Source organism: Nesterenkonia muleiensis (genome assembly GCF_003600155.1).
In the GTDB taxonomy this organism is placed as follows: Bacteria; Actinomycetota; Actinomycetes; order Actinomycetales; family Micrococcaceae; genus Nesterenkonia; species Nesterenkonia muleiensis.
The window spans coordinates 1-42,916 of the sequence record NZ_QWLD01000051.1 but is presented as its reverse complement, the minus strand read 5'-3'; the positions used below and the strand labels follow the sequence as shown (position 1 = coordinate 42,916).

The window sequence follows — 42,916 nt, the reverse complement described above, 5'->3', positions numbered from 1 at the left end:
TCGGTGTGCTCCAATGCAACTCCTGAAATTCAAGCCGTTGCAACCACCACTAGATTCCGCCCACGATGTCCTGAGACCGACTGTCCACGATCTTATGAGACATCACATTCAGACCCCTCCTACACCCTCATCTGCGATGAGCCAGTGAAGTCCCGCTCAATGAGGTCTGGCATCTCGGTAGCTGCAGCATCGGCCTCTGTGGTGACCCTGAACGGTCTGGGCTGAGAGGCAACCAGGCCCTCGGTGCCCATGATCTGACGCACCAGTTCCGGCGAGCATTCGCTGCCTTCGCAGGCCAGGTCGGCGTGGATGCGCCGGTACCCGTAGGTGCCCTCGGAGGCATCGAAGAACCCCCTGACCCGGGCCGTTAACACCTGTTTGCGGGCCGCGGTGGCTGAGGTTGGCCTCGACAGCCAGTGGTAGAACCCTGAGGTTGAGACAAGCAGCCAGGCACACATCTTGGTTACCGGGTTGGTCTCGGACGGGTCGGTCCTGCAGGAGTCGATGTACTGGTATCTGCTCACGGTCGCTGCTGCCGCGCGAAGTAAGCACTCTTAGATTCAAAAAAGCCGTTTCCGCGCGCAGATCCTGATTCTCTCGCTCCAGCTCTTTGAGCCTGGCCCGCTCATCGAGGGTTACCTCGCTCTGGTTGCCGCCATGAGCGGCCCGGTACTTGATTAACCAATTCCGCAGGGTTTCGGGACCGACACCATAAGCAGTCGCGACGTCTTTGATTGTGCCAGGAGGTCGAGATCACCTCCTGGCACAACTCGTCCTTGAACTCCTGGCTGAACCGTCTGCGTGATGCAGTCATGTTCGTGATCTCACTCTCGGGTAGAAGGGCCCCTGCCCGAGAACACCGCGGCAGACCACACCTCGAGGCTATCACCGGATGGTCCCGGCAGTGATTCGTCACCACCGTACGGCGCTGCAGGCAGGCTGACATCGAGATTAAAGGGGAGACGATCACCGCCAACCCTGAACTCCACCAATGCGGTCGAAGTCCAGCGACGCACGATCAAAGACGTCGTGGGCTGTGCACAAGGTCATGACAAAAAGTCAGCCAATAGCTCTACGTGGTGCACGATATGCTCATCAATCCAGAGAGTTTCCATCAGAGAAGAACGGTGTTCATTATAACCAGCAAATCCCGTGCTGAGGCCTCACGTTTCGATACCCCTGCGGATTAATTTGATACATGTGGCCGGCCACGTTTCGTCGTGTTGTGTTCCCTCAAGACGACTAGCGTAGTAAAATCCGAGGAGCATGCTGACAACACTTCGTGCGTCCGTCTCCGGGCGCAGAGCTCCTGATGCTTTGCCAGATTCTAATACTCTAATAAGACGCGACCTTCGCACATTAACAACTTTTTCGCGATAGAGTTTGACGAGTTGAGGGTGACGGGCCTCTAGAGCGAGAACATTACCGATGAGGGCCATTCCCCCCGGCCGGCTAATTGCCTTATGGAATGATTTTAGTTCACATTCAAGTTGCTCCCATACGCCATCCGCTAAGTGGTCTGGGCCCTTTGCTGCCAGAGTGGAAACAGCCGAAGTGACCAAATCCTCCTTATTTTCCCAACGGCGATAGAGGGAAGGCTTTGTAACTTTAGCTTCGGCTGCGATGTTGGCCATTGACATGGCATCGTAGCCAATCTCCACAATCAGGTTGAGAGTGGCTTTGATCACTCGATCATCGATACTGCCATCTCTTGGGCGACCAGGGTTCCTGAAAATTGGGGTGATGTTATAGCTCATGTGTTGACAGTCTCACATTTTCTTGGTTACGGTTACGATACCGTAAAGGAATCCAATACGGGCATCTCGATCCTGTCCAGATTAACCTATGGATTCTCAAGCGCCATAAAGCGACAAGAACAATCACAAGACTGGACGTGTCAGTACATGCGCAGAGACCAACAAGTTGGAGGAGAAGTCTTATGGTAAGCGAAATTTATTCTCATAGGTGCACCAATGTACACGTTCAGTATGAGTGACCAACTGTCATGCCATTTCAGGTTAAGCACTTGCAAGACTCTGCAAAGAAATTAGGGTGACCACAGATATGAACAGAAAACTACTCACCATCGGTGGCGCGGGGCTGGTGATGACGCTGATGACAGGTTGTGCTGGCGGGGCAGGCGGTAATTCCAGTTCAAGCGGTGATACTGGGGTGGAATACGGCGCAACGCCTGAGGAGTATCAAGATGCTCTTGTCGACATGGAACCGATCACACTGACATATCAGAGCACTGCATCGTCTCCGACTGAACCTATGGCACTGCGCAGCCAGAGTTTTGCGGATAATGTTCAAGAAGTCTCAGGCGGAAAGATCTCAATTGATGTGGTCTATGGGCATGCAATCGCTGGTACCGGAGAAATTGCGGATGCCCTCGCTGACGGACGCCTGGACCTCGCGTATGAACTGCTCATGTATGAGCCAAGCAAGTACCCTGCGACGGACGCTTTGTATGCGAGCACGGCGGTTTTCGAGCCCTCGCCGCTTGTCGGTGAAATGGCTGCTAATGCGGCATTCTTGGATGTCGCATGGAGTACGCCTGAACTACACGACGAATTGGAGCACAATGGACTTGTTCCGCTAATGCCTGTTGATGCCGCAGGAACTGTATTTTCAATTTGCGGTGATGGGGGAGTGGACCTTGATACGTGGGATGGCAGGCAGATCCGCGTTTCAGGAACGGTCCAGCAGGAACAGGTTCGTGAGCTTGGCGGGTCGCCGGTGTCAATGAATTTTCTAGAGGTATATGAAGGGCTACAAAGGAACGTCGTTGACTGCACGTTAATGAACCTTAATACCGGTATTCCTCTAGGTTTAATAGAGGTGGCTGCTAATGTGTCCTACCCTGAAACAAATAGTTTCACTCGAGGGGCTGGTGGATTTTTTGGGGGATTAAATTTCAAAGAACTTCCTCTCGCGGCACAGCAACTGATTTTTGACCAAGTTGAGGGCTATTTCGGAGACTCTTTGCGCTCATCCATTGGCTCTGGAGCTGACGCGTCTGAACGTGTTAATCAGTCAAATGGTTCTTTTCTGTCCTTTTCTGAAGAGGCTGATGACGCGCTTAGCAACGCTTATTCGAGTGTCGAAGAGTATCTGAGTGAAACAGGAAACGAAGATATGCTAAAGCGTATGTCCGAAGCCTATGAATATTGGACTGACGCCGCAGTAGAACTTGGATATCAGAATGAAGGAGATTATGGTGATTTCCATGAGTGGTTCGATAGTGAGGAATTTAGCCCTGATGATTTTGCTGCGGAGTTCTTTGAGCAGGTAGTACTGCCTCATCGGCCCGCTTGATAGTCCAGACGCGGTCATTCGAAGTTGGCGATTGCGGCTTTAGGGCTCTTATTCAATTTATGCGGTCGCTGGGGCCTCGGCCAGGTATTCACTAGGGAACTCGAGGGCCACGGCTTTTCAGTACGCGGAGTTAGCAGGCAGATTCACAGGTCCGGAAGAGTCGGGATCGGGCGGTGGGGCCCAGTGTCTAAACCACTCAGGCTTGCCGCTGACCGGTAGATTAAGCATTTGTAATCCGAGATGTTTGGGTTTATGATTCGGTTACTTACAAAAGACAAAATACTATACTGTGGCATGAGAGAGAGTTCATTCACTGCATCTGAACATTTGTCAGCTGACTAATGTGGGTCATAATGGTGAGAATAAGTCGCGGATTTGCATTTCAGCTGTCATTTCTGGAGAGGGCATAGTTCTCGGCGCCACATACCCACAGATCGGGTACTCGAATCGCCCGTGATTTAGGTACTACGCCGAAACCTTGAACTTAGAGGGCTAATGATTGAGGCACAGCAGTGAAATAGGCATAGTCTAGGTAGATCGAGAGAGGTTCACGTCGTTGCATCATCTGGCAGCTGCATTACAAGATGTGTTGGACTCGTCAGGAAATGCTGCTCTGGCTACAGTTGTTCGCACCAGCGGCTCTGCACCGTTAGATGCCGGGGCTGCAATGCTTGTGACTGATTCTGGTGATGTCATTGGTTCGGTTTCTGGGGGTTGCGTAGAAAGTGCAGTCTATGAATCGGCGCAGGAAGTAATCGCTGGTCGCGAAGCGCGGCTGGAAGTGTATGGGTTTAGTGACGAAGTGGCCTTAGGTGTGGGTCTCACCTGTGGAGGAAGTCTAGAGGTATTCATAGAACCTGTCTCAATTGGGAGTTTTCCACAATTAGAGGATGTGCTTTCCGACATTCGCCATGGGAAGTCGGTCGCTGTGGCTACAGTGATAAGTCATCCTGATCCTGGGCGTATTGGTGAGCACATGGCCATTCGACCCAGTGGATTAGACGGGAATCCTATAGAGACACGCGCTCAGAAGCACGACTCGCTGATTCGCGATGCCCAAGAACTACTTTCGGCAGGCCGCAACGAAGTCTTGGAGTACTCGAATCTGTCGGACTATGGAGACTTACGGCAACAGGTTTTTGTGCGGTCCTTTACTTCTCCACCTCGAATGCTTATTTTTGGTGCTATCGACTTTGCAACTGCACTTAGCCGGATTGGCAGATTCTTGGGATATCGAGTGACTGTTTGTGATGCTCGCCCGACCTTCACGACTTCTAAGAGATTTCCGGACGCACATCAGGTCGTGGTTCGCTGGCCGGATGATTATCTTATAGAAGAAGTCGATGCTGGAAGGATTGACGAGCGTAGCGCGGTATGCGTGCTCACTCATGATTCCAAGTTCGACGTACCGGTATTGGAACGCGCACTACGGTATTCAGAAGCGGGATATATAGGTGCTATGGGTTCCCATCGCACTCACCAAGACCGCTTGCGTCGCTTACGTGATGCTGGACTCGCAGACTATGAGATTTCTAGGCTTCGGAGTCCGATCGGGTTGGATTTGGGGGGCCGGTCTCCGGAGGAAACAGCAGTGAGCATTGTCGCAGAAATTATCGCTCTTCACCGGGGAAGATCGGGAAAACCTCTGAATACACTCCTGGGGCCCATTCATGGTGAGCCGACTCTTATGAACGCCCCCTAGTTTTGTGAGAGATGCAGATTTTGCGACAGTAATTCTAGCAGCAGGCGCTGGTAGTAGGCTCGGAGGTCATGGCAAAGCTCTTCTGAGAGTGAACGGTATTAGTCTGGTGGCAAAGGCTCTGGCTACCGCGTTGGAGGCCGGTACTCGTCCGGTTCTTGTGTTAGGACACCGTGCCCACGAAGTGCGGCAGCATTTGAACGCTGAGTCTTCAAAAGAGTTTCGAGAGGCTACTTGTGTTGTCTCGGAATGGATGGGCGGGCTGAGCGTTTCATTTCGTGTGGGTGTAAGGAGCGCGGCGGATTCCGGTGCAAGTGCGATCGCAGTCCTACTCGTAGACCAGCCCGGAATTAGCCCTGAAGCATTACGTACTGTAATCAATGCGCGGGTTGCTGGCAGGATCACTCGGGGAATGATCGGAAGCAGGGCCTCTCATCCGGTCTCTCTATCTACTTCGGACGCTGTTACTGCGTCCCTGCAAGCTATTGGGGATGAAGGGGCGAGACGCTTCTTGCAGGCAAATCACCATCGAGTCGATGATATCGACATCACGAGGTTTACCCGATTTACTGACCTTGACACTCCTGAGGACCTTGACCGATACAGGCGCATCCAGGCGCTGGAGAAGAACTCACACTGAGTTACGTCGTGTCATTTCTTGCGGTTCGTCACCGCCACCAGCACTGCCCAGCGGCATGGACCCGCCGAACAGTGGTTCGATGTCCGGGCGTTTGGCGGTCAGGCCGTCGCCGGAGGAGCGCCCGCGCAGCCGGCGGATGACCCAGGGGAACAGGTGGTGACGGGCCCAGATAGCGTCGTCGACTCGGGCCTCCCGCCAGGAGCGCTCTGACGGGGGCGTAGGCTCTACCGGACTCAGGTCATGGGGCACGTTCAGAGTGTCCAGCACCATCCGCGCAATGGTGTGGTGCCCCAGCGGGGAGAAGTGCAAGCGGTCCTCGTCCCACATCTCCTTGGCCGTCAGCTCACGTAGGCTCCACATATCCGCCACCACGGCGTCGTGCCGCTTGGCCACTGTCCGGACGTTCTCATTGAAGATCGCCACCTTGCCGCGGATAGAGCCCATCATGGGGGTATCACGCACATCGGGGCCGTTGAACAGCACCACGGTGGCACCGGTGATACTGAGGATCTGCACCACGGTGTCCAGGGTCCGTGCGGTCTCATCGGGGTCGGAGCCGGGGCGGATGACATCATTGCCGCCTGCGCACAGGGTGATGAGGTCCGGCTTGAGCTCCAGGGCCGGGGCGACCTGCTCGTCCCGGATCTGATTGATCAGCTTCCCGCGCACCGCCAGGTTGGCGTAGGCGAAGTTCGGTGCGCCCTGGGCCAGCTCCTGCGCGACCCGATCCGCCCAGCCGCGATGATAGCCCGGACGGTTCGGATCGGGGTCGCCGATGCCCTCGGTGAAGGAGTCGCCCAGAGCCACATAGCGCTGCCACGGGTGCTGGCTGGGGTTCTGGTCTCCGGTGGCCAGCTCCTGCGCGGCTGCGCGGTCGTCCGCTGTGCTTTGGCTGCGTTCTTCTGGTGCGCTCACTTCTTTCATTCTTCCTGAACTGACCAGTAACGTCCATCCACCTCAGGGATGAGTTTCCAACCGATCAGCGCAGGGGATCCGTAGGATGGCTGGTATGGCATCTGAGTACACGGTGGAATGGACCCGAGACGAACAGGCACGTGAAGGCACCCCGTTGGCGGTGCTGTTGCACGGCTACGGGGCCAATGAGCGCGACCTGCTGGGCCTGGTGCCCGGACTTCCCGAGGAGTTCACCTACGCCTCGCTGCGGGCACCGGTGGCCATGGGTTTCGGCGCCTACACCTGGTTCGACCTGGACGTCGAGCGGCTGGCCTACTCATCCTCAGCGGCACGCGATGCGGTGGAAGACCTCTGGAACTGGATCGACTCGGTCCGTGGGCAGCACTCCTCGGTGACGCTGATCGGCTTCTCCATGGGGATGGCCATGGCGACCAGCCTGCTGCGGACCCGCCCTGATGATTTCTCCGCCACAGTGGGTCTCTCCGGTTTCGCTGTGGACCCCGACCGCGGTGAGGGGCTGAGCGGGTATTTCGACGATGAGGCACTGGCGGCGCGGAAGGTCCCCTTCTTCTGGGGCCGGGATCAGGCGGATCCGATCATCTCCCAGGAGATGATCGATTACACCCACCAGTGGGCCAACAGCACGGTGAAGCTGACCAAAGTCCTCTACGCCGGTGCTGGCCACGGCGTGGTGCCGCAGGAAGTCGCCCACATCAAGGAGTTCCTCACCGCAGAGGTGCTGCATGCGTAAGTGACCTGCCGCCACCGAATGTGCCATCGGATGAAGAGCCCGGAGGGTGGGTGGCCTGCATGAGATCGGGCACAGGCTTGATCGGCTTAAACGTTGGGAGTCAAGCTACCCGCTGACCAAGGTGAGGGTGACTGAGGGCAGGCCGACCTCCTCGCCGTGGAACTCCACGGTCTGGCCTGGTCTGATCTGCGCCCCGCGCCGGTCCTCCACCTCTCCGTCAACACGGACGACGCCGCCTGCGATCACCTCGCGGGCTACTGCGCCGTTGTCCACCACCCCGGCCAACTTGAGCAGTTGACCCAGCCTGATGCTTGCGTCCCGTATGGGCACCTCGATCACGTCATTCACAGCACCATCATCCCAGGCTTCGGCTTTCTACGCGACGACTTGGAGTGTGACCGGCCCGCCCTCTCGGTCGAGGTTGGGTAGAGCTTGGCTGCCCTTTTCTGGTGTGATCTTGTGGCATTTCTTCGCCGCAGTGATCAAGTGGTGGCTGTTATCGGCATGCATCAGATGTTTGCCTCTCCGTCGTCGTTCTAGGTGGCGCGGACTTAACATTGGCACCGTCAGGCCGCCGCTCGTGTAGTCGGCATCGCTGCTCAGCAATGGCCTCGGAGAGATCCTCGTCAATGGGAACCAGCGTTTCGTGGTTCATCTCATGGTTGAGATACCCCAGGCAGGGTGCCAGGAACTCGCCGACGCTCTTCAGCCGCACCTCCCGCCGATCAAGGTCCTCAGCAGAGAGGAATACGAACCAGTCCTTCACATCGTGGGCATAGGCCTTGACCGTGTTCGGTGTCGCTTGATTCGGGGTTGACACCGCTCGATCGGGGCAATTGGTGCACCATCACCGCCCAGCACCGTCCATGACTCCACCTCATTCACCGGGGAAACCACACGGTGGACAAACAGGCAGCTTGTGTGGGCTGCTGCACTCATCACGTCTCTGGCGTTTCTCGTCGGGGTTCATGACTGACTGAGTGGTGTTCCTGCCTCTGTGGATTAGTATTGGACAGATCACGGCGGCGACCAGGAGGATGCAACTTCCAACGATAGTTGCTGCTCCGAGTCCATCGACAAACGACTGTTGCGCGAGGGCAGTCAGGTGTTCTGCCGCGTCGCCAGAAAGTTGCTCGGCGACGCCGAGTGCGGCTCCGAGGTTAGAGCTGAGGGCTTCGGTGGCTTCCTCGGGAATGTCGTCGGGTACTCCGTCGAGGATGCGGGAGCGGTATACAACAGTGCCGATGGTGCCAAGTACGGCGATGCCTAGCGCGCTACCAAATTCAGCGGCGGTCTCCTCGAGTGCGGCTGCGGCACCTGAACGCCTGGGTGGGGCGGTCCCGACGACGATGTCTGTGGTCAATGTCGCCATCGGGGCGATCCCGGCACCGATGAATGCGCTGGCGATGATGGCAAGGACGAGTCCGCCGTCGGCTGGCGTGCGGCTGAAGACCAATATGCCCGCGGCTGCTACGGCCGCGCCAGCCCCGAACACTCGCGGGTAGCCGAATCGGCGCACGAGTAAAGAGGACAGTACGGCCATCGAACCCACCCCCACTACTATCGGTAGGATCGCCACTCCGGCGATCAGCGGGGAGAGCCCGGCGACTAGTTGGAGATACTGGGCAAAGTAGAACATCACCCCGACCAACCCAAACATGGCCAATCCTGCCCCCAGAACCGCGCCGGTGAAACGTGGGTTGGCGAACAGGCTGACATCGACCAGCGGCTGGCTGATCCGCCCCTGCCGGAAGAGGAATATCGCCCCGGCGAGCAGCCCGACACCAAGTGCTGCCCATGTCTGTAGTGTCATCGCCAGTTCTTCGGCGGCAGTCTTAATTGCCCAAACGCTTGGCAGGATCGCAGCGAATGACAGTCCAACGCTGAACAGGTCAAGCCGGGCCGATGCCCTATTCTTGTACTCCGGCACCAGCAGCGGAGTGGCGATCAGGAATAGCACGATGATCGGCGCATGGATCAGAAAAACTGAACCCCACCAGAACGCCTCGAGCAGCAGCCCGCCGACGATCGGGCCCAGCGCGATACCGCCAGAGGTGCTTGCGGTCCAGATGCCGATAGCGTGCGTGCGCTCCGCCGAGTCGGGGAACATGTTGCGAACCAGCGACAGCGTCGAGGGAATCAGCGTGGCTCCGCCGAGCCCCATCAGGGCACGACCGGCGATGAGGACTTCCGGGTTCGGCGCAAACGCCGTAAGCATCGCAGCCGCCACATACACCACGCCCCCGATCATGAGAATCCGGCGGCGACCGATCCGGTTACCGATATTGCCCATGAGGATCAACAGCCCAGCCAGCAAGAATCCATATACATCGAGAATCCACAGCATTTGGCTCGAACTCGGAGCCAGTTCACGACTGATGGTCGGGATCGCGACATGCAGGATGGTGATGTCCATCGAGGTCAAGATCACCGGCAACGTCAGTACCGCCAAGCCCAGCCACCTCATCCGTGGGCCGGACTGGTCAAGGGTCGATATAGACACGGGGATCCTCCCAAACAGGTTGCGTATTTGATACGCAACGACCTTAGTGTGTAGCGTATGGAATACGCAACCTACAGGTTCGATGCAGGAGGTGAATCGCGTGAGTCCACGAGTGGGCCCTTCTGGGCCGCTCTCTGGGGAGAAGATCGCTGCCGCGGCGGTCGAGGTCGCCGATGAGGTCGGCTTGGAGGCGATGACGATGAAGCGCGTGGCCGATCAGCTCAGTGCTGGTGCCATGTCGCTCTACCGGCACGTGGCCGATAAGGATGAGTTGATCGCAGCGATGGTCGAGCAGGTCACCAGCGAGTACACCTACCCCGACCAGACTGGGCTTAGCTGGCGAGAAGCGATGCATGCATTCGCTCGAGTGGATTGGGATATGTTCCTCGCCCACCCGTGGATGTTACCTGCAACCACAAGCGTGACTCCGCCGTTTGGTCCTTCTTCACTGGGGGCAATGGAGTGGGCTCTGTGCGCGCTCGAGAAGCTAGAGTTAACGCCGCACGCGGCGGCTCGGGCGATTATTACCATCATCAACTACGTCCAAGGCAGTGCACGGGTTTTCCTCGGGGAGCGACCAGCCGAAGCAAGTGATGACCCAGGGCGTAACTGGCAACAACGCCTCGCCGACGTCGACCTCGAGGCGTTCCCTCGCCTGCGCCGCCTCATCAGTGACCCGCTGCCCCACGGCGAACGGGACTGGTTCGCTGACGGGCTCGACGTCATCCTCGACGGCATCGAAGCAGACAGCACGAAGGACGTCCAATGACCATGGAGAATCAGATGCCCACCTCCATGCGGGCCGCGCAGGCCGACGCATTCGGCGACCCGCCGGTTTTGAAGGTCCGCGATGTTCCTCTGCGGCCGCCTCGCTCTGACCGGGCTGTGGTGCGGATGCTCGCCACGACCGTCAATCCACTCGACCTTGAGGCCCGCCGGGGAGAACTGCGGGCGCTTCGGCGACCGCCCATCGGGACTGGCCTTGATGTCGCAGGCCATATCGTAGCCGCGGGCAAGCGGTGGAAAGGCCCACCGGTCGGCACACCGGTGTGGGGTGCTTTGGGAGGGCTCCCGGTCAAAAAGCTGATGGCCGCCGCAGAGTACGTGGAAGTCCGATCCGGCTGGGTCGTTGAGGCTCCCACACGCATTCCACTCACCGAAGCGGCGGCCCTGCCGGTGGCCGCTCTCACCGCCCACCTCGGCCTGCGCTCTCTGCGTTTGCGTCCTGGAGCGCGGGTCCTCATCCGCGGTGCCAGCGGCGGGGTCGGAACCGCGGCCATCCAGATCGCCCGGCACCTCGGAGCGCATGTCATCGCACTATGCAGCCCCCGCAACAATGACCTCTGTTTGAGCCTGGGAGCGCAGGAAACCGTCGACTATCACTCACTCGACTGGAACTCACTTGCCCCAGTCGATGCCGCATTCGATATTGTCGGCGGCGACGACCTCAAGCGGTTGACTCAGGTCGTGCAGAACGGCGGGCGCGTCTCCGCCGCCGTTCCGGATCGGCCAGGCCTGATCGTCGCCTCGGTGCTCCCGGGCAGGACATCGATTCGCCCCGTACTTGCTCTACCGTCACGACGTCACCTGAACGACCTCGCCAGCCTCATCGACCTCGGACACCTCGCACCGGTTGTTGCCCAACGCTTCCCGCTCGCCCAGATCGCCGAGGCCCACCATCACCTGGAGACAGACCCAACACCCGGCAAGCGGATCATCGACATCGTGACGTGACACAGTGCCATGACATTCTCGACTCTGCCGAGCATCACTGGAACCGACCCAGCCGCGTCCTAGACACCGTCCGCGTCACCGCCGGAGCCGACAGGCTCACACCGAATTCTTTGCGGATCAGTTCGCCGATCACCTTCCAGGTCCACCGCCCGCAACCGGAGCTGCTCCAAAGTCTGGTGGTCTAACTTCCGGCCATCATCATCGGGCATACCTCAAATCTCCCACCACAGACACCAAAAGCATTCGCCCTACAAACGCGTGTCTTAGTAACTGCAGCGGGCGGGTAAAAAGCTGTCCTGGGCATAGTGTGTTTTCCTCTCCAGGTTTCGGGTTTAGTTCAGCAGGACTGCGGCGGTATCGCCGGAGGCAGCGTTGGCGATCGCGTAGCCGACAACGACAGTGCCGGGGGCGCCGGTGGATGCGGCGGCTCCTGCGTGGCTTGCTCACCCTCACCCTCACCGGACTGGGTGCCCTCTGGGTCAGTGTTTGGGGTCTCGGGCTCGTCGTTGGTGCCACCTTCGGGTGGGTCAGCGAGAATCGCTTCCTCGATCTGCTCGTCGGTGGCGTTCTCGGCGAGACCGTATTTCTTGGCCAGCGCGGCGCGGGTCTTGATCTGTCCACATGCGTGGTTCTCCTTGGTCGTTCGCTGGGTTCGCCACCGGGTTAGAGGCGTCCGTGGTGCCACTGTCCGACAGGGCTGCGTTGCTGTGTGGGACGGTCTGCGCCGGTGCAGACCCGTCTGGTTCGGCTGGGATGAACGCGGCTTTCACGGGTACTGGGGTACCGGTGAATTCGATGACTCCGGAGCTGGTGACGGTGTAGTCGTGCCGGTAGATGCCGCCGGTGTCGTCCTCGTCTCGGTAGTAGACGTGCTCGTCTGTCCAGTCCATGAGCCAGTACCAGGCGTCGTCCGGTTCGAGTCCTCGCAGGGCTGCGCGGAGCGCTTCGGAGAGCGCGTTGCCGGTCAGCCCGCCGGGCAGTGATGTGGTGATGCGGACGCTGGTCCCACCGGAGGCGAACACCTTGTGACCATCGGCGGAGAACGAGGCGTGGATCTGTGCCAGGTTCTTCACCGCGGGGGCGGTGGCACCCAACAGCGCGAGGGCAGTGAGTACTGCGGGGTAGGATTCGGTGACCTCGCCCGTCTCGTCTTTGAGCTCCATGTTGAAGGTGGCTTCCATGGACCGGTTCGGGTACGCCGAAGGCGGCTTATCGGCCAGGTCCTCAGGCGCGTTGATCCAATCACCGAGCAATGTGGTCTCGTCGTCGGAGAGGCGCAGGTCGGTGATCTCCATACGCTGGTGTGCCGTCTCCCCATTCCGGGTTCTCGACGGCGACGTTGATGTGTCCGAGCTTCACCACTGCCGGCGGGAGGGTTCCGCCTTCGGAGGCGGTCACCATGTTCTTGAGGTCCTCGGTGGTGACTGAGAACTCGTTGCCACCGGACTTGTGGGTGCCAACCTTGACGATCTCCACGCCCTTTCGCGTCACATTTTTTTACTCATGTGCCACAGGGTGATGGGCGCCGTTGGCGCGATGTGGGACGGGCAAGTCCTGTGTCCACTAATCACACCTATTGAAAGAGAAATAATACATAGGTATGGTGACACAAATCACGGATACAGCAGATTAAAGGGGTTTCACATAAAAGCACTACGAATTGGAGGATTGGCTCTCGGCACAATCGTCGGAATCGTCATCCTTGCTATTGCTCTACGTGAACCGTCACAAGTTCCGCCCTACGCTTACGTCTTGTTTGTCTTCGTCATGGCGGCCGGCCTGCTGGCGCATTGGGCTGCGAGAAGGAGCCGCCTGGCAACTTAGATCATGGTCGAAATCTAAAACGTCGCCCTCCGAACGCGAGCGGAAAGCGAGAGGAACAATGCAACAACCGAAGACGCGAACATTACCCCGACCGGTCTCAGCACTTATCACATTTGCGGCGATGTTCTGATTTTCGACATTCCGGAAGGCATACAGATTGCTCTGCCTGCTGAAGGCACTGAGCTCGATCCCGACGAGATGTCACCGCAGCTCGCCAGCAATGTCGTCGAAGGTGACCTCGTCGCGGAGGAGCCAGTCCTGCCCGGAGGTGGTCTCGTCCACCTTTTGCATGATCCTGCGCCAGGGGTGTTGGGCCACGGCGGATGCTTCACCGGATGGGGTTGTCCCCGCAGCAGCCGCTGTGGAGGGTGTGGTGGGCAGCTCCTGACAAGGTCGATGCCTGGAAGACCCAGGAGTGTCCACAGATCGCCAAAGAAGCCAAGAAAACAGGGGCCACGGTCTATTTCGCTGATGAGGCATGCATCCGCTCCGATCATCACGCTGGCAGGACCTGGGCACCGAGAGGCCGGAGCCCGGTGGTCAAGAAATTCGCCGCCGACAGCGATGGGCAGCTGAAGCTGTTCTTCCTGCCCGGCTACTCACCGTGATTGAACCTGCGATGAGTGGGTGTGGCAGTGCTCACCAGCATCGCAGCCTCAGTGTTCGGGCACCGACTGCGCCGGCGGGTGACGTACTTGATTGGGTTCCTGATCGGCGGCGCACCCCGCTTCCTCGTGCTCGCCGTTGATGTACCACTGTCAGCAGTGATCGTGGTGTTCGTCATCTCTGGGATGGGGATCGGGGTGTTGAACCCCATCATCACAGCAGTAACCCTTGAGCGTCTGCCACAGTCGATGGTCGGACGCGGCAGCGCACTGATCTCTTCACTGGCATGGGCTGGAATCCCCTTCGGGGGTATGGTCTCCGGTGGTCTGATCTCCATGTTTGCACTGTCTCCAGCGCTGCTGACACTCGGCGCCGGCTACCTTCTGGCCACGTTGGTCCCTGCGCTGGCACCCACCTGGAAACAGATGGATCAACGACCCCCGGATTCCGCTGCGGGTAACGGATAGGATGCCGTCATGAGCGAACCCGCACCACAGCGTCAAGATCCCGCGCGCGATGAGACTATCCGGCTTGATGCCCGGTCCATTCGCGGGATAGCCCATCCGCTGCGAGTTCAGATTTTGGGACATCTGCGCATCCACGGGCCGACGACCGCGACGAGGCTTGCGCAGGCGCTGTCCCTCAACAGCGACGCTACCAGCTATCACCTGCGCCAACTGTCAACCTACGGGTTCGTGGTCGAGGAGCAGTCCCGTGGTGTGGGGCGGGAACGGTGGTGGAAGGCCGCCCACACCATGACTGATGCCTCAGAGCTGCGCACCATAACAGGTGATGGTGAAGCAGCAGAGACCTACCTACGTTCCATCGCCCAGATCTACGCCGGTCGAATGCACCAGAGCGTAGATGAGTTCTCAACCATGCCCCCGCAGTGGCGTCACGCGGCCACCCTCAGCGATTACTTCCTTAGCCTGACACCCGAAGAAGCAGAGGAGCTAGGAACAGAGATTACTGAACTTCTGGCGTCCTACGCCCAATACCGGCTAGGCGACGACTCAGAGGAACCGGGCCGTGTCCCGGTCTCAGTGCAATATCAGATCCTCCCAGTGCTGGAAACGCCCACTTTCCACGATGCTGCATCCACCCCGGCCTCTGGTGGCACCTGATCGAAGACGGTGCTCTGACCGGTCTGGGACAATGGAGCGCCTTGGTTTCTCTTAGTTTCTCCAGGAACCTGACGTCTCTATTGACCCCGGCCAGTCCCAACCGGCAGCAGCGCCAGCCGTTCAAGCTCATGACGCTCTACCCACGTGAGAACGCGGGGCGCCTCATGGCCGAGTGCACCATTGGTGAGTCCGCATAGCGGAGCCGATCCAAGCGTTCCGGGTGTGGCCGGTCTACTGTGGTGGCATGACCTCAGACAATGCCTCGGGCCCGTCTGCGCGCTCCCCGTTGGCCTGGGCCGGTCTGCTGGTGGTGATGCTGGCCGCCGGGATGGCGATCCCCGGCCAGGGCCGGGTCAACGCAGAACTCTCATCCCAGACCGAGGACCCCTACCTGGCCGCGCTGATCAGCTTCTCGGTGGGACTGCTGCTGATGTGCCTGATCGCCTTCGCTCTGCCGGCCGGGCGGCGGGCCATGGGCAGGGTCAGACCTTCCCTGCAGCGCGGAGCGGTGCAGTGGTGGTACCTGCTGGCCGGCTGCCTGGGCGGGTACTTCGTGCTCACCCAGACCCTGACCATCGGCATGATCGGCGTGGCGGTCTTCACCGTCGCGGTGGTGACCGGGCAGACCGTCGGCGGACTGCTCTGGGACCGCATCGGCCTGGGCCCGGCAGGCCGCAAGCGGATCAGCCCGATGCGTGTGCTCGGCGCCGCTCTGACCGTCTTCGCAGTGCTCTGGGCAGTGTCTCCTCAGCTGGGGGAGACCGGCCGCGGCCTGGCATGGCTGCTGCTGGTGGCCCTTCCGTTCACCGGCGGCTTCCTCAACGCCGCCCAGCAGGCGCTCAACGGCCGGCAGACTGCCGTCTACCGCAGCCCCGTTCCCGCCACCTTCTTCAACTTCCTCGCCGGATCGGCCCTGCTGCTGGTGGTGTGGCTTGGCAAGCTCGTCGTCGCAGGAGGGGTCCCGGGGCAGCTGCCCGCCGATTGGTGGTACTACATCGGCGGTCCGCTGGGCATCGTCTTCATCGCCCTGGGTGCCCTGCTGGTGACCAAGGTCGGTGTGCTGGTGGCTGCCATGGGGATGATCGCCGGTCAGCTGATCGGCTCTCTCCTGCTGGACCTGGTGGTCCCGGCCCCGGGCTCGGTGGTCACCACCGCCACCGTGCTGGGCACGGCGCTGACCCTGCTCGCCGTCGTCGTCGCCTCTCTGCCGGATCTGATGCGCGGCAGAGGCCGGTGAGACCAGGGCTTCAAGTGGCCAGTGCGGATCAGCGGTAAGCTGACCTGCGTCGTCCTTGCCACAGGACCACTGTGAACACCACCATCTGAATGAGGGACATACAGCACCATGGCCACAGAAACCACCGTAGACAAAGTCATCAACCTGGCTAAGCGCCGCGGCCTGGTCTTCCAGTCCGGCGAGATCTACGGTGGCTCGCGCTCGGCTTGGGACTACGGGCCGCTGGGCACCGAGCTGAAGGAGAACATCAAGGCGCAGTGGTGGCAGACTTTCGTGCGCGGGCGCGGGGACATGGTGGGTCTGGACTCCAGCATCATCCTGCCCTCGGCGGTCTGGAAGGCCTCTGGGCATGTGGACACCTTCACCGACCCCCTAGTGGAGTGCCTGCAGTGCCATAAGCGGCACCGCGAAGACCACCTCATCGAGGGCTTCGAGGACAAGAAGGGGCGCTCCCCGGAAGGCGGTCTGGCTGAGGTTCCTTGCCCGGACTGCGGCACCAAGGGCAAATTCACCGAGCCGTTCGCATACTCCGGGCTGGTCAAGACCTACCTCGGGGTGGTGGACGACGAATCCGGCCTGCACTACCTGCGTCCGGAGACCGCCCAGGGCATCTTCACCAACTTCGCCAATGTGGTCACCGCCGCCCGGCGCAAGCCACCTTTCGGCATCGGCCAGGTCGGCAAAGCCTTCCGCAATGAGATCACCCCCGGCAACTTCATCTTCCGCACCCGGGAGTTCGAACAGATGGAGATCGAGTATTTCGTCCACCCGGATGATGCCGCCGAATGGTTCAACAAGTGGGTCGATGCCTGCGAGTCCTGGTTCACCGGCCTGGGGCTCAACCCGCAGAATCTGCGCCGGTTCGACGTCCCTGACGGGGAGCGGGCGCACTACTCGGCGGCCACCATCGACCTGGAGTACCGGTTCGGGTTCCAGGGCACGGAGTGGGGTGAGCTGATGGGCATCGCCAACCGCACCGACTACGACCTCGGCACCCACATCAAGCACTCCGGCAAGGAGCTGTCCTACTTCGACCAGTCCAGCGGTGAGCGCTACGTGCCCTACGTCATCGAGCCCAGCTTCGGCCTGACCAGGTCCCTGATGGCCTTCCTGGTGGATGCCTACGCAGAGGACGAGGCCCCCAACACCAAGGGCGGGGTGGACACCCGCACGGTGCTCAAGCTGCACCCCAAGCTGGCGCCGGTCAAGGCCGCGGTGCTGCCGCTGTCGAAGAAGCCCGAGCTCGCCGAGCCTGCCAGCAAGCTGGCGGATCAGCTGCGCAAGCAGTGGAACATCGATTACGACGATGCCGGGGCCATCGGCCGCCGCTACCGCCGGCAGGATGAGATCGGCACCCCCTTCTGTCTCACCGTGGACTTCGACACCCTGGAGGACCAGGCGGTGACCATTCGCGACCGGGACCAGATGACCCAGGAGCGGGTGAGTCTGGACCAGGTCGCCGGCTACCTGGCCTCGCAGCTGCTGGGGTGAGCAGTCCCGCTGGTGGGAGAACCCCTCGCTCCCTGACGTTCGGCGGCCGTTTGGCGAGACGATTGGGCGGATTATGGGCCGAATAATGGTCGCAGGAGGCCCCCGAACGCGGTGTTGATCAGCTGGGTGGCGGGATCGTATTGCGTGCAGCAGTAAACGGGTTTACGCTAGCTGGCGATGTTGCCAACAGCGCCTAACGGCCAGCCCACTCTTCTCCTCGACTCTGGCCTGAGTGTCCGGCCGTGGACCGAGGGCGACGACCTCAGACTCCTAGAGGTCTGGGGCGACCCCGAAAACTCCATGCACCATCAGGACCGCAGCCTGCTGCGTCCTTCCTCCAACGCTCCTTGGTCGCGCTGCATAGTGGCAGAGGCCAGCGGGGTGCCGGTGGCTGCGGCCACTATGTTCCGCTCCAGCCTGCACCCGGACCGGCTCTCCTTCTACGTGGAGGTCGCACCGGAGCATCGGCGCCGGGGAGTGGCCGCCCAGCTGCTGCAGATCCTGGAGGCCGAGGTCCCCAACTGCGATGTGCAGTCGCTCAAGGCGCGCTGCGCCAAGGGATCAGCGGCCCAGTGCTTCCTCAAGGACAACGGTTTCCGCAAGGTCCAGCACTCCCGGGAGGTCATCATCCACCCGGACAGCCTCCCGGTGCCTGATGTGGAGAACCTCCCCATCGACCTGGAGGAGATCGCCACTGGTTCTGTGGAGCTGACCGAGCTGGTAGCAGACTTCTACAACACCGTCCATGACTGGGACCGGGCCGAAATGACGCTCGGACGCGCCCAGCAGATGCTGCTCTCCGCAGAATCAGGTGCCACAGGCGCCGTCGTTCTGCGCTCCACCGCCGCGGCGGACTCCGCTGACGAGGAGGCCTCCGGCCCGATCCTGGCCTTCGCCATCAGCTACACCCCCGAACGCACCGACGCCCCGGCCGATGTTCTGATGGGCTGGGACCCCAAGCTGGACCAGGAGCATGCTGAGCAGGCGGTGATGCAGTTGCTGGGGCTGGTGGCTGCCCGCTACCCGGTGTCGGTGGAGGTCGACGACTCCATGGCGCCCCTGAAGCGGATCACCGATGTGCTGGGCGAGCAGGACGCCGCCGAGATCGACTTCGAGGCCCTGATCTACGTCCGCGATACCCCCTGATCCCCAGCTAGTGGAAACACCGCTGGTTTTGAGCTTGTGCGCGGGTTGTTTCGCGCGCACGTGGCCAAAACCTGCGCAGGTTTGACCACATGCGGAGAATAGAACTGTGACCGAGACTCTGCAGCGCCCCACCACCGATCACGTCGCCGTCCCCGGCGGCGCACTGCTGCCCGCCCTGCAGCTGGGGCCGATCACCGTGGACACGCCGGTGGTGCTGGCCCCGATGGCCGGAATCACCAACACCGCTTTCCGCAGGCTCTGCCGTGAGTACGGCGGCGGGCTCTACGTCAATGAGATGGTCACCGCCCGTGCCCTGGTCGAGCGCCGGCCCGAATCCCTGCGCATCATCAGGCATGAGCCCGATGAGGTGCCGCGCTCGGTGCAGCTGTACTCGGTGGATCCGGTGACCACCAGGCATGCGGTGCGGATGCTGGTCGAAGAGGACCGGGCCGATCACATTGACCTCAACTTCGGCTGCCCGGTGCCCAAGGTCACCCGCAAGGGCGGCGGTTCGGCCCTGCCTTGGAAGACCGGCCTGTTTGAGTCGATCGTCGCCACCGCAGTCCGCGAGGCCTCCCGGGCCAACATCCCGGTCACGGTGAAGATGCGCAAGGGCATCGATGAGGACCACCTGACCTATTTGGAGGCGGGCCGGGTCGCCCGCGACGCCGGCGTGGCCGCAGTGGCCCTGCACGGACGCACCGCCCGCCAGCACTACTCCGGGCAGGCTGACTGGGATGCCATCAAACGGCTGCGTGATGCCCTGCCAGACCTCCCGGTGCTGGGCAATGGCGATATCTGGAGCGCGGAGGACGCGGTGGCCATGGTGGAGCAGACCGGGGTCGACGGCGTCGTCGTCGGCCGGGGGTGCCAGGGCCGGCCGTGGCTCTTCGGCGACCTCCAGGCTGCCTTTGAGAGGCGCGGCGAGCGTCACCGGCCAGGGGTGGAGATGGTGTGTGCCACCCTGCTGCGGCATGCCCAGATGCTGATCCCGTACTTCGACGGCGATGAGCGCAAAGCCATGCAGGACATCCGCAAGCATGTGGCCTGGTACTTCAAAGGATACCCGGTGGGCGCCGCCCTGCGCACTCAGCTGCTCACCGTGGAGTCCTTGGCCCAGCTGGAGGACTTGCTGGGCCGGCTGGATGCCTCCATCGGCTATCCCGGCGCCGACGCCGAGGGCCCCCGCGGCCGCGCCGGCTCACCCAAGAGGGTGCATCTGCCGGAGGACTGGCTGGTCTCCCAGGAGCTCAACGAGGACCAGCGCCAGATGATCCAGGACGCCGAGGTCGACATCTCCGGCGGCTGAGGGACGCCATCCCGTAGGCCGCCGCTCCGATAAGGTGGCAATAGAGCGGGCCGGGCACTGACGGCTCGCGAAGCCAAGGGCGGGAGGGGAACGAAGTGATGAGCGTGCGCAACGTCGAGCGTCTTGAAGGACAGTATGCGGCCTTGGCGCCCGGGTACACCGAGGCGGACGAGGACCGCTGGGTCCCCGAGCACGGGAAATCGGTCTACCGCTCCTCGTTCGAGCGTGACCGGGCCCGTCTGCTGCACTCCTCGGCCCTGCGCCGGCTGGGCGCGAAGACTCAGGTGGTTTCACCCAGCAGCGACGACTTCTCCCGCACCCGGCTGACCCACTCACTGGAGGTCGCCCAGGTGGGCCGCGAGCTGGGCCGGCTGCTCGGCTGCGACCCCGATGTGGTCGACGCCGCCTGTCTCTCCCACGATCTGGGCCACCCGCCCTTCGGCCACCACGGCGAGAAGGTCCTCAACGATCTGGCCTCCGGCATCGGCGGGTTCGAAGGCAATGCCCAGACGCTGCGCCTGCTGACCCGTTTGGAGACCAAGCGCTTCCACTCCGACGGGCGCTCCGCCGGGCTGAACCTGACCCGGGCCAGCCTGGACGCTGCGGTGAAGTACCCCTGGCGTGCCCATGAGGCGCCGCTGCAGGCCGACGGCGCCCGCAGCCAGAAGTTCGGCACCTATGAGGACGACCTGGAGGTCTTCGACTGGATGCGTGAGGGCGTGGCAGGCACCCGCAAATCGATGGAGGCCCAGGTGATGGACGCCGCTGACGACATCGCCTACTCGGTCCACGATGTGGAGGACGGCATCGTCAACGGCCGTTTCCAGCTGAAGTTCCTGACCGACAGCGTGCAGCGGGCCCGGGTCATCCAGACCGCCCAGGAGTGGTACCTGCCGCACACCGAGGCGGAGGCGGTCGACGCCGCCATCGCCCGCCTGGAAGCCACCGACAGCTGGGTGAAGGAGTCCGACGGCTCCCGCCGGGCCCTGGCCGCCCTGAAGAACATGACCTCGGAGCTGATCGGCCGGTTCGGCCACGATGTCTGGGCCGCCACCCGCAGCGCCCACGGTGAGAAGCCACTGGTCCGGCATGAGGCGGATCTGGTGGTGCCCGGGCAGACCCTGGAGGAGATCTGCGTGATGAAGGGCATTGCCGCCCACTACATCATGGCCTCCCGCGAGCAGCTGCCGGTCTATACGCGCCAGACCGAGGTGCTCCAGGCCTTGCACGGGCTGCTGATGGACACCGGAGACCGTTTTCTGGAGCCGCCCTTCCAGGCTGATTTCCGCGCCGCCGACGACGACGCGGCCCGGCACCGTGCCATCATCGACCAGATCGCCTCACTGACCGACGGCGCATGCCTGGAGTGGTACGCCACCCTGGTCAAAGGCCAGCCGGTGACCAGCGCACTGTTCGCGTGAGTGCGTCGTCGTGTTTCATGGTTGAAACGTAGACCGGGGTAATGTGGTCTCCGGTCGCCACAATGGGGTGGTGGCTTATGAACCGAGCCTGAGGAAGGCATTGACTGATGTTTTCGAAGATTCTTGTGGCCAATCGCGGTGAGATCGCGATCCGTGCCCTGCGTGCCGGAGTGGAGCTCGGTGCCCGCACCGTTGCCGTCTACCCGCATGAGGACCGCAACTCACTGCACCGGCAGAAGGCCGACGAGGCCTACCGCATCGGTGAGGAGGGTCACCCGGTGCGGGCCTACCTCGATGTTGAGGAGATCATCCGGGTCGCCCAGAAGGCCGGCGCCGAGGCCATCTACCCCGGCTACGGGTTCCTCTCTGAGAACCCGGACCTGGCCCGTGCCGCAGAAAGTGCCGGCATTACCTTTGTGGGCCCGCCGGCCAATGTGCTCGAATCCACCGGGGACAAGGTCAAGGCGCTGCGCGCGGCCAAGGCTGCCGGAATCCCGGTGCTGGAGAGCTCCGACCCCTCTGAGGACATTGAGGAGCTCACCGCTGAGGCTGAGCGGATCGGTTTTCCGGTGTTCGTCAAAGCGATCGCCGGCGGCGGTGGGCGAGGGATGCGCAGGGTCGAGCGTCGCGAGGACCTCAAGGACGCGCTGAAAGCCGCCATGAACGAGGCCGACACCGCCTTCGGCAACGCCGCGGTGTTCATCGAGCAGGCCGTGCTGCGGCCCCGGCACATCGAGGTGCAGATCCTCGCCGACGCCGCCGGCAATGTGGTCCACCTCTTCGAGCGGGACTGCTCCCTGCAGCGCCGCCACCAGAAGGTGGTGGAGATCGCCCCGGCCCCGCACCTCGACGACGAGCTCCGGCAGGCTCTGCATCGCGACGCCGTGGCCTTCGCCGAGGCGATGAACTACCGCAACGCCGGCACGGTGGAGTTCCTGGTGGAGACCGAAGGGGAGCGGGCCGGCAAGCACGTCTTCATCGAGATGAACCCCCGCATCCAGGTTGAGCACACAGTGACCGAGGAGATCACCGATGTGGACCTGGTGGCCTCCCAGATCCGTATTGCCGCAGGGGAGACCCTGGAGGACCTGGACATCCGGCAGCAGGATCTGCGCGTGCGAGGCTCGGCCATGCAGTGCCGGATCACCACTGAGGACCCGGCCAATGACTTCCGCCCCGATGTGGGCACCATCACCGCCTACCGCTCAGCCGGAGGCTCCGGCATCCGGCTCGACGGCGGCACTGCGTATGCTGGGGCCGAGATCAGCCCGCACTTCGACTCCATGCTGGTCAAGCTCACCTGCCGGGGCCGGGACTACCGCACAGCAGTGGACAGGGCGCGGCGCGCGCTGGCCGAGTTCCGCATCCGCGGTGTGGCCACCAACATCCCGTTTCTGCTCAATGTGCTCAACTCCGAAGAGTTCCTCACCGGAGACGTCGCCACCGACTTCATCGACAAGCACCCGGAGTTGGCCAAGGCCAACCGCTCGCAGGACCGCGGCTCCAAGGCGCTGCAGTACCTGGCTGACATCACCGTCAACCAGCCGCACGGGCCCAGGGTGCAGGGCATCGACCCCCGCGACAAGCTGCCGAAGTTCCCCGGCGACAAACGCGATGAGCCCGACCGCTCTCCCTTCGACGGCCCCTCCGGGCAGCCCAAGCCTGCAGGCTGGCGGGACGTGCTGCTGGCCAAGGGCCCGGAGGGCTTCGCCACGCATCTGCGCCAGACCACTGCTCTGGCGGTCACCGACACCACCTTCCGCGACGCCCACCAGTCGCTGCTGGCCACCCGGGTGCGCACCCGCGATCTGCTGGCGGCGGCCCCGGCAGTCGCCCATGTGACCCCGGGGCTGTTCTCCGCCGAAGTCTGGGGCGGGGCCACCTATGATGTCGCCCTGCGGTTCCTCTCCGAAGATCCCTGGGAGCGGCTGGCCTGGTTGCGCGCGGAGATGCCGAACATTCCGCTGCAGATGCTGCTGCGCGGGCGCAACACCGTCGGCTACACCCCCTACCCGCTGAAGGTCACCGAAGCCTTCGTGGCCGAGGCCGCCCAGACCGGAGTGGACATCTTCCGGATCTTCGACGCCCTCAACGACGTCGAGCAGGTCATCCCCGCCATCCAGGCGGTCCGCGCCACCGGCACCGCAGTGGCCGAAGCCGCCCTGTGCTACACCGGCAACCTGGCCGATCCGGCCGAAGACCTCTACACCCTGGACTACTACCTGGACCTTGCCCAGCGGATGGTCGACGCCGGCGCCCATATCCTGGCAATCAAGGATATGGCCGGGCTGCTGCGCCCCGCGGCGGCTACCGCTCTGGTCACCGCTTTGCGCGAGCGCTTCGACCTGCCGGTCCATCTGCACACCCATGACACCGCCGGCGGTCAGCTGGCCACCCTGCTCGCTGCCTCTGCAGCAGGGGTCGATGCGGTGGACGTGGCGACCGCCTCGATGGCCTCCACCACCTCCCAGCCGCCGGCTTCGGCATTGGTGGCCGCTCTGGAGAACACCGAGCGAGACACCGGCCTGGGATTGGAGGCAGTCGCCTCCCTGGAACCCTACTGGGAGACCGTGCGCAGCATCTACCAGCCCTTCGAGTCCGGGCTGCCCAGCCCCACCGGCCGGGTCTACCGGCACGAGATCCCCGGCGGCCAGCTGTCGAATCTGCGACAGCAGGCCATCGCCCTGGGCCTGGGGGAGCGCTTCGAGCAGATCGAGGATATGTACTACGCCGCAGACAAGATGCTGGGCCGGCTGGTCAAAGTCACCCCCAGCTCCAAGGTCGTCGGTGACCTTGCCCTGCAGCTGGTCGGGCTGGGCGCAGACCCCCAAGAGTTCGAACAGGATCCGCAGAGCTTCGACCTGCCGGACTCGGTCATCGGCTTTTTGGCCGGACAGCTGGGGGACCCGCCGGGCGGCTGGCCCGAGCCCTTCCGCACCAAAGCCCTGGAGGGGCGCACCGTCAAACCTGTGGAGGAGGAACTCACCGATGACGACGCCGCCGCGTTGGAGGCCGACTCCGCCACCCGCCGGGCAGCGCTGAACCGGCTGCTCTTCCCCGGTCCGACCCGTGAGTTCGAGGCGGCCTGCGAGAAGTACGGCGACATCCACGTGCTGCACACCCGGGACTACCTCTTCGGGCTGACCACAGGGCACGAACATGTGATCTCCCTGGGCAAGGGCGTCCGGCTGCTGGTCACCCTGCAGACCATCTCGGAGCCGGATGAGAAGGGCATGCGCACCGTGATGTGCACGCTCAACGGTCAGGCCCGCCAGGTGATGGTGCGCGATGAGTCGGTGGAGTCCACCGTGGTCGCCGCAGAGAAGGCAGACCCCTCCAACCCCGGGCATGTCGCCGCACCGTTCGCCGGGGCGGTCTCAGTCCAGGTGGCCCACGGCGAGAGTGTGGAGGCGGGTCAGACCATTGCCTCCATTGAGGCGATGAAGATGGAGTCCGGCATCACCGCGCCGTCGTCCGGAACGGTCAGCCGGATCGCCATCGGCGGGGTGCAGCAGGTCGCAGGCGGCGACCTCATCCTGGTTCTAGAGTGAGCGTCGTATCGTGGGGCTTTCTGTTGTTCGTGGGGGTATAGCCCTACGCCAAGTCGAAAGCCCCACGACAAATTGGGTGGCGCGTCAGCGGAACAGGAGTTTTCCACAGCCAGGAAGGTGGAGCCCCGTCGTACCGGTAGCCTGTAAGAGAGCGAGCCGGGTCCCGGCTCAACGCGACGCGGTGAGGCGGGAAGCGAGCGAACGCCATGGCAGGTCTGATCAGGCGCGAGGACATCGATGCCGTACGCGAGCGTGCCGACCTGCGGGAGATCGTCGAGCAGTATGTGACGCTGAAGAAGGCCGGCATCGGCTCCTACAAGGGGCTCTGCCCCTTCCACGACGAGCGCACCCCCTCCTTCCACGTCCGGCCCCAGGTGGGCACCTACCACTGCTTCGGCTGCGGGGAGTCCGGCGACGTCATCGCGTTTCTGCAGTCTCAGGAGCACACCACCTTCGCCGAAACCGTGGAACGGCTGGCGCACAAGTACGGCATCGAGCTGCGCTACGAGGACGGCGGATCTGGGCCGGACAAGGCTGAGACCGGCCGGCGGCAGCGGTTGCTGGATGCCCATAAGATCGCCGATGAGTTCTTTCAGCGCTGCCTGAGCATCCCCGAAGCCCAGACGGCGAGGGACTTCCTCACCGGCAGGGGATTCACCCGGGAACACGCGGAGCACTACGGTGTGGGCTATGCGCCCCAGGGGTGGAGCCACCTGCTGGGACATCTGAGAACCAAAGGCTTCCGGGAGGATGAGCTCAAGCTCACCGGCCTGTTCTCCGAGGGCCGCCGCGGGATCTACGACCGGTTCCGCGGCCGGCTCGTCTGGCCGATCCGGGACATGACCGGCAACACCGTAGGCTTCGGCGGACGGCGTCTTTACAAGGACGACCAGGGTCCGAAGTACCTCAACTCGCCCGAAACGGCGCTGTACAAGAAGTCCCAGGTGCTCTACGGGATCGAGCACGCCAAGCGGCACATCGCCAAGAAGCGCCAGCTGGTGGTGGTGGAGGGATACACCGATGTGATGGCCTGTCATATCGCCGGGGTGGACACCGCAGTGGCCACCTGCGGCACCGCCTTCGGCGAGGGGCACATCAAGATCGCCCGCCGGCTCCTCTCCGACGACGGCAGCCCGGCAGAGGTGGTCTTCACCTTCGACGGCGACGAGGCCGGCCAGCAGGCCGCGGTCAAAGCCTTCAACGAGGCCCACCAGTTCAACGCCCAGACCTTCATCGCCGTCGGGCCAGAGGGCATGGACCCCTGCGATGTGCGCCAGCGCCGCGGCGACGAGGCCGTCCAGGCGGTGATCGACTCCAAGACACCGCTGGTGGAGTTCGTGATCCGCCGCAGGCTGCGTGAGTGGGACCTCTCTGCCGTGGAGGGACGGATCGGGGCGCTGCGCACGGCCGCACCGGTGGTCGCCGAGATCCGGGACGACTCCCTGCGGCAGGCCTACACCCGCGAGCTGGCTGGCTGGCTGGGCTCCGATATGGAGGAGGTAGTCGCCGCAGTCGCCCAGGCCCGGAAGTCCGGCGCTCGCGGAGCATCTCGGCAGAAAGGCACGACGCCGTCCCAGCACCCACAGCCTGGAAGGGGCCTCCCGGCGCAGAACGGCCGGCCGGTTCCCGGGGAGGGCGAGGGGGCGGCCGCCGGTTCAGCGTTCCAACGTCCGGATACCCGCGACCCGGCGGTGATGATGGAGCGGCAGGCGCTGGAGGTGATCCTGCAGCATCCGACCCGGCTGACCGCCGAGCAGTGGGAGGAGATCTTCAGCGTGCGGTTCACCGCGCCGGCGCACCAGGCAGTCCATGATGGCATCCGCATTGCCGCAGCGGAGGCCTCCGATCCCAGAAATTGGGTCGAGGCGGTGCGCCAGGAGGTGCCCCAGCCGCTGCGCGGACTCGTCTCCGAACTGGCGGTGACCACGCTTCCGGCCAAGACCGAGGAGCATCTGGACCGGTACTGCCAGGAGATTCTGAACCGGCTGGTGGAGCTGAAGATCCAGCATCAGAAGGCCAATCTGCTGGGCCGGCTGCAGCGGATGGATCCGGCAGAGTCCCCGGAGGAGTACCGCAGCCTCAACGCGGAGCTGATGGACCTTGAGACTCGCCGCCGGGCACTGCGCAGTGATGAATAGGAGCGGTGCTCACTGAGCGCGGCTCTGATGGAGCCGAGACCTATGCGGTGATGTCCCCGGTGGTGACGGCGAAGGCCGCACACAGCTCGGCGGAGTCCACGAAGAGGTTCAGTCCGGCTTCTCCGGCGCCCAGGCAGACCCTGCCGCTGATGGACTCCTCGGCGTAGACCGGCCAGCGGGTCCCCTCCGCTGATGCGGCACCGAAGGGGTTGATGGTGCCGGGGCGGTAGCCGGTGGCCGCCAGGCTCTCCTCCGGCGCCGCCATGGACATCTTCTTCATCCCCGCCAGCTTGCGCAGCTTGGCCCAGTCCACCTGCTGGTCACCGGGGATGAGCACTATCGCGTAGCTGTGTTCTGCGGCGGTCTGGGTGAGCTTGCACTTGGCCACCAGGGTCTTGACGATCTCGTGCGGTTCGATTCCCAGGTGTGCGGCAGCCTCTTCCAGGGAGCGGGCAGGACCACGGTCGACCACCTCGATCTCCACCCCCAGTTCCCGGGCGTGGGCGATGACGCGTTCGCGGCCGGTCAGTTCACTCATAGGCCCCAGCCTATGCGGGGTGGGCGCCGTGGGCGTCCTCAGCGGCAGTAACAGTCGGATTGCGATCCGGCGGCCCCGGTTCACTCTGTCCGCCGGGCTCCGGTACCTTGGCCGCATGAGCATCCTACGGTTCACCACATCCTGCGCCGCACTCAGCGTTGCCGCACTGGTGGCCACAGCCTGCGGTGGCGAAGACCCCGCCGCCGGGGCGCCGGATCATGCCAGCGCGGCCTCGGCAGCTGATCTGGAGGTTCCCGCCCCCGAGGCTACGGTGACCACACCGACCCCGGCCATGGTGATGGACGATGACGGCACTGCCGAGCTGTGCCTGGGCGCGGTGGCCGAATCTTACCCGCCGCAGTGCGGCGGACCTGAGCTGATCGGCTGGGACTGGGAGGAACAGGACTCCGGCAGCTATGAAGAGGAGCAGGGCACCCGCTGGGGCGAGTACGCCGTCGTCGGTGACTACGACCCGCAGGAAGGGACCTTCGAACTCGAGTCTGCGGTCCCCGCCGGTGAATGGGACGGTGAACCCCCTGAGCAGCAGATGAGCTTCTCCACACCCTGCGAAGAGCCTGAGGGCGGCTGGGAGATCCTGGACCAGGAGCTGGTCTCCGAGCAGCGGATGTATGACACCTTTGAACGGGCAGAGGAGCTCGAAGGCTATGCCGGTTCCTGGGTGGACCAGTCGCTGAACCCTGTGCAGCCAGAGGACCTCAACGACGATGAAGACATGGGCGACCAGGAACATCAGGAGCTGGCGGCGTCGTTGAACGATCCGGAGTACGTGATCATCAATGTGCGGGTCAGTGCGGATCCAGAGACAGCCTACGGGACACTCCGCGAAGAGTGGGGAGGGATGCTTTGCGTCACCGAGGCGCAGTATCAGCAGGCCGAGTTGGAGCAGATCCAGCAGGAGATCATGGAGATCGACGGCGCACTCTCAGCCGGTGTGGAGGCCACCACCAACCAACTGACGGTCGAGGTCACCTATGACGACGGCAGCCTGGAGTCCCAGCTTCACGAGATCTACGGTGAGGGCACTCTCCGGCTGAGCTCCCGGCTGGTACCGGCTGAGGACCAGTGAGAGTCCACCGCGACCATGTCAGAGGGCTCAGCGTTTCCGATTCGCTGATACCGTGATGCCAACACACCAAAGGACGATGGGGTCTGGCCTGGGTGTCGATGGAGTGCCCACCGAGTACCACTTCTGACCAGTCAAAAGGAGACCGCCCCATGACCGAGCGCACTTTGGCAGATGACTCCTCGCGTCAGGCTGCCCAGCATGAGATCCCGGAGGAGATGCGCCGGGATGTGGGGTTTCTGGGCAGTCTGCTCGGCACTGTGCTCAGCGAGTACGGCTCCCAGGGACTGCTGGAGGATGTCGAAACCCTGCGCTCGCTGACCATCGCTGCTGTGGAGGACGGCTCCGACGAGACCCTGACCAAGGCCGAGGATTTCGTCGAAGCTCTCAGCGCTGAGCGGGCCAAGGAGGTGGCCCGGGCCTTCACCTGCTACTTCCTGCTGGCCAACCTCGCTGAGGAGCAGCACCGGGTGCGCACCCTGCGGGACAGGGACGGCGAGCTGCCCCTGGAGGCACAGAAGCCCTCTGACTCAGTCGCGGCAGCCTTCACCCATCTCAGTGAGGAGATCGGCCAGCGGGAGGCCGAGCGACGGCTGAAGGAGCTGCGATTCCACCCGGTGCTCACCGCCCACCCCACTGAGGCCCGGCGCAACGCGGTCACCGCCAGCGTGCGGCGCATCGGCGCCCTGCTCGATGACCGCGATGATCCACGCATGGGTCCTGCGGCCAAGGCCCGCAACACCCGGGAGATCACCGAGGAGATCGACAATATGTGGCGCACCGCCCAGCTGCGGGTCTCCAACCCCTCCCCGCTGGACGAGGTGCGCACCGCTCTGGGCGTCTTCCAGTCCTCGTTCTCCAGCGTGTTCACCGAGGCCTACCGGCGGATGGACGACTGGCTGCAGAACGACGACGCCGGCAGAGCAACCCCCAAAGCCCCGGCCTTCATCCGGCTGGGGTCCTGGATCGCCGGGGACCGCGACGGCAACCCCAACGTCACCGCCTCCATCACCCGTCAGGCGGTGACTCAGGCCGCCGACCGGGTACTGGCCGATCTGGAGGAGCGGACCCGCACGGTGGGACTCTCCCTGACCCTGGATGACCGGTACACTCCGCCCAGCGATGCCCTCCAGGCGCTCTGGAACCGTCAGAAGCAGCTCTCAGCGGAACTGGCCGAGCGGGCTGCCGAGCATTCCCCCGGCGAACCCCACCGTCAGGTGCTGCTAGCGATCGCAGGACGTGTCTCAGCCACCCGGGCCCGCGACGCCGACCTGGCCTACCGAGTGCCCGAGCAGCTGGTGGAGGACTTGCGGGAGGTCCAGGACTCGCTGGTTGCCGCCGGTGCTCAGCGGGCCGCCTACGGTGAGCTCCAGGAGCTCATCTGGCAGGTGGAGACCTTCGGCTTCCACCTGGCAGAGCTGGAGGTCCGCCAGCACTCCGCGGTGCACGCCCAGACGCTGAAGTGGCTGGAGGACCCGGACTCGGTGGAGAAAATGGCGGTTCCCGGAGAGGAGGTCCTGGAGACCTTCCGCGCCATCGCCTCACTGCAGCAGCGCTACGGGGTCAACGCCGCCCGGCGCTACATCGTGTCCTTCACCCAGAGCGCGCAGAACCTGGCCGATGTCTATCTGCTGGCGGAGAGGGCCTTCGGCGGCACGCTGGAGAACCCCTCCGGAGATGCCCCGGTGCTGGATGTGATCCCGCTGTTCGAGACCTATGACGATCTGCAGAACGCCCCGCGCATCCTGGCGGAGGCGCTGAGCAGCCCGCAGCTGCAGAAGCGGCTGAAGCAGACCGGCCGCCGGATGGAGGTGATGCTCGGATACTCCGACTCGTCCAAGGACGTCGGCCCGGTGGCAGCGACCCTGGCGCTCTACCAGGCCCAGGAGAAGATCGCGGCATGGGCGGTGGAGAACAACATCCATCTGACCCAGTTCCACGGCCGCGGCGGCGCACTGGGCCGCGGCGGCGGTCCGGCCAACCGGGCCATCCTCGCCCAGCCTCCGCACTCGGTGGACCTGCGGTTCAAGGTCACCGAGCAGGGTGAGGTGATCGACGCCCGGTACGGCAATCCGGAGATCGCGCTGCGGCACATTGAACAGGTCGCCGCCGCCACGCTGATGGCAAGCGCCCCCTCCACCGAGAAGCGCAATGCTGCGGCCGCGGCCACCTACGCTGACCTGGCGCAGCAGCTCGACGACGCCTCCCGCGCCCGCTTCCACGCCCTGGTGAAGGCCGAGGGCTTCGCGCCCTGGTTCGCCCAGGTCACCCCCCAGGATGAGATCGGGCTGTTGGCCATCGGCTCCCGACCGGCCAAACGCGGCTTGTCGGTGGAGTCGCTGGAGGACCTGCGCGCCATCCCCTGGAACTTCGCCTGGGGGCAGGCGAGGATCAACCTCACCGGATGGTACGGCCTGGGCACCGCGCTGGAGGACGTCGGAGACCTTGGGCTGCTGCAGCGGGCCTACGCGGAGTGGCCGCTGTTCTCCGCCATGATCGACAACGTGGAGATGTCCCTGGCCAAGACTGATCGGCGGATCGCCCGCCGCTATCTGGACCTCGGCGGCAAAACGGAGTTGGCTGCAGCCGTGCTGGAGGAGCTCGACCTGACTGAGAAGTGGATCCTTGCCATCACTGGACAGGACCGGCTGCTGGCCCAGCACCGGGTGCTCGGGCGGGCCGTCCAGCTGCGCAACCCCTACGTGGACGCGCTCAGCCTGATCCAGCTGCGCGCCCTGCGCCGGCTGCGGTCCGGGAATCTATCCGAGGACGAGATCCGGGATCCGCGTAACCTGCTGCTGATTACCCTCAAAGGTGTGGCCGCCGGCCTCCAGAACACCGGCTGAACGCGGTCTCCTCCGTGGTGCGGCCCCGGCTTCACTGGGTCGCTTGCGGCTGTTGCCGCTGATCGCCTCTGGGTCTTCGACGAGCGCGGGCGTTTCTGGCTTATGGGAGCCGAATCCGCGGTTATCAGCCAGGAACAGCCGCACTCGATGCAGGATGAGGTATGTGCAGGTCCTGTGCTCGCTTGGTGAGGCCGGAGTTATAGGGTGGAGTCCATGTGTGCGGATTTCATCGACCCGGAGAATGATCCCTTCCAGTGGTTGGAGGACGTTGAGGGGGGCGAGGCGCTCACCTGGGTGGAACAGCGCAACCGAGTCGCTGAGGCCACGCTCCAGGATGAAGAGTTCGGCCCGCTGAGGGACTCCCTGCGTGAGATCCTCGACGCCTCCGACCGGATTCCGCCGGTGACCAAGCGCGGCGACTGGCTCTACAACTTCTGGACCGACGCGGAGCATCCGCAGGGGATCTGGCGCCGCACCACACTGGAGTCCTATAAGAGCGAGGACCCCGAATGGGAGATCCTGCTCGACCTGGACGAGCTCTCCGAGACGGAGGGCACCACCTGGGTCTGGCACGGCGCTTCTGTGCTGCGCCCCGAACAGGCCAGTGAGGAGATCCCCGGCTACTCCCGGGTGCTCATCGACCTCTCACCCGGGGGCTCTGACGCTGATGTCACCCGCGAGTTCGACCTCAACACCCGCTGCTTCATCGACCCCGAGGGCGGCGGTTTCTACCGGCCACAGGGCAAAGGAGGGCTCGGCTGGATCGACGCCGAGACGGTCTACGCCTCCACCGACCAGGCTGTGGTCACCGAGGACACCCCGGTGACCACCTCTGGATACCCCCGCATCGCACGGCTCTGGCGCCGCGGAACACCGCTGATTGAGGCAGAGCCGATCATCTCTGTGGCTGAGGACGACATGCTCGCCTCTGCAGGCTATGACTCCACCCCCGGGTATGAGCGTCATCTGGCCACCCGGGTGCTGGGCTTCTACGATGCGGAGACCTACCTGATCACCTATGACGACGCTGGCGAGCCCACTCTGACGCTCATCGACGTCCCCACCGATGTGCGCGTGGGCTTCCATCGTGACCTGATCTTCTTCGCCCCGCGCACCGAGGTGACCATCCGCGGCGTCGTGCTCCCCGGAGGCAGCCTCTACATCGCCGATGCCGAGGAGTTCCTGCACGGGGACCCTGAGCTGACCGCCCTGTTCACCCCCACCGACTCCACCTCGCTGCAGGGCATCACCGCCACCCGGAACCTCTTTGCCCTGACCGTGATGGACCATGTGGTCGAGCACGTCGAGGCCCATTGGCGAGATGGCGAGGGCGCATGGCGGTCCCAGCGGGTGCTCACCGAGATCACCGGCTCGCTCTCCGTGGGGGCCTATGACTCCCGGGAGAGCGACCAGATCTGGATCACCGCCAATGACTTCCTCACCCCTGCTTCCAAGTACCTGGGTTCGCTGGCCCCTGTGATCGATGGTGAGCCGGAAAGCTACGACCTGATCAAACGGGCCCCGGAACGGTTCAGCGCGGCAGGGCTGAGCGCGGTTCAGCGCTTCGCCACCAGCGAGGACGGCACCGGCGTTCCCTATTTCCTGATCGGCCCCGAACGAGTCCTCAACGGCCCGGAGACTGCACCGACTGTCCTCTACGGCTACGGCGGCTTCGAGATCTCCCAGAAGCCCGGCTATCTGCCACTGGTGGGAAAGGCATGGCTGGAGCCAGGCGGCGTCTTCGCCTTGGCCAATATCCGCGGCGGAGGTGAATACGGTCCGCGCTGGCACCAGGCTGCTCTGAGACAGAACCGCCACCTGGCGTATCAGGACTTCGCCGCAGTGGCCAAGGACCTGGTGGCTAGCGAGGTGACCACCACAGCACAGCTGGCCTGCCGAGGTGGGTCCAATGGCGGCCTGCTGACCGGCAACATGCTGACCCAGTACCCCGATCTCTTCGGAGCGGTGGTCATCCAGGTGCCGCTGCTGGACATGAAACGCTACGCCCAGCTGCTCGCAGGAGCCTCCTGGCGGGCGGAGTACGGAGACCCTGAGACTGAGGACTGGGACTACATCCGCCGCTACAGCCCCTACCATCTGCTGAGCAACGGGGCGCAGTACCCACCGGTGCTGCTGACCACCAGCACCAAGGACGACCGGGTGCACCCCGGCCACGCCCGGAAGATGACTGCAGCCCTGGAATCATTAGGCGCCGACGTCACCTACTGGGAGAACACCCAGGGCGGACACGGGGGAGCCGCTAATCCTCAGCAGCAGGCCACGATGAACGCGCTGATCTACCGGTTCTTGGGGCAGCGGCTCGGGCTGTGAGTTCTCGCCCGGGATGACGCCCGGCGCCAAGAGAACTCTGGGGCGTTTGTGGTGACAGAGTGATGTTGTTCGCTGTCAGCTGGCCCGAAGACAGTACGCCAGTCGGCAGCCTGGACATAGACTATGCGGGTGCACACTTCCTATGCTGTCGAGGCCCATGGCCTGTTCAAGAAATTCGGCGACAACATCGCGGTCGACGGCGTTGACCTCAGCATTCCCCGCGGGGGGATCTACGGGGTGCTCGGCCCCAACGGGGCGGGCAAGACTACTGTCATCCGTATGCTGGCCACTCTGCTGCGCCCTGACGGCGGTGAAGCCCGGGTTCTGGGTCACGACGTCGCCGCCGAATCCAAGACCGTTCGCGAGAAGATCGCCCTGACCGGCCAGTTCGCCTCTCTGGATGAGGATCTCACCGGGATCGAGAATCTGATCCTGCTGGGCCGGCTGCTGGGCTTCGACAAGCGGGCCGCCCGCAGCCGTGGCATGGACCTGCTCAACGCCTTCGGCCTGGCAGATGCTGCCGACCGGCAGGTCAAGAAATACTCCGGAGGTATGCGCCGCAGGCTTGACATCGCTGGATCGCTGATTGTCACACCTGAGCTGATGTTCCTGGATGAGCCGACCACCGGGATCGACCCGCGCAGCCGCAATCAGGTATGGGACATCATCCGGACCCTGGTGGCCGGTGGCACCACCATCTTGCTGACCACCCAGTACCTGGAGGAGGCCGATCAGCTGGCTGATCGGATTGCGGTGATCGACCATGGCCAGGTGATCGCCGAGGGGACCCCCGGCCAGCTGAAGTCCCAGGTCGGCGCCGGTGCTCTCACAGTGCGTGTGGCCGATCCCGCTCAGCGTGAGGAGGCAGCCGGAGTGCTGGAGCGGACTCTCGGCGGCGACGTCGTCCGTGAGAAAGACTCCGCTGGGCTGAGTGTCCGTCTGGGGGAGGGGACCAACGCCTCCCCGGCGTTGATCGCCATGGAGGAGAGCGGAATCGCGGTGGAGACCTTCTCCTACGGCCAACCCAGTCTTGACGAAGTTTTCCTTGCACTCACCGGCAAGCCCACTGAGACCGAACAGAACGACGACGACGCCGCTTCGGCGGCAGAGACCGCCGAGGCAACGCTATGAGCCAGGAAACCGAAACCACTGCTATGGGGCAGGAACGAAGCGATCTGCCGAGTTCTGGTGTGAAGCCCGGCGCTAGCCAGCCGAGAGCTGAGCGGGGTTCCCCCGCCGGCGGGACCAGCACCGAGGCAGAGAAGATCACCAAAGTCCTGTTGCCGGCTGAGCAGCGCCCCACGCCCTCCGGCCCGGTGTCCGGGTCCATCACCTTCGGCTGGCGCGCGATGCTGAAGATCAAGCACATTCCCATGCAGCTGTTCGACGTCACCATCTTCCCGATCATGATGACGGTGATGTTCACCTTCATCTTCGGCGGGGCGATGGGCGCGGTGGTCTCCGGCACCGGCCAGACCGGCGGACCGGCAGTGAGCGAATACGTGCAGTTCTTCATTCCCGGCATCTTTGTCCAGACGCTGATCATGGTCACCATGTACACCGGCATGACGCTGAACAAGGACATCTCCAAGGGTATTTTCGACCGGTTCCGCTCATTGCCCACCTGGCGGCCGGCCCAGCTGGTGGGTGCCCTGCTGGGTGACCAGGTCCGTTACACCCTGGCGGGAACCATCATCCTTTCGGTCGGGTTCATCGTCGGATTCCGCCCCGCCGGCGGGCTCACCGGCGTGCTGGCCGGCTTCGCGCTGGTGCTGCTGTTCAGCTTCTGCCTGTCCTGGGTGTGGACCATGGTCTCGCTGCTGATGCCCAATGAGGAGGCGGTGATGGGGGTATCGATGACGATCATCTTCCCGCTGACCTTCGCCTCCAATATCTTTGTGCCCACCGAGACCATGCCGAACTGGCTCTCCGGCGTAGTGGACGCCAACCCGGTCAGCGTGCTGGTCTCCGCGGTCCGCGAGCTGATGGACGGCACCTTCGACCCCGGCTCCGTTCTCCTGGTGGGCGTCTACTGCGCGGTCCTGGTCGCTGTCTTCGCCCCGATCTCGATGTTCCTCTACAACCGCAAGTCCTAAGCGGGAATGGGCCCGCCGTACCACTCCTCGATGAGGGCCCGGGCGATGGAGGAGCGCATCGGCAGGTGCACCCCGCCGGCTGAGACCTCGGTGAGGAGCTCTTCGCGGGTGAAGAAGCGTGCGTCGGTGAGCTCCTCACCGTCGACGCGGACCTCGGTGCTGGCCCCCGGCCTGACTCTGGCCTGGAAGCCCATCATCAATGAGCACGGAAACGGCCAGGGCTGACTGCCCCGATAGGTGGTCTCGCCCACGGCGATGCCGGTCTCCTCGGCCACCTCCCGGATGACCGCCTCCTCCAGCGGTTCGCCCGGCTCCACATAGCCTGCCAGGGTGGAGAACCGCCCGGTGGGCCAGTGCGCGGCGTGGCCCATGAGAATGCGGTCGTCATCGTCGAGCACCGCCATGATCACCGCGGCATCGGTGCGCGGATAGTGCAGTGACTGATCCACCAGGCAGCGGCGCACCCAGCCGCCGTCGATGATCTCTGTGGCCTCCCCGCAGCGTGGGCACCGCAGATGGCGCTCGTGCCAGGCGGTGAGTGCGACCGCGGTGGTGCCGAGCCCGGCGTCCCGGTCGCTGAGCCGGTCCCCGATGTCGCGCAGGTGCTCGAAGCTCAAGCCTTCGACGAGTTCGACCAGACTGGCCTCTGAGGTGATGGGGACCCCGTCGAGGTCCCTTTCGAACCCGAGATCTTCAGGGAGCATGCTGGCCACCAGGCGCATCCCGTCGGCGCGGCCCAGGTACAGCAGTCGCTGCTGCTGCCATCCGCCGTGAGGAAGTCTGGAGACGTCGAACAGCGCGAGTCCTGCGGCGTCGACCCCCAGCTGGCTGCCCTGAACGAGCAGCACACGTGTGGCAGGATCTGCCGCGAGTTCCTCGAAGAGCCCCTGTAACGTCCGCGATGCGGCGTCGGCGTCGACTGTGGTACGGGCCAGCGGCAGGTTCTGCAGAGTCACATCTTCATCCTATCCCCGGGCGAGCGGGTGCCGCCGGAGCCTTTGCCCGGTCCCGGGGATGGCGGGCCGGCATGGCTGAATCGTCCAGACCGGCATTTCGTAGCAAGGTACGAAAAGTGCTTCCGAGGCTTGAATCCCGAAATGTAGCCCAGGTCACACTGCTGGCGCATACTGGACTCCTGAAAACACCTAGAGGAGGTGCTAGTCATGTCGAAATCATCTGAGGCTGCCGAGGCCCCGGAGGGCAAGAAGAAACCCTCTGAATCCACCGCCATCCTCTCCGCGGTGATGAGACCGCTGAACGTCGTCGTCGAGAAGCTCATGCCCTCGGCACTGTCCTTCGCCATCATCCTGACCTTCGTGGTGGCGATCATGGCGCTGATTCTCACCGACTCCGGCCCGCTGGAGATCGTTGAGCACTGGGGCGTGGGACTAGCTGGTCTGCTGGAGTTCATCACTCAGATGGCTCTGATCCTGTTCCTGGGCAGCATCCTGGCCAACACCCGGCCAGTGCGCAAGCTGCTGGTCTGGCTCTCCTCCATACCCAAAAGGGCGGTCCAGGCCTATCTGTTCGTGTTCCTGGTGGCGGCAGCAGCCTCGCTGATCACCTGGGGGCTGGGTCTGATCGTCGCCGGCCTGCTGGCCCGCGAGGTCGCCCACGCCTTCAGGGAGCGGGGTCAGCGAATTCACTTCCCCATGCTGGTGGCTTCAGGCTTCGCCGGGTTCGTGGTTTGGCATATGGGCTATTCAGCGTCGGCTCCTCTGACGGCTGCGACTCCGGACTCCTTCTTAGCGGACCAGCTGGGTGATTCGATCCCGATCACCGAAACCATCCTTGCCCCCTGGAATCTGGTCGCCATCGTGGTCACACTCCTGGTGGTCGGCCTTGCGCTCTACCTCATCGCTCCCAGGGACGATGATCGCATCATTGCCCTGGAGGCAGACGTCCGCGACGGTGGGGTGAGCGTCCACGATGAGGTGGCCACCCCGGCCGACAGGCTGGACACCTCCCGGATTCCCACCCTGTTGGTGGGCCTCATGCTGGTGGTCTATCTGGTGATCCACTTTTCACAAGGGGGCAGCCTGACGTTGGACATCGTCAACTGGACCTTTCTCGCGCTGATCATGCTGCTGGTGAAGCATCCAGCAGAACTGATTGCGATCGTCAAGGTGGCCGCCTCCTCAGTGGGTGAGATCCTGCTGCAGTTCCCCCTGTACGCCGGAATCCTGGGTCTGATGACCGGCACCGGCCTGGTGCAGGTACTCTCTGATGCCTTCGTCTCGATCTCCTCCCCACAGACTCTGGCGCTGCTGGCCTTCCTCTCTGCCGGAGTGGTCAATTTCTTCGTCCCCTCCGGCGGTGGGCAGGTGGCAGTCCAGGGGCCGATCCTGCTGGAAGCGGCCGAGTCCCTGGGAGTGGATCCAGCGTTTGTGATAATGGCTATCGCCTACGGGGACCAGTGGACCAATATGATTCAGCCCTTCTGGGCCTTGCCGCTGTTGGCGATCGCCGGACTTCGAATGCGTGACATCCTCAGCTACACCACAGTAGCCCTGGTGGCCTCAGGGCTGGTATTCGGCGGCACCATGCTGATCATATCCCTGTAACCCGGCCCGAACCGCCAGGCCCAGCGCCTCAGCGGAGGTTTCGTCGGAAAAAACCGGAAGCGTCGCAGCCCATGGAGAACGGGAAGACGGTAGCGTGAGGGTATGCGGATCCTGGATGAGGTCAATCATGAGATCGGCTCGCTGGTCAGAGCTGCTCGACGGGTCGCGGTGCTTTCCGGGGCGGGGATCAGCGCAGAGTCCGGCGTTCCCACCTTCCGCGAGGTCCAGACGGGGTTGTGGGAAAGGTTCTCCGCTGAGGATCTTGCCACTGGCGAGGCCTTCGCCCACGACCCGGCCCTGGTGTGGACCTGGTACAGGTGGCGGCAGTCGCTGCTCCTCCAGGTGGAGCCCAATCCCGGCCACTCCGCGTTAGCCGGATGGCAGCGGCGCCTGCGCGAGGCCGGCGGGGAGCTGAGCATCGCCACACAGAACGTGGACGACCTGCACGAAAGGGCCGGCGCCGAGGTGCTGGCTCACCTGCACGGCAGCATCTTCGCCCACCGGTGTGCAGAGTGCTCTGAGCCTGCCGAGCTGGCGGCTCCCGAATACGACGGCCTGGAGCCCCCCGAGCAGCCGGAGCAGCCTCCGGCCTGCGCCTGCTGCGGGTCCTCTCTGCGCCCCGGTGTGGTGTGGTTCGGCGAGATGCTTCCGCTGAAGGCCTTCGAGCTCACCTCTGACGCCATCCGGCAGGCTGATCTGGTGGTCGTGGTGGGAACCTCTGGGCTGGTCCAGCCGGCAGCCTCCCTTCCCTTGCTGGCACTGGAGCGTGGCACTCCGCTGATCGAGGTCAATCCCGAGGAGACCGAGATCAGCGAGGTCATGGACTACTGTCTGCGAGGACCTTCAGGAACGATGCTTCCGGCCGTTGCTGAATCCGCGCGGTGATTCTCAGTGCCCAGTCCCGACCAGTAGTGAGGATCCTTTTTTGACCGTATGGGAAGCAGTGCTCCTGGGCGCCATCCAGGGGCTGTTCATGTTCATACCGGTGAGCTCCTCCTCACATCTGGTGATTGCCGAGCACTGGCTGATAGATGCCGGATCCCAGATACCCGGTCCAGACACTCCGGAGATGATCTTCTTCAATCTGGTGGTGCACCTGGGCACTATGGTCTCTGTGGTCGTCGTGATGTGGGGGCCGCTGATCAGGCTGTTGTCCGGTACCGTGCGGGAAGTGAGGTGGCTGGTGAGTCGCCGCACCCTCCGGCACCTGATCCATCTGAAGCTGATGCTGCTGGGAGTGGTCGTGGTCGGTATCACCGGGGTGCTGGGACTGGTGATCCGTGAATACGGCACCGATGTCTTCGCCACCCCGTGGGTGGTGGCGATTTTGCTGTTCATCACCGCTGGAATCCTGTGGTGGACCGACTCGGTGACCAACACCTGGCGCGGAGCCGCGCAGATGACCCTATGGGTGGCCGTGGTGATAGGCCTCGCCCAGGCCGCTGCCCTGTTTCCAGGCATCTCACGCTCAGGGATCACCATCGCTGCGGCGCTGGCGCTAGGAATGCACAGAAGGATTGCCGCGCAGTTCAGCTTTTTCGTAGCCATCCCCACCATTGTGGCGGCCACTGCGGTTCAGTCCCGCAGCCTGCTCGGCTATGAGGGTGGTTTGAGCGTGGGAGCTGATGCCTACTGGGCGGCCTTCATCGTCGCCGCAGTAGTGGGGGCGTTCGCGCTGTGGTTTGTGCTGGCTCTGCTCTACCGGGCCAGGTTCCGCATCTTCGCGGTATATGTGGTCGTCTTCGGCATCTTCATCCTGATCTTCCAGCCTGACCTCTCCGACCCGCCGGTGGATGACGCTCCGGTCCGCGGGGAGCAGGAGGCGGAGGTTAGGCTGGGAGGGTGATATGGCTCTACGTGATTGCCGTGGTGGTGGTGGGCGTCGTCGTTGTCCTGCTCACGGGACGGTGGGAGGGTGCCGAGGCGCCGAGGGACGAGTCCCCCGCAGCCGTCCCTGACCGGATCGACGAATTGCTCAGTCAGGCCGCGCAGCGCGAGCTCAGCGCCGATGACCTGCAGCAGGTCCACTTCGACTCCGCAGTGCGCGGCTACCGTATGGAGCAGGTCGACAAGCTCCTTGAGGCCCTCACCCTGCAGCTGCACCGTGCCCAATCGGCAAACTCTTCCGGCAAGTCCAAGAACTCTGATGAGGATGACATCTCAGCGGAGTAAGAGATAATGGAGTGGCACGAGTCCGACAGGCACGACGATGAAAGAGGATTATCCCGATGGCTGCTATGAAACCGCGTACTGGTGACGGCCCGATGGAAGTCGCTCAGGAAGGGCGCAGCCTGATCATGCGCGTGCCGATTGACGGTGGCGGCCGTCTGGTCCTCGAGATCAACAACGACGAAGCCGAGTCCCTCAAGCAGTGCCTGATTGCAGCTGTCGGCGAGTAACTACCGTCTGACCGCGGTCAGCAGACCGGTGCCTGTGGGAATCATGGCGGTGACCACGGCGTCGTCCTCACGCAGTCTCGACTCCACCTGACGCATTGCCTGGGTGGAGGGTTGACGCACCGCTGGCTTGGGCACCCGGTCGGAATCGAGCGCGTCGTTGAGGATGAGCATTCCGCCGGGGTGCAGCAGCCGCAGTCCCTGGTCAATATGCTCAGCGGCCTGCTCTGGATCAGTCTCGATGAACACCAGATCGTAGCCGCCGGATGTCAGACGCGGTAGCACCTGCTCAGCCTTTCCGGTGATGAGCCTGGTACGGGAGGGCGCCACGCCCTGCGCCTGCAGCATCTGGCGGGTGGCCGCCACACGGTCCGGATCGGCATCGATCCCGGTGAGCACCGCGCCGGCTGAGGCTCCGTGCATCAGCGAGGCAGCGGCCAAGCCGGTGCCCAAGCCGATGCCGACAATGGCCCGGGAGCCGCCCGCTGCCGCCAGCACGGTCAGGGCTGCCGCGGTCCCCTCGGAGATGGCAGGTGTTCCGAGATCATTGGCCAGCACCCTGGCCAGGTCCACCAGGTCGTTCTGGGCCGCGTGCTCCTCCGCATAGGCCCAGCTGGCGTATTTCGTCTTATCCGGCGTGCTCATAGCTGAACTATATAGTCAGGCCGCCACAGTTGCCCGATGGGAGAGATTCACAGAAAAAAATAAGCTAGTGCTCAGCAAGCGCAGGCAAAATGGCCCTGATGTCTCGCAGGACCAGCCCCCCTCATTCTGGATCGCGTAGCCCCGGCCGGTTGCATATCGGCTGGGTTCTTGGTGTCTTCGCCGCGTCGCTGGCCACTGTGGTCTGCCTCATTATTGCCACTGCCTGGGTGGTGGGCGGACGTGCCGTCCCCAGCACCTCTACAGTCCAGGAACTGCTTCCGCCGGAACCCCCCCAACAGCCCAACGGCACAGCCGACGACGCCGTGGCCGTCTCTGCTCTGCAACCGCCGGCAGGTGCCGATCAGGAGCACCTGGTCAATGAGACGCCGGCGATCCTGCCCGGATCCTCCCAGATCACCCCGGTCAAAGAGCTCCCGGTGGAGCAGCTCGACGAACTCAAGACGCTGGGCTGGGCCGTTCCCTACCTCTCCCGGTCCGACTTCGAGCACGACTACGCAGAGACCAGCTCAGGGGACAACGTGCGCACCATTCAGGTGCATATGACCGATGGCGAGGACTTCATCAACGTGGCCGAGACCCGGCCTGAGGCTGAGGATGTGGAGCTTCACCCTCTTCAGGACAAGCTGCACAGCGTGGTGGACCTGGATGCGGTCACCGCGCAGCCGCTGGAGCTGGGCACCGGTCATGAGTCCACGCTGTACCACTCCGAAGGTACGGGGAGCTGGACCAGCGCTGTGGAGACCTCCAACGCCCAATACGTGGTCACCTCCAGCCTGCCCACCTCCTCAGCGCATGAGATCACCACCTGGGTGGTGATCACCGACCGTTCCCGGGTCCAGCTCTCCTATTCGGCCCCCGGCCCGGCCGACCGCCTGGAGCGCGGCTTCGACGAGATGCGCAGCTGGTTCGGCGCCGAGTAACGGCACGGGGTTTCCCCGCCCGCGGGACTAGCAGGCGTGATGGCCGGCGTCAGCCGGCCGAGAGCGTG

At 63.5% G+C, this 42,916-nt stretch carries 36 protein-coding genes and 2 pseudogenes; 27 read left to right on the top strand and 11 right to left on the bottom strand.

Annotation, left to right across the window (positions count from 1 at the left end; all coding sequences use genetic code 11):
- Window positions 1-137 precede the first annotated feature (137 nt).
- Together DVO78_RS15635 and DVO78_RS15630 are read right to left on the bottom strand one after the other, a co-directional pair.
- Window positions 138-814 (bottom strand): annotated as a pseudogene (locus DVO78_RS15635) (transposase); the annotation flags it as partial.
- A gap of 349 nt (window positions 815-1,163) precedes the next feature.
- The gene (locus tag DVO78_RS15630; RefSeq protein WP_120006237.1) at window positions 1,164-1,757 is read right to left on the bottom strand and encodes a TetR/AcrR family transcriptional regulator; all 594 of its coding nucleotides are present in this window, start codon (window positions 1,755-1,757) and stop codon (window positions 1,164-1,166) included.
- A gap of 295 nt (window positions 1,758-2,052) precedes the next feature.
- On the opposite strand from DVO78_RS15630, the gene DVO78_RS15625 reads away from it, so the two are divergent.
- The 3 genes from DVO78_RS15625 (at window position 2,053) to DVO78_RS18480 (ending at window position 5,657) form a co-directional block, all read left to right on the top strand.
- Complete coding sequence (locus tag DVO78_RS15625) at window positions 2,053-3,318, top strand: type 2 periplasmic-binding domain-containing protein (RefSeq protein WP_120006235.1); 1,266 nt, start codon at window positions 2,053-2,055, stop codon at window positions 3,316-3,318.
- Window positions 3,319-3,874: 556 nt separating this feature from the next.
- On the top strand, window positions 3,875-5,020 hold the full coding sequence (locus DVO78_RS15620; protein WP_238385359.1) for an XdhC family protein: 1,146 nt from the start codon (window positions 3,875-3,877) through the stop codon (window positions 5,018-5,020).
- A gap of 4 nt (window positions 5,021-5,024) precedes the next feature.
- The gene (locus tag DVO78_RS18480) at window positions 5,025-5,657 is read left to right on the top strand and encodes a nucleotidyltransferase family protein (RefSeq protein WP_120006231.1); all 633 of its coding nucleotides are present in this window, start codon (window positions 5,025-5,027) and stop codon (window positions 5,655-5,657) included.
- Here the strand turns inward: DVO78_RS18480 and DVO78_RS15610 are convergent.
- Window positions 5,649-6,581, bottom strand: coding sequence for an SGNH/GDSL hydrolase family protein (locus DVO78_RS15610; protein WP_120006229.1), 933 nt, complete (start codon window positions 6,579-6,581; stop codon window positions 5,649-5,651). The two genes, DVO78_RS18480 and DVO78_RS15610, sit on opposite strands and share 9 nt — an antisense overlap.
- A gap of 85 nt (window positions 6,582-6,666) precedes the next feature.
- Here DVO78_RS15610 and DVO78_RS15605 point away from each other — a divergent pair, with 85 nt between their 5' ends.
- On the top strand, window positions 6,667-7,323 hold the full coding sequence (locus DVO78_RS15605; protein WP_338016586.1) for an alpha/beta hydrolase: 657 nt from the start codon (window positions 6,667-6,669) through the stop codon (window positions 7,321-7,323).
- 105 nt (window positions 7,324-7,428) lie between these two features.
- Here DVO78_RS15605 and DVO78_RS15600 read toward each other — a convergent pair whose 3' ends face one another.
- The 3 genes from DVO78_RS15600 to DVO78_RS15590 form a co-directional block, all read right to left on the bottom strand.
- Window positions 7,429-7,671 (bottom strand): RNA-binding S4 domain-containing protein, encoded by a 243-nt coding sequence (locus tag DVO78_RS15600; RefSeq protein ID WP_420799100.1) that lies wholly within the window; start codon window positions 7,669-7,671, stop codon window positions 7,429-7,431.
- A gap of 148 nt (window positions 7,672-7,819) precedes the next feature.
- The gene (locus DVO78_RS15595; protein ID WP_120006225.1) at window positions 7,820-8,143 is read right to left on the bottom strand and encodes a hypothetical protein; all 324 of its coding nucleotides are present in this window, start codon (window positions 8,141-8,143) and stop codon (window positions 7,820-7,822) included.
- 57 nt (window positions 8,144-8,200) lie between these two features.
- Window positions 8,201-9,775, bottom strand: a complete 1,575-nt coding sequence (locus DVO78_RS15590) for an MFS transporter (protein WP_238385358.1) — start codon at window positions 9,773-9,775, stop codon at window positions 8,201-8,203.
- A gap of 151 nt (window positions 9,776-9,926) precedes the next feature.
- Between DVO78_RS15590 and DVO78_RS15585 the strand changes: the two genes are divergently transcribed.
- Both DVO78_RS15585 and DVO78_RS15580 read left to right on the top strand, forming a co-directional pair.
- Window positions 9,927-10,595, top strand: a complete 669-nt coding sequence (locus tag DVO78_RS15585; RefSeq protein WP_238385357.1) for a TetR/AcrR family transcriptional regulator — start codon at window positions 9,927-9,929, stop codon at window positions 10,593-10,595.
- A complete protein-coding gene (locus tag DVO78_RS15580; RefSeq protein ID WP_120006221.1) occupies window positions 10,592-11,560 on the top strand; it encodes an NADP-dependent oxidoreductase in 969 nt (322 codons plus the stop codon). The genes DVO78_RS15585 and DVO78_RS15580 overlap by 4 nt, the downstream gene beginning before the upstream one ends.
- Window positions 11,561-12,087: 527 nt before the next feature.
- On the opposite strand, the gene DVO78_RS15570 is transcribed toward DVO78_RS15580, so the two are convergent.
- Both DVO78_RS15570 and DVO78_RS15565 read right to left on the bottom strand, forming a co-directional pair.
- Window positions 12,088-12,855, bottom strand: a complete 768-nt coding sequence (locus DVO78_RS15570) for a hypothetical protein (protein WP_120006217.1) — start codon at window positions 12,853-12,855, stop codon at window positions 12,088-12,090.
- Window positions 12,803-13,051 carry a hypothetical protein gene (locus tag DVO78_RS15565; RefSeq protein WP_157984083.1) on the bottom strand — a complete coding sequence of 83 codons (249 nt, stop codon included), beginning with the start codon at window positions 13,049-13,051 and terminating at the stop codon, window positions 12,803-12,805. The genes DVO78_RS15570 and DVO78_RS15565 overlap by 53 nt, the downstream gene beginning before the upstream one ends.
- Window positions 13,052-13,707: 656 nt before the next feature.
- On the opposite strand from DVO78_RS15565, the pseudogene DVO78_RS18555 reads away from it, so the two are divergent.
- The 10 genes and pseudogenes from DVO78_RS18555 to dnaG form a co-directional block, all read left to right on the top strand.
- Window positions 13,708-13,785 (top strand): annotated as a pseudogene (locus DVO78_RS18555) (hypothetical protein); the annotation flags it as partial.
- Window positions 13,786-14,013: 228 nt separating this feature from the next.
- Window positions 14,014-14,457 (top strand): MFS transporter, encoded by a 444-nt coding sequence (locus DVO78_RS15555; protein ID WP_157984081.1) that lies wholly within the window; start codon window positions 14,014-14,016, stop codon window positions 14,455-14,457.
- A 9-nt stretch (window positions 14,458-14,466) separates the two neighbouring features.
- Window positions 14,467-15,114 (top strand): ArsR/SmtB family transcription factor, encoded by a 648-nt coding sequence (locus DVO78_RS15550; RefSeq protein ID WP_120006209.1) that lies wholly within the window; start codon window positions 14,467-14,469, stop codon window positions 15,112-15,114.
- A gap of 244 nt (window positions 15,115-15,358) precedes the next feature.
- Window positions 15,359-16,351 (top strand): DMT family transporter, encoded by a 993-nt coding sequence (locus DVO78_RS15545; protein WP_202912218.1) that lies wholly within the window; start codon window positions 15,359-15,361, stop codon window positions 16,349-16,351.
- 108 nt (window positions 16,352-16,459) lie between these two features.
- On the top strand, window positions 16,460-17,842 hold the full coding sequence (locus DVO78_RS15540) for a glycine--tRNA ligase (protein WP_120006207.1): 1,383 nt from the start codon (window positions 16,460-16,462) through the stop codon (window positions 17,840-17,842).
- A gap of 177 nt (window positions 17,843-18,019) precedes the next feature.
- Window positions 18,020-18,988, top strand: coding sequence for a GNAT family N-acetyltransferase (locus DVO78_RS15535; RefSeq protein WP_120006206.1), 969 nt, complete (start codon window positions 18,020-18,022; stop codon window positions 18,986-18,988).
- 106 nt (window positions 18,989-19,094) lie between these two features.
- Complete coding sequence (gene dusB / locus DVO78_RS15530) at window positions 19,095-20,297, top strand: tRNA dihydrouridine synthase DusB (protein WP_120006204.1); 1,203 nt, start codon at window positions 19,095-19,097, stop codon at window positions 20,295-20,297.
- A 98-nt stretch (window positions 20,298-20,395) separates the two neighbouring features.
- Window positions 20,396-21,718 (top strand): deoxyguanosinetriphosphate triphosphohydrolase, encoded by a 1,323-nt coding sequence (locus tag DVO78_RS15525; RefSeq protein WP_120006202.1) that lies wholly within the window; start codon window positions 20,396-20,398, stop codon window positions 21,716-21,718.
- 107 nt (window positions 21,719-21,825) lie between these two features.
- On the top strand, window positions 21,826-25,269 hold the full coding sequence (locus DVO78_RS15520; RefSeq protein WP_120006200.1) for a pyruvate carboxylase: 3,444 nt from the start codon (window positions 21,826-21,828) through the stop codon (window positions 25,267-25,269).
- 206 nt (window positions 25,270-25,475) lie between these two features.
- Window positions 25,476-27,407 carry a DNA primase gene (gene dnaG, locus DVO78_RS15515; protein WP_120006198.1) on the top strand — a complete coding sequence of 644 codons (1,932 nt, stop codon included), beginning with the start codon at window positions 25,476-25,478 and terminating at the stop codon, window positions 27,405-27,407.
- A gap of 40 nt (window positions 27,408-27,447) precedes the next feature.
- Here dnaG and DVO78_RS15510 read toward each other — a convergent pair whose 3' ends face one another.
- A complete protein-coding gene (locus tag DVO78_RS15510) occupies window positions 27,448-27,945 on the bottom strand; it encodes an aminoacyl-tRNA deacylase (protein WP_120006196.1) in 498 nt (165 codons plus the stop codon).
- A gap of 115 nt (window positions 27,946-28,060) precedes the next feature.
- Here DVO78_RS15510 and DVO78_RS15505 point away from each other — a divergent pair, with 115 nt between their 5' ends.
- The 5 genes from DVO78_RS15505 (at window position 28,061) to DVO78_RS15485 (ending at window position 36,302) form a co-directional block, all read left to right on the top strand.
- The gene (locus DVO78_RS15505) at window positions 28,061-29,032 is read left to right on the top strand and encodes a hypothetical protein (protein ID WP_120006195.1); all 972 of its coding nucleotides are present in this window, start codon (window positions 28,061-28,063) and stop codon (window positions 29,030-29,032) included.
- Window positions 29,033-29,181: 149 nt separating this feature from the next.
- Window positions 29,182-31,875, top strand: coding sequence for a phosphoenolpyruvate carboxylase (locus tag DVO78_RS15500; RefSeq protein WP_120006193.1), 2,694 nt, complete (start codon window positions 29,182-29,184; stop codon window positions 31,873-31,875).
- A 213-nt stretch (window positions 31,876-32,088) separates the two neighbouring features.
- Entirely contained in the window at window positions 32,089-34,206 is a 2,118-nt protein-coding gene (locus DVO78_RS15495) for a prolyl oligopeptidase family serine peptidase (RefSeq protein ID WP_120006191.1), read from the top strand.
- A gap of 123 nt (window positions 34,207-34,329) precedes the next feature.
- Entirely contained in the window at window positions 34,330-35,337 is a 1,008-nt protein-coding gene (locus DVO78_RS15490) for an ATP-binding cassette domain-containing protein (RefSeq protein ID WP_120006189.1), read from the top strand.
- Complete coding sequence (locus tag DVO78_RS15485; protein WP_238385356.1) at window positions 35,334-36,302, top strand: ABC transporter permease; 969 nt, start codon at window positions 35,334-35,336, stop codon at window positions 36,300-36,302. The genes DVO78_RS15490 and DVO78_RS15485 overlap by 4 nt, the downstream gene beginning before the upstream one ends.
- On the opposite strand, the gene nudC is transcribed toward DVO78_RS15485, so the two are convergent.
- Window positions 36,299-37,258 (bottom strand): NAD(+) diphosphatase, encoded by a 960-nt coding sequence (nudC, locus tag DVO78_RS15480; RefSeq protein ID WP_120006185.1) that lies wholly within the window; start codon window positions 37,256-37,258, stop codon window positions 36,299-36,301. The genes DVO78_RS15485 and nudC overlap by 4 nt on opposite strands.
- A gap of 288 nt (window positions 37,259-37,546) precedes the next feature.
- Here nudC and DVO78_RS15475 point away from each other — a divergent pair, with 288 nt between their 5' ends.
- The 5 genes from DVO78_RS15475 to DVO78_RS15455 all read left to right on the top strand — a co-directional run bounded on the left by DVO78_RS15475 (window position 37,547) and on the right by DVO78_RS15455 (window position 41,265).
- Window positions 37,547-38,866 (top strand): short-chain fatty acid transporter, encoded by a 1,320-nt coding sequence (locus tag DVO78_RS15475; RefSeq protein WP_120006239.1) that lies wholly within the window; start codon window positions 37,547-37,549, stop codon window positions 38,864-38,866.
- Between the two features lie 102 nt (window positions 38,867-38,968).
- Window positions 38,969-39,751: an SIR2 family NAD-dependent protein deacylase gene (locus DVO78_RS15470; protein ID WP_120006183.1), complete on the top strand. Its 783-nt coding sequence runs from the start codon at window positions 38,969-38,971 to the stop codon at window positions 39,749-39,751.
- Between the two features lie 40 nt (window positions 39,752-39,791).
- Complete coding sequence (locus tag DVO78_RS15465) at window positions 39,792-40,712, top strand: undecaprenyl-diphosphate phosphatase (protein WP_120006181.1); 921 nt, start codon at window positions 39,792-39,794, stop codon at window positions 40,710-40,712.
- Window positions 40,709-41,038, top strand: coding sequence for a DivIVA domain-containing protein (locus tag DVO78_RS15460; protein WP_120006179.1), 330 nt, complete (start codon window positions 40,709-40,711; stop codon window positions 41,036-41,038). Before DVO78_RS15465 ends, DVO78_RS15460 begins: the two co-directional genes overlap by 4 nt.
- Window positions 41,039-41,094: 56 nt before the next feature.
- Complete coding sequence (locus tag DVO78_RS15455) at window positions 41,095-41,265, top strand: DUF3117 domain-containing protein (protein ID WP_120006177.1); 171 nt, start codon at window positions 41,095-41,097, stop codon at window positions 41,263-41,265.
- On the opposite strand, the gene DVO78_RS15450 is transcribed toward DVO78_RS15455, so the two are convergent.
- Window positions 41,266-41,907 carry an O-methyltransferase gene (locus DVO78_RS15450; RefSeq protein WP_120006175.1) on the bottom strand — a complete coding sequence of 214 codons (642 nt, stop codon included), beginning with the start codon at window positions 41,905-41,907 and terminating at the stop codon, window positions 41,266-41,268.
- A 98-nt stretch (window positions 41,908-42,005) separates the two neighbouring features.
- Between DVO78_RS15450 and DVO78_RS15445 the strand changes: the two genes are divergently transcribed.
- The gene (locus tag DVO78_RS15445) at window positions 42,006-42,848 is read left to right on the top strand and encodes a hypothetical protein (protein WP_162301601.1); all 843 of its coding nucleotides are present in this window, start codon (window positions 42,006-42,008) and stop codon (window positions 42,846-42,848) included.
- The last annotated feature ends 68 nt before the right edge of the window (window positions 42,849-42,916 follow it).

Bases quoted from the DNA above. Each gene is read 5' to 3' on its own strand.
- DVO78_RS15525 (WP_120006202.1), top strand. From the start codon at position 20,396: ATGAGCGTGCGCAACGTCGAGCGTCTTGAAGGACAGTATGCGGCCTTG.
- DVO78_RS15610 (WP_120006229.1), bottom strand. From the start codon at position 6,581: ATGAAAGAAGTGAGCGCACCAGAAGAACGCAGCCAAAGCACAGCGGAC.
- DVO78_RS15445 (WP_162301601.1), top strand. From the start codon at position 42,006: ATGTCTCGCAGGACCAGCCCCCCTCATTCTGGATCGCGTAGCCCCGGC.
- dnaG (WP_120006198.1), top strand. From the start codon at position 25,476: ATGGCAGGTCTGATCAGGCGCGAGGACATCGATGCCGTACGCGAGCGT.
- DVO78_RS15605 (WP_338016586.1), top strand. From the start codon at position 6,667: ATGGCATCTGAGTACACGGTGGAATGGACCCGAGACGAACAGGCACGT.
- DVO78_RS15475 (WP_120006239.1), top strand. From the start codon at position 37,547: ATGAGACCGCTGAACGTCGTCGTCGAGAAGCTCATGCCCTCGGCACTG.
- DVO78_RS15580 (WP_120006221.1), top strand. From the start codon at position 10,592: ATGACCATGGAGAATCAGATGCCCACCTCCATGCGGGCCGCGCAGGCC.
- DVO78_RS15570 (WP_120006217.1), bottom strand. From the start codon at position 12,855: ATGGAGATCACCGACCTGCGCCTCTCCGACGACGAGACCACATTGCTC.
- DVO78_RS15500 (WP_120006193.1), top strand. From the start codon at position 29,182: ATGACCGAGCGCACTTTGGCAGATGACTCCTCGCGTCAGGCTGCCCAG.
- DVO78_RS15505 (WP_120006195.1), top strand. From the start codon at position 28,061: ATGAGCATCCTACGGTTCACCACATCCTGCGCCGCACTCAGCGTTGCC.
- DVO78_RS15550 (WP_120006209.1), top strand. From the start codon at position 14,467: ATGAGCGAACCCGCACCACAGCGTCAAGATCCCGCGCGCGATGAGACT.
- DVO78_RS15470 (WP_120006183.1), top strand. From the start codon at position 38,969: ATGCGGATCCTGGATGAGGTCAATCATGAGATCGGCTCGCTGGTCAGA.
- DVO78_RS15510 (WP_120006196.1), bottom strand. From the start codon at position 27,945: ATGAGTGAACTGACCGGCCGCGAACGCGTCATCGCCCACGCCCGGGAA.
- DVO78_RS15520 (WP_120006200.1), top strand. From the start codon at position 21,826: ATGTTTTCGAAGATTCTTGTGGCCAATCGCGGTGAGATCGCGATCCGT.
- DVO78_RS15535 (WP_120006206.1), top strand. From the start codon at position 18,020: ATGTTGCCAACAGCGCCTAACGGCCAGCCCACTCTTCTCCTCGACTCT.
- DVO78_RS15630 (WP_120006237.1), bottom strand. From the start codon at position 1,757: ATGAGCTATAACATCACCCCAATTTTCAGGAACCCTGGTCGCCCAAGA.
- DVO78_RS15540 (WP_120006207.1), top strand. From the start codon at position 16,460: ATGGCCACAGAAACCACCGTAGACAAAGTCATCAACCTGGCTAAGCGC.
- DVO78_RS15490 (WP_120006189.1), top strand. From the start codon at position 34,330: ATGCGGGTGCACACTTCCTATGCTGTCGAGGCCCATGGCCTGTTCAAG.
- DVO78_RS15545 (WP_202912218.1), top strand. From the start codon at position 15,359: ATGACCTCAGACAATGCCTCGGGCCCGTCTGCGCGCTCCCCGTTGGCC.
- DVO78_RS15485 (WP_238385356.1), top strand. From the start codon at position 35,334: ATGAGCCAGGAAACCGAAACCACTGCTATGGGGCAGGAACGAAGCGAT.
- DVO78_RS15450 (WP_120006175.1), bottom strand. From the start codon at position 41,907: ATGAGCACGCCGGATAAGACGAAATACGCCAGCTGGGCCTATGCGGAG.
- DVO78_RS15455 (WP_120006177.1), top strand. From the start codon at position 41,095: ATGGCTGCTATGAAACCGCGTACTGGTGACGGCCCGATGGAAGTCGCT.
- DVO78_RS15495 (WP_120006191.1), top strand. From the start codon at position 32,089: ATGTGTGCGGATTTCATCGACCCGGAGAATGATCCCTTCCAGTGGTTG.